Source organism: Streptomyces sp. NPDC102514, assembly GCF_055584525.1.
Genome location: NZ_JBVJLW010000012.1, coordinates 286,513 through 344,183 on the forward strand (window position 1 = coordinate 286,513; position 57,671 = coordinate 344,183).

General features: G+C 68.2%; 51 protein-coding genes and 1 riboswitch (2 of these 52 only partly in view). Of the genes, 20 read left to right on the top strand and 31 right to left on the bottom strand.

Features of this window, described 5'->3' with window-relative positions:
• From ligA to ACZ60E_RS28775, 4 genes are all read right to left on the bottom strand, one after another.
• A protein-coding gene (ligA, locus tag ACZ60E_RS28760; RefSeq protein WP_469444281.1) for an NAD-dependent DNA ligase LigA crosses the window boundary here: on the bottom strand, window positions 1-1,872 show its 5' portion. 342 nt of this gene lie to the left of the window's left edge; 1,872 of the gene's 2,214 nt are visible here — the first part of the coding sequence; it begins with the start codon at window positions 1,870-1,872; its stop codon lies off the left edge, out of view.
• A gap of 14 nt (window positions 1,873-1,886) precedes the next feature.
• Complete coding sequence (locus tag ACZ60E_RS28765; protein WP_384807614.1) at window positions 1,887-2,906, bottom strand: methionine synthase; 1,020 nt, start codon at window positions 2,904-2,906, stop codon at window positions 1,887-1,889.
• 67 nt (window positions 2,907-2,973) lie between these two features.
• Window positions 2,974-3,672 (bottom strand): SDR family oxidoreductase, encoded by a 699-nt coding sequence (locus tag ACZ60E_RS28770; RefSeq protein WP_469444282.1) that lies wholly within the window; start codon window positions 3,670-3,672, stop codon window positions 2,974-2,976.
• 17 nt (window positions 3,673-3,689) lie between these two features.
• On the bottom strand, window positions 3,690-4,229 hold the full coding sequence (locus ACZ60E_RS28775) for an LOG family protein (RefSeq protein ID WP_384279469.1): 540 nt from the start codon (window positions 4,227-4,229) through the stop codon (window positions 3,690-3,692).
• A gap of 137 nt (window positions 4,230-4,366) precedes the next feature.
• Here ACZ60E_RS28775 and ACZ60E_RS28780 point away from each other — a divergent pair, with 137 nt between their 5' ends.
• Window positions 4,367-4,699, top strand: a complete 333-nt coding sequence (locus ACZ60E_RS28780) for a DUF427 domain-containing protein (protein WP_469444180.1) — start codon at window positions 4,367-4,369, stop codon at window positions 4,697-4,699.
• A gap of 155 nt (window positions 4,700-4,854) precedes the next feature.
• On the opposite strand, the gene ACZ60E_RS28785 is transcribed toward ACZ60E_RS28780, so the two are convergent.
• The 5 genes from ACZ60E_RS28785 to ACZ60E_RS28805 form a co-directional block, all read right to left on the bottom strand.
• On the bottom strand, window positions 4,855-5,373 hold the full coding sequence (locus ACZ60E_RS28785) for a hypothetical protein (protein ID WP_469444182.1): 519 nt from the start codon (window positions 5,371-5,373) through the stop codon (window positions 4,855-4,857).
• Between the two features lie 432 nt (window positions 5,374-5,805).
• Window positions 5,806-6,450, bottom strand: a complete 645-nt coding sequence (locus ACZ60E_RS28790) for a DUF6461 domain-containing protein (protein WP_469444184.1) — start codon at window positions 6,448-6,450, stop codon at window positions 5,806-5,808.
• A gap of 339 nt (window positions 6,451-6,789) precedes the next feature.
• Window positions 6,790-7,527 carry a M48 family metallopeptidase gene (locus tag ACZ60E_RS28795; RefSeq protein WP_469444187.1) on the bottom strand — a complete coding sequence of 246 codons (738 nt, stop codon included), beginning with the start codon at window positions 7,525-7,527 and terminating at the stop codon, window positions 6,790-6,792.
• Window positions 7,528-7,620: 93 nt separating this feature from the next.
• Window positions 7,621-11,253 (bottom strand): type I restriction endonuclease subunit R, encoded by a 3,633-nt coding sequence (locus ACZ60E_RS28800; protein ID WP_469444189.1) that lies wholly within the window; start codon window positions 11,251-11,253, stop codon window positions 7,621-7,623.
• Window positions 11,254-11,423: 170 nt separating this feature from the next.
• Window positions 11,424-11,825 (bottom strand): ATP-binding protein, encoded by a 402-nt coding sequence (locus ACZ60E_RS28805; protein ID WP_469444192.1) that lies wholly within the window; start codon window positions 11,823-11,825, stop codon window positions 11,424-11,426.
• A 556-nt stretch (window positions 11,826-12,381) separates the two neighbouring features.
• Between ACZ60E_RS28805 and ACZ60E_RS28810 the strand changes: the two genes are divergently transcribed.
• Window positions 12,382-13,236 (top strand): helix-turn-helix domain-containing protein, encoded by an 855-nt coding sequence (locus tag ACZ60E_RS28810; protein WP_469444194.1) that lies wholly within the window; start codon window positions 12,382-12,384, stop codon window positions 13,234-13,236.
• An 11-nt stretch (window positions 13,237-13,247) separates the two neighbouring features.
• On the top strand, window positions 13,248-13,445 hold the full coding sequence (locus ACZ60E_RS28815; RefSeq protein WP_469444196.1) for a DUF397 domain-containing protein: 198 nt from the start codon (window positions 13,248-13,250) through the stop codon (window positions 13,443-13,445).
• Here the strand turns inward: ACZ60E_RS28815 and ACZ60E_RS28820 are convergent.
• From ACZ60E_RS28820 to mnmA, 5 genes are all read right to left on the bottom strand, one after another.
• Window positions 13,434-14,537, bottom strand: coding sequence for a restriction endonuclease subunit S (locus ACZ60E_RS28820; RefSeq protein WP_469444198.1), 1,104 nt, complete (start codon window positions 14,535-14,537; stop codon window positions 13,434-13,436). The genes ACZ60E_RS28815 and ACZ60E_RS28820 overlap by 12 nt on opposite strands.
• A gap of 118 nt (window positions 14,538-14,655) precedes the next feature.
• A complete protein-coding gene (locus ACZ60E_RS28825) occupies window positions 14,656-17,256 on the bottom strand; it encodes a type I restriction-modification system subunit M (RefSeq protein ID WP_469444201.1) in 2,601 nt (866 codons plus the stop codon).
• Between the two features lie 161 nt (window positions 17,257-17,417).
• On the bottom strand, window positions 17,418-18,170 hold the full coding sequence (locus tag ACZ60E_RS28830) for an RloB family protein (protein WP_469444203.1): 753 nt from the start codon (window positions 18,168-18,170) through the stop codon (window positions 17,418-17,420).
• Window positions 18,171-18,331: 161 nt separating this feature from the next.
• Window positions 18,332-19,711, bottom strand: coding sequence for an AAA family ATPase (locus ACZ60E_RS28835; RefSeq protein ID WP_469444206.1), 1,380 nt, complete (start codon window positions 19,709-19,711; stop codon window positions 18,332-18,334).
• 111 nt (window positions 19,712-19,822) lie between these two features.
• Window positions 19,823-20,953: a tRNA 2-thiouridine(34) synthase MnmA gene (gene mnmA / locus ACZ60E_RS28840; RefSeq protein ID WP_469444207.1), complete on the bottom strand. Its 1,131-nt coding sequence runs from the start codon at window positions 20,951-20,953 to the stop codon at window positions 19,823-19,825.
• A gap of 60 nt (window positions 20,954-21,013) precedes the next feature.
• Here mnmA and ACZ60E_RS28845 point away from each other — a divergent pair, with 60 nt between their 5' ends.
• Both ACZ60E_RS28845 and ACZ60E_RS28850 read left to right on the top strand, forming a co-directional pair.
• On the top strand, window positions 21,014-21,772 hold the full coding sequence (locus ACZ60E_RS28845; RefSeq protein WP_469444209.1) for an N-acetylmuramoyl-L-alanine amidase: 759 nt from the start codon (window positions 21,014-21,016) through the stop codon (window positions 21,770-21,772).
• Between the two features lie 142 nt (window positions 21,773-21,914).
• Window positions 21,915-22,331 carry a DUF1761 domain-containing protein gene (locus ACZ60E_RS28850; RefSeq protein WP_384807628.1) on the top strand — a complete coding sequence of 139 codons (417 nt, stop codon included), beginning with the start codon at window positions 21,915-21,917 and terminating at the stop codon, window positions 22,329-22,331.
• Window positions 22,332-22,350: 19 nt separating this feature from the next.
• On the opposite strand, the gene ACZ60E_RS28855 is transcribed toward ACZ60E_RS28850, so the two are convergent.
• From ACZ60E_RS28855 to ACZ60E_RS28865, 3 genes are all read right to left on the bottom strand, one after another.
• Complete coding sequence (locus ACZ60E_RS28855) at window positions 22,351-23,520, bottom strand: cysteine desulfurase family protein (protein ID WP_469444212.1); 1,170 nt, start codon at window positions 23,518-23,520, stop codon at window positions 22,351-22,353.
• A 103-nt stretch (window positions 23,521-23,623) separates the two neighbouring features.
• Window positions 23,624-23,899 carry a DUF4190 domain-containing protein gene (locus tag ACZ60E_RS28860; protein ID WP_384807632.1) on the bottom strand — a complete coding sequence of 92 codons (276 nt, stop codon included), beginning with the start codon at window positions 23,897-23,899 and terminating at the stop codon, window positions 23,624-23,626.
• 74 nt (window positions 23,900-23,973) lie between these two features.
• On the bottom strand, window positions 23,974-24,138 hold the full coding sequence (locus ACZ60E_RS28865; protein WP_453794319.1) for a hypothetical protein: 165 nt from the start codon (window positions 24,136-24,138) through the stop codon (window positions 23,974-23,976).
• Window positions 24,139-24,266: 128 nt separating this feature from the next.
• Here ACZ60E_RS28865 and ACZ60E_RS28870 point away from each other — a divergent pair, with 128 nt between their 5' ends.
• The gene (locus tag ACZ60E_RS28870; RefSeq protein ID WP_384807635.1) at window positions 24,267-24,893 is read left to right on the top strand and encodes a TetR family transcriptional regulator; all 627 of its coding nucleotides are present in this window, start codon (window positions 24,267-24,269) and stop codon (window positions 24,891-24,893) included.
• A 614-nt stretch (window positions 24,894-25,507) separates the two neighbouring features.
• On the opposite strand, the gene ACZ60E_RS28875 is transcribed toward ACZ60E_RS28870, so the two are convergent.
• The 11 genes from ACZ60E_RS28875 to ACZ60E_RS28925 all read right to left on the bottom strand — a co-directional run bounded on the left by ACZ60E_RS28875 (window position 25,508) and on the right by ACZ60E_RS28925 (window position 37,567).
• Window positions 25,508-26,509 (bottom strand): helix-turn-helix transcriptional regulator, encoded by a 1,002-nt coding sequence (locus ACZ60E_RS28875; protein WP_469444215.1) that lies wholly within the window; start codon window positions 26,507-26,509, stop codon window positions 25,508-25,510.
• Between the two features lie 27 nt (window positions 26,510-26,536).
• The gene (locus ACZ60E_RS28880; protein ID WP_469444217.1) at window positions 26,537-27,412 is read right to left on the bottom strand and encodes a thioesterase family protein; all 876 of its coding nucleotides are present in this window, start codon (window positions 27,410-27,412) and stop codon (window positions 26,537-26,539) included.
• A 108-nt stretch (window positions 27,413-27,520) separates the two neighbouring features.
• Window positions 27,521-28,183, bottom strand: coding sequence for a trimeric intracellular cation channel family protein (locus ACZ60E_RS28885; protein WP_384807640.1), 663 nt, complete (start codon window positions 28,181-28,183; stop codon window positions 27,521-27,523).
• A gap of 99 nt (window positions 28,184-28,282) precedes the next feature.
• A complete protein-coding gene (locus ACZ60E_RS28890) occupies window positions 28,283-29,515 on the bottom strand; it encodes an ABC transporter ATP-binding protein (RefSeq protein WP_469444219.1) in 1,233 nt (410 codons plus the stop codon).
• Between the two features lie 14 nt (window positions 29,516-29,529).
• Complete coding sequence (locus ACZ60E_RS28895) at window positions 29,530-30,627, bottom strand: ABC transporter ATP-binding protein (protein WP_384807643.1); 1,098 nt, start codon at window positions 30,625-30,627, stop codon at window positions 29,530-29,532.
• The gene (locus tag ACZ60E_RS28900; RefSeq protein WP_469444220.1) at window positions 30,624-31,622 is read right to left on the bottom strand and encodes an ABC transporter permease; all 999 of its coding nucleotides are present in this window, start codon (window positions 31,620-31,622) and stop codon (window positions 30,624-30,626) included. Before ACZ60E_RS28900 ends, ACZ60E_RS28895 begins: the two co-directional genes overlap by 4 nt.
• Before the next feature lie 117 nt (window positions 31,623-31,739).
• Window positions 31,740-33,530, bottom strand: coding sequence for an ABC transporter substrate-binding protein (locus ACZ60E_RS28905; protein ID WP_469444221.1), 1,791 nt, complete (start codon window positions 33,528-33,530; stop codon window positions 31,740-31,742).
• A gap of 61 nt (window positions 33,531-33,591) precedes the next feature.
• Window positions 33,592-34,605 (bottom strand): ABC transporter permease, encoded by a 1,014-nt coding sequence (locus ACZ60E_RS28910; RefSeq protein ID WP_469444222.1) that lies wholly within the window; start codon window positions 34,603-34,605, stop codon window positions 33,592-33,594.
• A 383-nt stretch (window positions 34,606-34,988) separates the two neighbouring features.
• Window positions 34,989-35,780, bottom strand: coding sequence for an enhanced serine sensitivity protein SseB C-terminal domain-containing protein (locus ACZ60E_RS28915; protein WP_469444223.1), 792 nt, complete (start codon window positions 35,778-35,780; stop codon window positions 34,989-34,991).
• Window positions 35,781-36,044: 264 nt separating this feature from the next.
• Window positions 36,045-36,830, bottom strand: coding sequence for an enhanced serine sensitivity protein SseB (locus ACZ60E_RS28920; protein WP_469444224.1), 786 nt, complete (start codon window positions 36,828-36,830; stop codon window positions 36,045-36,047).
• 50 nt (window positions 36,831-36,880) lie between these two features.
• Window positions 36,881-37,567: an AAA family ATPase gene (locus ACZ60E_RS28925; protein WP_384807653.1), complete on the bottom strand. Its 687-nt coding sequence runs from the start codon at window positions 37,565-37,567 to the stop codon at window positions 36,881-36,883.
• Window positions 37,568-37,761: 194 nt separating this feature from the next.
• Window positions 37,762-37,878, top strand: a riboswitch (glycine riboswitch).
• Window positions 37,879-38,041: 163 nt separating this feature from the next.
• Between ACZ60E_RS28925 and gcvT the strand changes: the two genes are divergently transcribed.
• The 14 genes from gcvT (at window position 38,042) to ACZ60E_RS28995 (ending at window position 56,102) form a co-directional block, all read left to right on the top strand.
• Window positions 38,042-39,169 carry a glycine cleavage system aminomethyltransferase GcvT gene (gcvT, locus tag ACZ60E_RS28930; protein ID WP_469444225.1) on the top strand — a complete coding sequence of 376 codons (1,128 nt, stop codon included), beginning with the start codon at window positions 38,042-38,044 and terminating at the stop codon, window positions 39,167-39,169.
• A gap of 127 nt (window positions 39,170-39,296) precedes the next feature.
• On the top strand, window positions 39,297-39,674 hold the full coding sequence (gene gcvH, locus ACZ60E_RS28935; RefSeq protein WP_210889659.1) for a glycine cleavage system protein GcvH: 378 nt from the start codon (window positions 39,297-39,299) through the stop codon (window positions 39,672-39,674).
• A 30-nt stretch (window positions 39,675-39,704) separates the two neighbouring features.
• The gene (gene glyA / locus ACZ60E_RS28940) at window positions 39,705-40,967 is read left to right on the top strand and encodes a serine hydroxymethyltransferase (RefSeq protein ID WP_469444227.1); all 1,263 of its coding nucleotides are present in this window, start codon (window positions 39,705-39,707) and stop codon (window positions 40,965-40,967) included.
• Window positions 40,968-41,077: 110 nt separating this feature from the next.
• The gene (locus ACZ60E_RS28945; protein WP_469444228.1) at window positions 41,078-42,463 is read left to right on the top strand and encodes an L-serine ammonia-lyase; all 1,386 of its coding nucleotides are present in this window, start codon (window positions 41,078-41,080) and stop codon (window positions 42,461-42,463) included.
• Window positions 42,464-42,894: 431 nt separating this feature from the next.
• Window positions 42,895-43,089: a hypothetical protein gene (locus tag ACZ60E_RS28950; protein WP_469444229.1), complete on the top strand. Its 195-nt coding sequence runs from the start codon at window positions 42,895-42,897 to the stop codon at window positions 43,087-43,089.
• Between the two features lie 544 nt (window positions 43,090-43,633).
• On the top strand, window positions 43,634-43,912 hold the full coding sequence (locus ACZ60E_RS28955) for a hypothetical protein (protein WP_469444231.1): 279 nt from the start codon (window positions 43,634-43,636) through the stop codon (window positions 43,910-43,912).
• On the top strand, window positions 43,909-44,301 hold the full coding sequence (locus ACZ60E_RS28960) for a type II toxin-antitoxin system VapC family toxin (protein WP_469444233.1): 393 nt from the start codon (window positions 43,909-43,911) through the stop codon (window positions 44,299-44,301). The genes ACZ60E_RS28955 and ACZ60E_RS28960 overlap by 4 nt, the downstream gene beginning before the upstream one ends.
• A gap of 266 nt (window positions 44,302-44,567) precedes the next feature.
• On the top strand, window positions 44,568-46,106 hold the full coding sequence (locus ACZ60E_RS28965; protein WP_469444235.1) for a hypothetical protein: 1,539 nt from the start codon (window positions 44,568-44,570) through the stop codon (window positions 46,104-46,106).
• Window positions 46,103-46,933: a hypothetical protein gene (locus ACZ60E_RS28970; RefSeq protein ID WP_469444237.1), complete on the top strand. Its 831-nt coding sequence runs from the start codon at window positions 46,103-46,105 to the stop codon at window positions 46,931-46,933. Before ACZ60E_RS28965 ends, ACZ60E_RS28970 begins: the two co-directional genes overlap by 4 nt.
• Entirely contained in the window at window positions 46,926-51,371 is a 4,446-nt protein-coding gene (locus ACZ60E_RS28975) for a coiled-coil domain-containing protein (RefSeq protein WP_469444239.1), read from the top strand. Before ACZ60E_RS28970 ends, ACZ60E_RS28975 begins: the two co-directional genes overlap by 8 nt.
• The gene (locus tag ACZ60E_RS28980; protein WP_469444241.1) at window positions 51,358-52,497 is read left to right on the top strand and encodes a Wadjet anti-phage system protein JetD domain-containing protein; all 1,140 of its coding nucleotides are present in this window, start codon (window positions 51,358-51,360) and stop codon (window positions 52,495-52,497) included. Before ACZ60E_RS28975 ends, ACZ60E_RS28980 begins: the two co-directional genes overlap by 14 nt.
• Window positions 52,498-52,680: 183 nt before the next feature.
• Window positions 52,681-54,378 carry a tetratricopeptide repeat protein gene (locus ACZ60E_RS28985; protein WP_469444242.1) on the top strand — a complete coding sequence of 566 codons (1,698 nt, stop codon included), beginning with the start codon at window positions 52,681-52,683 and terminating at the stop codon, window positions 54,376-54,378.
• 605 nt (window positions 54,379-54,983) lie between these two features.
• Complete coding sequence (locus ACZ60E_RS28990; RefSeq protein WP_469444244.1) at window positions 54,984-55,541, top strand: glycoside hydrolase family 25 protein; 558 nt, start codon at window positions 54,984-54,986, stop codon at window positions 55,539-55,541.
• An 18-nt stretch (window positions 55,542-55,559) separates the two neighbouring features.
• Window positions 55,560-56,102, top strand: coding sequence for an MOSC domain-containing protein (locus ACZ60E_RS28995; RefSeq protein ID WP_384807664.1), 543 nt, complete (start codon window positions 55,560-55,562; stop codon window positions 56,100-56,102).
• Window positions 56,103-56,118: 16 nt separating this feature from the next.
• On the opposite strand, the gene ACZ60E_RS29000 is transcribed toward ACZ60E_RS28995, so the two are convergent.
• From ACZ60E_RS29000 to ACZ60E_RS29010, 3 genes are all read right to left on the bottom strand, one after another.
• A complete protein-coding gene (locus tag ACZ60E_RS29000) occupies window positions 56,119-56,778 on the bottom strand; it encodes an NADPH-dependent F420 reductase (RefSeq protein WP_384807665.1) in 660 nt (219 codons plus the stop codon).
• Between the two features lie 147 nt (window positions 56,779-56,925).
• The gene (locus tag ACZ60E_RS29005) at window positions 56,926-57,138 is read right to left on the bottom strand and encodes an EF-hand domain-containing protein (RefSeq protein ID WP_469444247.1); all 213 of its coding nucleotides are present in this window, start codon (window positions 57,136-57,138) and stop codon (window positions 56,926-56,928) included.
• Between the two features lie 243 nt (window positions 57,139-57,381).
• Window positions 57,382-57,671: the 3' portion of an ATP-binding protein gene (locus tag ACZ60E_RS29010; protein ID WP_107021845.1), read on the bottom strand. Its footprint extends 214 nt past the window's final position; 290 of the gene's 504 nt are visible here — the last part of the coding sequence; its start codon lies off the right edge, out of view — the gene reads right to left on this strand; its stop codon occupies window positions 57,382-57,384.

Below are 57,671 nucleotides of genomic sequence, written 5' to 3' on the forward strand. Positions count from 1 at the left end.
CTCCTGGTGCCAGTCGACCGCGAACCATTCCTTGAGCGAGGTCGCGACGATGCCGCCGACACCGTCGACCGCCTGCAGCTCCTCCTCGGTCGCCGCCTGAATCCGGTCGATGGACCGGAATTCGCGGGCCAGCGCCTCGGCCGCGACCGGACCCACGTGCCGGATGGACAGCCCGGTGAGAACGCGGGCCAGCGGACGTTCCTTGGCCGCCGCGATGTTCTCCAGCATCGCCAGGGCGTTCTTGCGGGGTGCGCCCTCCTGGTTGGCGAAGACGGTCGCGATCTTCTCCTCGCCGGTCTCCGGGTCCCGCTTGGGCAGTCCGCTGTCCTGGTCGAGGACGTACGCCCTGATGGGCAGCAGTTGTTCGATGGTGAGGTCGAAGAGGTCGCCCTCGTCCCCCAGGGGCGGCTGAGCGGGCTCCAGCGGCTTGGTGAGCGCGGCGGCGGCCACGTAACCGAAGTTCTCGATGTCCAGGGACTTGCGGCCCCCGAGGTAGAAGAGGCGCTCGCGCAACTGGGCCGGGCAGGTGCGGCCGTTCGGGCAGCGCAGGTCGATGTCGCCCTCCTTGGCGGGCGCCAGCGGTGTGCCGCACTCGGGGCACTCGGCGGGCATCACGAACTCCCGCTCGCTGCCGTCGCGCAGGTCGACGACCGGTCCGAGGATCTCGGGGATGACGTCACCGGCCTTGCGCAGCACCACCGTGTCACCGATGAGGACGCCCTTGGCCTTGACCACGTCCTGGTTGTGCAGGGTCGCGAACTCGACCTCGGAACCGGCCACCGTGACGGGTTCCACCTGCGCGTACGGCGTGACGCGGCCCGTACGGCCCACGCCCACCCGGATGTTGACCAGTTTGGTGTTGACCTCCTCCGGCGCGTACTTCCACGCGATCGCCCAGCGCGGGGCGCGGGAGGTCGAGCCGAGGCGGCCCTGGAGGGGGATCTCGTCGAGCTTGACGACGACGCCGTCGATCTCGTGCTCCACGGAGTGGCGGTTCTCTCCGTAGAAGGCGATGAACTCCCGCACACCGTCGAGGTCGTCGACGACCTTGCCGTAGCGGGTCGTCGGCAGGCCCCACTCGCGCAGCAGCTCGTACGCGTGCGAGAGGCAGTCGATGTCGAAGCCCTCGCGCGCGCCGATGCCGTGCACCACCATGTGCAGCGGGCGGGTGGCCGTGACGCGGGGGTCCTTCTGGCGCAGTGAACCCGCCGCCGCGTTGCGCGGGTTGGCGAAGGGCTTGTCGCCCGCCTCCACCAGACGGGCGTTGAGCTCCTCGAACTTCTCCATCGGGAAGTAGACCTCGCCGCGGATCTCCACGAGGTCGGGGATGCGCTCGCCCTGCAGGCGGTCCGGGATCTCCGCGATCGTACGGACGTTGGGCGTGATGTCCTCGCCCGTGCGGCCGTCGCCGCGGGTCGCCGCGCGCGTGAGACGCCCGTGCTCGTACGTGAGGTTGACCGCGAGGCCGTCGACCTTCAGCTCGCACAGGAAGTGGTACGCGGACGCGCCGACGTCCTTGGCGACGCGGTCGGCCCAGGCGGCCAGCTCCTCGTCGTCGAAGGCGTTGTCCAGCGAGAGCATGCGCTCGCGGTGCTGGACGGCCGAGAACGTCGTGAAGTCGACCGCGTCCGCGCCCGACACCTTCTGGGTCGGCGAGTCCGGGGTCCGCAGCTCGGGATACTCGTCCTCCAGTGCCTCCAGGGCGCGCAGGAGTGTGTCGAATTCCGCGTCGCTGACGATCGGCGCGTCATTCTTGTAGTACCGGAAGCGGTGCTCCTCGATCTGCTCAGCGAGCTGCGCGTGCTTCTCCCGTGCCTCGCTGGGCGCGGGCTGCGCAGCCGAGGCGGTCTGTGCGTCCTTGTCGCCGGCCACCGTGTCGTCCTCCGTCACTCTGGGTTGTCCGCGAGGGATCTCGCCGCCCGGACGCAGTGGGCGAGCGCCCTGCGCGCGTACTCGGGGGAGGCGCCCGCGAGTCCGCACGACGGGGTGAGCGTGACCGCGTCCGTGAGAAGCCCCGGACTCAGCCCCAGCCTGCGCCACAGCGTCCTGACACCCATGACGCTACCGGCAGGGTCTGACAACGGACCGTCCGTGCCCGCCACGACACCGGCGAAGAGCCGGGTCCCCGCCTCCACCGCTTCCCCGATGACGTCGTCGTCACGCTCGGTGAGCAGCGAGAAGTCGAAGGAGACGGCGCTCGCTCCGGCCCTGCGCAGCAGCGCGAACGGCACGTCGGGGGCGCACGAGTGCACGACGGAGGGCCCGCCCTCCTGCACGCCGATGACCTCCCTCAGCGTCGCCTCGACGAGCTGGCGGTCCACGGCCCGGTGGGTGCGGTAGCCGCTCGCGGACCGCACCTGGCCGCGCAGGACGGCGATGAGCGAGGGTTCGTCGAGCTGCAGGACGATCTCGGCGCCGGGGACACGGCGGCGTACGTCGGCGAGGTGTTCGCGCAGGCCCTCGGCGAGCGATCCGGCGAGGTCGCGGCAGGCTCCGGGGTCGGAGAGCGCGACCTCGCCGTTGTGCAGCTCCAGGGCCGCCGCGAGCGTCCAGGGGCCGACGGCCTGCACCTTCAGCGGCCCTTCGTAGCCCTGGGTGAACTCCTCCAGGGCGTCGAGGTCCTCACCGAGCCAGGATCTGGCCCGCTTGGTGTCGCGGCCCGGCCGGTCCCCGAGCCGCCAGCCGCTGGGCTCCACGCGCGCGTACAGCTCGGAGAGCATCCCCGCGGTCCGGCCGATCATGTCCGCGCCGGGGCCGCGGGCGGGCAGTTCCGCCAGGTACGGCATGCCCGTCTCCGGGCCCTCGAAGGTCCCGGCCACGCTCTTGGCGGTCTCCCGGGCGTCCCCGCCCGGCATCGACCCGATGCCGGTGGCGGGGCCGGGCCTGAACTCGCTTTTTTCGCTCACCCGGGAAGCCTACGGAACGGGCGGGGGCCCGGGGCCCGCGGGAGGCAGCGTGCATGCCCGGGGCCGGTCAGCGGCCGGGGCGTACCGTCAGGTCGTTGACCTCGGCGTCCTTCGGCAGATCGAGCGCCATGACGATGGTCGTCGCGACGGACTCGGGGTCGATCCACTTCGAGGGGTCGTACTCCTTGCCCTCCTGCTGGTGCACCTTGGCCTGCATGGCGCTCGCGGTGCGCCCCGGATAGACGGAGGTGACCCGGACCCCGTTCGCGTGCTCCTCGTGCCGCAGGGAGTCCGCGAGGGCCTTCAGACCGTGCTTGGAGGCGGCGTACGCGGACCAGTCGGCGTACGCGTTGAGCCCGGAACCGGAGTTCACGAAGACCAAATGTCCCTGCGTGAGCCGCAGTTGGGGCAGGAAGTGGCGGGTCAGCTCGGCCGGCGAGATCAGATTGACGTCGAGCTGATGACGCCAGGTCTTCGGGGTGAGGTCACCGACCCTTCCGAGGTCGATGACACCCGCGATGTGCAGGAGCGAGTCCACCCGGTCGGGCAGCGTCTGGTGGGAGAACGCCCAGGACAGCCGGCCCGGGTCCGCGAGGTCGCCGACGAGCGTCCGGGCGCCGGGGAACTCGGCGGCCAGCTCCTTCGCGCGGCCCGCGTCGCGCGCGTGGAGCACGAGTTCGTCCCCGCGCGCGTGGAGGCGGCGGGCGACGGCCGCGCCGATGCCGGAGCCGGCTCCGGTGATCACATGAGTAGCCATGCCCGCCATGCTCGCAGCACGCGCGCTCACCGCGTGCCGCGGCTCTCCTCCAGGTAGGCGAGCGCTCCCACGGCCTCTTCCGCGAAGAACACCAGGTCGGTGAGCGGCACGGGCAGGAACCCCTCGGCCTCCATGCGCAGGAACTGCTCCTTCAACCCGTCGTAGAAGCCGGCGGTGTTGAGCAGCACGACCGGCTTGTCGGTGTGCCCGTGCTTCTTCAGCTCCAGGATCTCGGTGGCCTCGTCGAGGGTGCCCGTCCCGCCGACCATGATGACGACAGCGTCGGCATTCTCAAGAAGCAGCGCTTTTCGCTCCGCGAGATCCCGCGCGACGATCATCTCGTCGGCACCGGGGCGCGCCTTCGCCGACAGGAACTCCACGGAGACGCCCACGAGCCGCCCGCCCGCCTCCTGCACGCCGTCGGCGACGACCTTCATCAGCCCGACGTCGGAACCGCCCCACACGAGCGTGTGCCCGCCCTTGCCAAGCAGTTCGGCGAACTCGCGGGCGGGCCGGGTGTAGCGCTCGTCGAGCTCGGCGGCGGAGAGAAAGACACAAATGTTCATGCGCTCAATTTACGGGTCGCCCCAGGCGTCGAGAGAGCATCCGGGAAGGGGAAGAACGCGACGGCGCCGAACGCTGCACTCAATGAGAACGCCACCTCCGCGCCACCTCAGCGCGACCTCTACCGAGGAGTCGAACCGTGACCAAGGGCCATCGCATCACCGTCGAGCAGGGCACCGAGCACGTCCGGGCGGTCCACAACGGCAAGGTGCTCGCCGACAGCACCCGCCCCCTGGTGCTGCGCGAGACGGGCCTCCCGCCGCGCTACTACCTCCCTCCGGAGGACGTACACGTGGACCTGCTGACCCCGTCGGACACGTCCACCCACTGCCCCTTCAAGGGAGACGCGTCCTACTGGTCACTCCCCGACGCCCCGGACCTGGTCTGGGCCTACCCGGACCCGAAGCCGGAGGTCGCGGAGATCAAGGACCACTTCTGCTTCTACGAGGTGGAGACGGTCACGACGGCCTGACATCGGGCGTCGACACCGGTCCGTGCGGATCGAGGACCCTGGGCCCCGCACCGCGGTGACCGCCGATGCGGCGACGTCGGACCGCCGGTCGAGCACGGCCTCCGCCCCTGCGGAAGGAGTGGAGGCCGTGTCCAGTGCCGGTCAGGGGTCAGCGGTCAGCAGGAGCGGGCTCCCGTGTACACGTACCAGACGGGGTACCAGTTGGCGGACTTGAAGTCGCGTGAGGTCGTGGGTGCGGAGGCGGGAGCCGGGTAGCACGCGATCAGCTCACCAATCGCACCCCCGTCGAACGTCTCCGCGTCCACGCCGCCGGTCTGGTTGTTGATGATCCACTGGTAGCTGCTGTTGTAGTTGAAGTTGTGGACGGCGTAGGTCTTCTCCACGTACAGCCGGAAGACGTACCAGTAGTTCCTCGTGCTCGTCTGGTTCGAGAGAACGTAGAGACAGACGTAGGACCGGGCACACGGGGGCAGGTAGTCCCGCGACTCCTCACCGCGCGGCCGGTCCATCCACCTCCATGGGCCGTCGATGCCGTCGATCGACGGTTCACCGGCGGCGCTGATGTAAGGAGCACCACGGGAGTCGGGCTCGGCGGCAACGTTCGGGGCGACAGCGATCGCCGACAGCAGCATGGCCAACGCCGCGACGAAGATCGCGACAGACCTTGCTTTCACGCTTTCCTTCGCGCTTCCTATCGCGGTTCGCGCCAATTTGATCACCCTGTGACCCTCCTGTTCACAGCGAGTGGCCGTTATCGGACCGCTCGGGTCGGGATCAATGAATTACTCAACGAAGTGTGAACGAGGCACTCGCGATATCTCTATCGACTGGCTGCACACCGCTTTAGTGTCCGCGCACTGTTTCGCACTCCGTGGCACCGAACGACGTGATGACCGGCCGCCCCTGGCGCGGCACGCCCGGTCCCGGTCAGGAGTGATCGACTTTTACCCGGGTCGCCTTCCGCCTCCGCACCTCGGGCACGCCCGAACCACTCTTGAACAAGGCCGACGTCTGGACCAGCACGTACGGGTGCGCACCTCCAGCCCTCGACGCGCCAAACACCGCGGACGACGGCTTCGGAACGGCCAGACCGCACTGCCGGTTGGTCACCTGCCCTCTGCGCTGCCGCAGATGAAAGTGGCCTCGCCCAGATGGCTGGGCGTGAGACGGACCTGTGTGAGGTGCTCGGCGAGGGCGAGAGCGGCCGGAATTGCCAAATCCGTGTCAGGGTCGGAGCCGAAGTCGTCGGTCGTGATGGGCTCTTCCGGGAACTCGAAGCCGAGATTCCGGATGACATGCAGGAGGTCATCCGGGCGAGAGCCGTGGCGGTGACCGGCGTCACGAAGGTCGAACTGCAGGCGGCGGTCCGTGTCCTCGGCCCAGAGGAACGAGCCGTCACTGTTGGCGTTGCCGTTGTCGTAGTGGGAGATCCAACGGGTATCCACGGAAGCCTGCAGTGCCTTTTCTTCGTTGACGCCCTGCCAGCCGTTGGGCTCGACCATGAGCGTCCACCGGCCGATCAAGGTCATGCCGAACAGTGTCCGCACGGCGGTACCGGCGAACGGGGCGGAGACGTCGTAGGCGGCTTCGACCAGTTCCGAGATGCCGGTGCGTGCGGGTTCGGTTCGGCCTCCGAGTCGATGCAGCAGCTCCGCCGGAGGGACCTCGTGGACGAGGGTGATGCAGTAGGACTCCGCGAGATCCTGGAAACATTCCTCGAACCACATGTAGTCACTGGTAGTCGCACTCATACCGGTGATCCTTGTTCATACCACTGACAAGGCTTGAGTTGGCTCATGCACCAGAGGGATCGGAGCGTTCACTGCGGCCATTCCGCTCATGACGGTGAACACGAGGCTGGGACATGGCAAGCCGCTTGCCGAGTCCTTCCACTGGCCGTTGGCTGGGCAGTCCGCCACCCGCATGGAGTTCGGTCAACCCGTGGACGGTCAGCACGGCACGAAGCATGCGGTGAGCGCTCCCGGGGCGCCGCGCCAGGTCGTCCGAGCCTCTCTGTTCGAACCGTCGCACACGTCAGTGGCAAGTCCGGGACTGCAGCCGATTCCAGCAGAGATCCGCTGCGCGTCGGGCTAGCCCACAGCTCCGCGCCACAGCTCCGGTTCCGCATCCGCGAATCGACGCTCCAGGTCATCGAGATCGGTGAGGACGGCCCTCATCGCGTGCCGGAACGCCGCCCCGTGACCCGTCGTTCTGAGATGGACGAGTTCGTGGACCAGAATCAGATCGATCAGGGTGGGAGGCAGTTGCATGAGCGCCCAGTGCACGGCGATGTGTCTGTCGTCGCGGTCGCAGGAACCCCAGCGTGCACCCAGTTCGCACGCCACGACCTTCTGTGGATTCACTCCGGCTCGGTCCGCGAGCGCTTCCGCTCGTGCTGCCAGCCAGGACGTGCCTCTCGTGGTGTACCAGTCGGCAAGGCGGCGAACCCCGTCCTCGCGGGTGACGGGGCGGGGCAGTTCCAGCCAGCCCCGGTGCATACGCACCTTCCCGGCGGCTCCTGTGGGCAGTACTCGGAGCCGGTACCGGCGGCCGAGATAGGCGTAACTCGCGCCACTGACCAACTCCTTCACCGGCTGGCCGGGGCGTGGTCCGCGCCTGCGCACTTCGGCGGCGAGGCGGGGAAGCCGCGCGCGCACCGCTTCGGCGACAGAGTCCGGCTCGGCGTTCGCGGGGACGGCGAAAAGCACCGTCCCCTTCTCGTCGACCTCGATGCCCAGGGTCCGACGCCGTGGCCGGACGACCACCTGCCACCGCCACTCCGCGGGCAGCGGCAACGCGGCGAGCGCTGACTCGACAGTGATGCTCACGCGCTATTGGTATCACTGGCGACTGACATCGCCGGTCAGCGGTGCGGCAGCTGCGCGAACCGTCCGAAGGCGGTCACCGCAAGCCACCGGGGATCATCGAGGATCACCGCCACGCGCCCGGAAGTCGTCCTGTCGGGCCTCGGCGAGTCGTACCAGCTCTGCCGCCACCTCTGCGGTGTCCTCCCACTCCATTCCAAGATGCGTCTCCACCGAGCGGCGCAGGGTTCTGCGGGCGTCGATCCGCGTCGCGGACGAGGTCCTGAAGGACGGCATGCGCACCAGGTCCACGATCGTGCCGGTGATCACACGCACCGCGCCCTGCAAATCCACATCTTCTGGCAGAGGGAGCATCCCCGCCTCGTCCAGCGCCTTCGCGAGCGCCCGGCAGACGGGACCCTCGGTGAGCGGATCGAGTCCGGCCGCCCTGTCCGCGCTTCCGGCGCGGGCCTCCGCCTCGTTGACGTCGCCGACCAGTCTGGCGAGGTCGGCCGCCGCCTGTTCGCTGTCGTCGCGCATCTGCCGGACGATCGCGTCCAGACGCTCACTGAACCGGTCGTACGTCGCCCGGTCGCCGGCCAGGCGCGCGGTGATGCGGGTGCGCAGGGAGCTTTCCATGTACGCGATCCGCGCGCGGGCATCCGGGTTGGCGTTGACGTGTTCCATGAATCCGGGGTCACTCAGGTCGATGCGCGGGACCCGGAGTTCTGCCTCGTGGGCCAGCAGGTGCTGTGCGATGAGCTGCCGTACCTTGGCGCCGTAGCGGCGCGGGCTGAACTCGTCCCGTCCGTCGAGGTAGCGGCGGCGTACGAGGTACTGGACCTCTCCGAGCCGTCCCGCGAGCCGCTCGTACGGCAGGGCCGCCGGGCGCGGCAGGACCGCGCCGAGGGCCGAGAGGAAGTCCCGGACCACCTCGTCGAACTCACCCCGCACGATCGGGTCACGCAGTACGTCGAGGAGGTCCTCACGGCGGCTCTCGTCGTCGAGCGTGACGATGCCGTACGCGTCCCGGTCGGCGAATCCCTGGCCGTCGAGGAACCGGAACAGGGCGTCGTGCAGGTCGGTGAGGAGCCGGTCGGCAGCCGCGTCGGCCTGGAGCAGCAGACCGTCGCCCGTCGGCTGATCAGGCGGATAGTGGCCCTGCTCGTCGCGTTCGAGGTGGTCCACGTCGACCCGGTCGTACCCGTACACCTCACGCAGGTGCCGCTCGTCGTAGCCGCGCAGCATGCGGGCCAGTTCCGGGCCGACGCCCGCGTAGTCGACGACCAGGCCCCACGCCTTCCTCGGGTACGGGCGGTTGGTCCGTGCCACGGCCTGCAGCAGGTTCACGCCGCTGATGGCCCGGTCGAGGTAGAGGACCTGTTCCACGGGCGCGTCGAAGCCGGTGAGCAGCATGGCCTGGACGACGAGGAAGGCCAGCGGCTCCTCGCGTTCGTCCGCCGTCTCGCTCTCGCCGTTCTCCGCGTTCCCTCCGTCGGGTTCCGTGCCGCTCCCACCCGCATCACCCGTAGGCGGAACATGCCACTCATCTCCCTGACCCGGATCCTGGGCGAGGCCCTGCCCTGCCGGACCGTGCGGATCGGCGTCCCAGGAGGGGTCGTCCGCGGCTGCCATCGGGTCGCCGAGTCCTTGCAGGAAGCGTTCGATGTAGGCGTCCTGGCGTGACTTGAGCTTCCACCGGCGCCAGCTCTCGGGGTCACTGCCCGCCATGGTGGGCGACCGCTCCGAGATGACCACGGCGGCGTCGACGGAGCGCAGCAGGTCACGCTGCCGCTGGACGGTGAGGAGTTCGCGTGTCACCTCGTCGGCGTCCAGCGACGCGTTCGGATCGTGTACGAGGTCGGGGTCGAGGGCGTCGATCTTGGCGAGGAGCTGGTCACGGGCTTCGAGCAGGGCTTCGCGGTAGCGGACGGCGGCGAGCCTGGAGACGGCGACCACCTGGGCGCCGAAGCGGTCTGGCAGCGCGTTCACCGCCCAGTGCCTGAGCATGTGCGCCGCCTTCGCCGCGATGACGGTCGGCGCCTCCTGGATTTCCTTGCGGCGCGCGAACTTCCGCAGCACGCGACGCCGTTGATCGGGGTCACTCGGCACGCGTTCGTCGAAGCGTGCGTCGAGGGCCGCCTTCTCGATGACCTCCAGGGGTACGTCCCACGCCTCGTAGCGGACGGGGACGACCGAGCCGTCCCGCTCCGCGTCGCGCAGTGTGTACGTGTCGGCGAGGCCGCCGAAGATCGCCTCGGTGGTCCTGCGTGCCTCGTCAATGATGGGCGTACCGGTGAAGCCGATCAGGACGGCGTTCGGCAGCATGCTGCGCAGGCGGGCGTGCAGCCAGCTGTCCTGGCCCCGGTGGGCCTCGTCGACCAGGACGACGATCCGGGGGCTCTCGTTGGCGGGCACGTTGTGGATCCGTGCCGGCTCGTCGTCGGTCCCGAGGGTTTCCGCGCTGCCGTCGTCGGCACTGTCGTCCTTGCGCGCCTTCTGGAGCATGACGAGAACGACGTCGGGGACGTCCACGGCGAGTTGTGCGCGAGCATCCGACACCGACACGGCGCGGTGAACGGTCTCCTCGGCGGCGGCCAGGGACCGGCCGATCTGCCTTTCCAGATCCCGGCGGTCGGTGACGACGACGACCTTGTGGGTTCTGAGTTCGGCGTCGCTCCTGAGATGCCGGACGAGAAAGGCCATCGTGAGGCTCTTGCCGGAGCCCTGGGTGTGCCAGATGACGCCCCCGCGATGGTCGGCGGCATCGCCTCTCGCGATGGCGTTCTGGCGCTCCCGCAGCCTGCGCGTGAGAGAGGTGACCGCCCGGAACTGCTGGTAGCGGCCGATGACTTTGACCGTACGGCCGCCTTGTAGCCGCTCGGTGGTGAAGTCCCGCACCAAGGCGAGCAGATGAGCGGGCGTGAGCAGCCCGGTCACCAGCACGGCCATGTCGTTGCCGGACGCGGTCACGGGTGCCGGCGCGGTCGTACGCCACGGGGTGAAGTACTCGGGGTCGGCCGTGACCGTACCCAGCTCGGCGTGGTCCCGGTCGGTGGCGACGAGTACCTGCGCGAAGCGTGTGAGCTCGGCGACGGGAGCGGCGGCGTACACACCCGCGTACCCGACGACCTGCGCGACGGCCGCATCCAGGGCGGAGCGGCTGTCGGTGCCGGAGGTGAGCGGGGCCTTGCACTCCACGACGGCCCAGGGCAGACCGTTGACGAAGAGCACGAGGTCGGGGGTTACGGGGCCGCCGTCGAGGCGCTCGACCCGGAACTGGGAGACGGCCAGCCAGTCGTTCCCGCCCCGTCCGTCGCCCGCCCCGTCGCCGTGCTTGCCGTCCCAGTCGACGAGCCGTACGAATTCGGGGTCGCCCTCTTCCCACCCGATCAGCGTGCGGGCGTTGACGCCGTCACGCAGGAGCCGGGTCGCCTGGAGGTTTCCGGCGACACCGGGTTCCGCGCGGTCGTCCTGCCCCCTGGCGACCCCGCGTACGAGGGCGAGCAACGCGTCGAGCTGGGTGGCGTCAAGCCAGGGGCGGCCGTCCGCACCGGGGTTGATCCGGGAGACGGCCCTCTTGAAGCGCTCCGGACAGACGGTTTCCTCGAAGGACCGCCGTTGTGAGGCTGCAGGGTCAGTGGCGGGTGAGCCGGGTGCCGCCCCCTCCAGGTGCTCCCACCCGAGACTCACCAGTTGCTCGATCAGCGGCCGTTCGGTCTTCTCGTACTCCGGTAGCGCCCGCCCCACTGCCGAACTCCCGCCCGTCACCGCGTCGTCAACAACCGTCCCACCGCTCCCCCGCGAAGCGTGCGCGCAACTCTATCCACGAGAGGGTGGGCGCGGCGGGGACACAGTGACGGGAATCAGCCAGCGGTGCGGGGGCGCGGTTGCGGAGAAGAGGGGGCGGGCGCTCCGGTTCAGGCGGCGAGCGCAGGTGTCGGCGTGCCGTCCACAGGCGGAACGGGCAGGTTCAGCTCGAACCAGAGTGTCTTGCCGCCCGGACCCATCGGCTCACCTCCTATGGCGCAGCCACCCCACCGGTCGGCGACCGTACTCAGGATCAGCAGGCCGCGCCCGCCGTGGGCGTGCTCCTCGGGCCAGTCGGATGTTGCGCCTAGGGCGGCACTGGGCAGGGCGGGCAGATCGGGACTCATGTCCCAGACGCTGACTCGCAGTACGGGGTGCAGCCACTGGAGCCGGACGGAGGCGGGGCCCTTGGTGTGCTGAACGGAGTTGGTCGCGAGCTCCGAGGTCAACAGCTCGGCTCGGTCGACGAGTTCGGCGAGACCGTGGGCGGTGAGGACCGCTCGGAGTGTCACGCGGGCGATGCCTGGTCCTCGTGGGTCGCAGGGGAAGTGGACCTCGTAGTACCAGGGGGCGGTGAAGGGGAGGGGTGGGGGGTGGGCGAGCCCCGTGAGGGGGTCGAGTGCGGGGAGGAGGTGGGGGGTTGCGTGGGGTGGGGGTGGGGCGGGGCTCAGGTTTTTGGGGGTCGGGGATGTGGGCGACTGAGAAGCGGTCTGGGACGCGGTGGCGGTAGGGGGAGGGTGGTGGATCTGGTTCTCGTGCTGCGCTCGGGCGTGCTCGGTGCTCACGTGACACCTCCTGGGGTGTGGGGTCGTTGAGTCCAAGTGGACTTACTCCACCGGTTGTTCGACCGCTGTCACGATGGCTCTGCCACGCCGCGCCTGCCGTCCCGGGCGGGCAGGAGGGGGTGGTGCACTCTCGGTTCTAGCGGTGGAACTGGTGACTTGGGTCATACCGTAAGGCACAGCTGCGTCACACGTGAGTCAACTAATCCGAACGAGTGGTTGAGTTGTTGCATCACTAGAGAGTCACCAGCAAAATGGCCAAGCTCGCAGGCACGAGAGAGGACACATGGCTCCACGACACGCCCCTACCGCCCGCCATCGCCGACTGGCCACAGAGGTGCGCCGCATGCGTGAACAGGCGGGCATCTCCGCGCAACAAGCCGCTTCACTGCTCAACGCCGACCGGACGCTGGTCTCAAACATCGAGGCAGCCCGTACGGGTCTCAGCGAAGAACGCGTACGGCAACTGGCGAGCATCTACAGATGCCCAGAACCATCGCTGATTGACGCGCTCGCTTCCCTGATCGGGCCACGGCGACCCACTCACTGGTGGGATGAGTACCGAGGGAAGATCCCCGAGGGCCACCTGGAAGTGTCTGAGGTGGAATACTTTGCAAAGCGCATCCGCACAGCGCAGACCGTGCACCTACCGGGGCTGCTCCAGACCGAGGAGTACGCCCGCGCGATCTTCGAGCTGACAGTCCCCAAGCTCTCGCGACTCGAAGTAGAACTGCGCATCGCCCATCGGCTCGGGCGGCAGAAAATCCTCACTCAGAGCAACCCAACTCCATACGTCGGCATCATCCACGAAGCCGCTCTGCGTTTGAAGTTCGGCGGCCCGGGTGCCGCCCGAGCACAACTTGAATACCTGGCAGAAGCCTCCGAGCGTGACAACGTCACGCTCCTGGTCATCCCCTTCAGCCTGGGCGGCTTCCACGGAGCCGGACAGTCGGTCCTGTACGCGGAGGGCGTGGTACCGCAGTTGGACACAGTCCAACTGGATACAGAGTTGGGTTCCCACTTCGTGGATGCTCCAACTCCGCTGACGAACTATCGTTCCCTGTTGGAGCTGATGGAACAAGCAGCGTTGCCTGCGGACGATTCGCAGAGGCTCATCCGTTCCATCGCACACGAACAATGAGGAGACCGAACGTGAGCGAGTGGCAGCGTTCTTCATTTTCCGGCGGAGGCGGCAACAACTGCGTCGAAGTCGCCACCACCGACGACGGCGTGGCACTCCGCGAGAGCGACAACCCGACCGAGGTCCTTATAACGGGTCGAAATGCGCTGCTGTCGCTCATACGCGGAGTGAGCGCGGGCACCATACCGTCGGGCGAGTCAGGCTGCTGAGTCGTACGTTTGGTAGTGGCCGAGAAGGTCTTCGACAACTGCTTGCTGGATCGTTCTTACCTTCGCAATCTGATTTTCCATCGCCGCGATTCGAGTACGCACCGAGCGGATGGGGGCGAGGAGCCGTTTTTGCTCTTCAACCTCCGGCAGAGGAACCGGCATTGCCTTCACCTGGGTCGAGTTGATCGAAGCAAGATTTGTTGTCTGCTTTCCGACCATCTGGAAGTAAGCCCGCCCGGCGGGCGATGCCGCATAGAGCGCCAGAAAATCGGAGAGCATCCGATCACCGCAGCGGACACGGAAGACATGGTTCTGGTGTAGACAAGGTTCGATACGCCCGTCCCAGACGGCTCCCCGACCAAGCTTGTCGAGATCGCCGCCTTCCGTGAGGAGCAGGTCACCCTTCTGCAATGCGAACCGTTCACGTTGAGATCGGAGAATACGTACCCGCTTGACCTCATTGGTGTCGATACGGCCGTCCAGTACGTTGGCCACGCGCAGGTACGGCACCTCAATGGTCCCGTCACCGACTGGCTCTGATCCAAGAGTGACGCCGGCCGCGACAGTTGCCACATCTTCAAGGGGTACACGTTCCCAAGTCGTGCGGACCTCCCCCCTCAAGGCTTCGGCGGACAGCGCTCTTTCAGTAACCAAGAGCTTGACTCGTGCGCGCTCCAACCCTTCGATCCGCCGCTCAAACGCAGTATGCGCGTTGACGATACGACGTTGCCGAGCATGAGCGAACATCGGAAACGGAAGCTGTCCCAACAATTTGGAGTTTATTGTGTACAGCCCTGAACTTGTTGCACAGTGCGTCAGCCAGTAATTTTGCACCTGCACTGAATTGAGCCAGATGAGCGCAAATTTTGGCAACACTTTATCGAAACGCAAACGAAAAAGATGGTTCTGATACAAAAATCCAACGCACTCTTGCTCGATAATAGCACAGCGGCCGATCTGACCTGGGTCCGCATGCCCTTCAACCAAAAGAATGTCATCCCGACGCAGCTCGTATCGAGGTCGATCACTCGAATGAGTCTCGACGCTTGAAATATCGGAAACGTCAAGCCGACCCCGTCGGACATTTGCCACGCGGAGATAGCTAGCCGTTCGCTTTTGAGAGACACGGCTCCGATCTAGGGTAATTCCGGCTGCAATTGACTGAGCCGCAGCCGACAAGGGCTTAAATGGGATTTCCAAAGACCGCAACTCACTCTGCATAACCCAACTCCTCCAGCCACCCCGTCAACTCTGCCTGCGCCCCCGCGCTCTCCCGTTCCAGCTCGGCGAGCGAGACCGCATACTTCTCCGTCCACCGACGGAAAGCCGCCACCAGCTCGCGCCGGCCAACGGCAACTGCCGAGTCCAGCCGCGCCGACAGGCTCTCGTTCAGGATCGCCAGAACGACCTCACGCGTACGTTCCTCATCCGCCAGCGCCACCTCCGCCGCCGCAAGAAGCTGCGGCACGAAGCGGTCATCCAGTGCCTTGCGCTTCTTCGTAGCGGCGGCGCGCTCCTTCTTACGGGCCGCCAGCTCCCCCTTCAGACGCGCCAACTCCTCGGGGGAAACCGGCTCGACAACAACTTCAGCCGCCTCGCCGTCCCCGCTGTCCTCAGCGTCCTCCGGATCCTCCGCGCTCTCCGTGTCCGGCGGCGTCGCCGCCGCCAGCGCCTCCGTCGCCTCCTTGAACGCCGCGTCGGCCACCGCCGACGCGGACTCGGCCGCCGCGTACGCCGTCAGGAAGTCCGGCAGCAGCAGGCGTACGACGGGCCGGTCCATGGCCGTCCGGCGATCCGCCGCCGTCACCGTCGCGCGCCGGGCCGTCCCCGTGGAGCCGGCGGCCGGTGTCACGATCGCCTCCGTGGAGTCGACCCAGCCCTCCAGGACCCGCCTGAACCCGCCGTCACCCAGCGCCTTCATGTCGTACCGGGACTCCGTCCACCAGTCGGCGACGATGCCCGCCGTGCGGTAGCGGTCCAGCACACCCACGCTTCCGATGGCCCCTGCGAAGCCGTCGAGCAGGCCGGTCCGCAGGTGCATCAGCCGGCGAGGGCCGTCCTTGGCCAGCTGGACGAACAGCTCCTGACCATCGGCCCACCACGCCTTGTACGCCTCCCGCAGGGTCGTCTCCCGCTCGGCGGCCAGTACGGGAATGCGGGCCGCGCTCGTCTCCGGGCCCTCCGGCAGGAAGTCGTAGTACGCGGGGTCACCCTCGCGTGGAGCGAAGAGCGAAGTGGCGTCGACACCGTACGCGTCGAACAAGTCCTTCTTCGCGGCGACTTCGGCGACCGGGACACCGCCATACAGATGCGCGCGTACGTCGTGCGGCTCTGCCGGCGGGGAGTTGTCCACCCAGCGGCGGATGTTGAGGTTGGCCTCGGCGGCGAGCAGCACATCGCGGTCCACGAAGGCCGAGTAACCCGGCACCTCACGACCCGCCTGGAAGACGTCGACGATCTTCTCGACGTGCTCCGGGCCGAGTTCGTTCTGGTTGCGACCCGGTGTGAAGTCACGGTCCGCGTTGATGAAGAGGACCTTCTTCTCACGCTTCGGGGACTTGCGGTGCGGGCGGCGCAGGATCAGGATGCACGCTGGGACCCCGACCCCGTAGAAGAGGTTCGGGCCGATGCCGACGACCGCCTCCACGCAGTCGTCGTGCAGCAGCTCCATCCGAATGTCGCGTTCCTTGCCGCCCCGGAAGAGCACGCCGTGCGGCATGACGACCGCGACGACCCCCTTCTCCTCCACCACGCCCAGCATGTGCGAGGCGAACATCAGGTCCGCCTTCTTGCCCTTCTCCGGCGCCCAGCCCCACTTCATACGGGTACCGTGCCGCGCCTCGGCCGCTTCTACCGCCGGACGGTCGTAGAGCTGGGAGAACGGCGGATTCGAGAGGATCTTGGTGAAGGTGCGGAGCCGGCCGGTGGCGGGGTCGATGTGCAGCGGCTCGGTGAGAGTGTCGCCGTGCCGGAGGTCGAAGTCGCGGATGCCGTGCAGCACCATGTTCATGCTGGCCATCGACCAGGACTCGGGCCGCAGGTCCTGCCCGTTGACGCCCAGCTCCTCCGGTTTGCCGCCGTGCTCCTCCACGTACTCCTTGGCGGCGATGAGCATGCCGCCCGACCCCATGCACGGGTCGTAGACGGTCTCCGTGGGCTGCGGGTCGACCAGGCGGACCATCATGCGTACCACGGAGCGCGGTGTGTAGAACTCGCCGCCGCTCTGGCCCGCACTGTCGGCGAAGCGCTCCAGCAGGTACTCGTACGCGGCGCCCAGCATGTCGGGGAACTCGAAGTCGTCGTTGCGCAGCCGGTACACGCTGAAGTGCCGGATCAGGGAACGCAGTTCGGGAGTGGTGAAGCGGGAGCGGTTGCCGATCTGCGCGTTGAAGGTGATGTGGGACGTGACTCCGGCGAGAAGACTGTTGCCTCCCTCCAGAGCCGCCAGCGCCTCGTCGAGCCGCTCGCCGACGCGTTCGGTGAGTTCCGAGATGCCGGGCGCGAAGCCGTCGGGGAGTTCAGTGTCCCGGTGCGGGCCCGCCCACCAGCGGGCGCGCGGCGGCACGTAGTAGACGCGGTCGTACGAATCCGGGTCGTCCGCCCGCTTGCGGGCCCGTTCCTCGTCACCGGTGGACGCCAGTGCCTCCGCGTGCACCCGCTCGTACTCTGGCTGGAACTCGTCCGAGCAGCGTTTCAGGAACAGCATCCCGAAGATGTAGTCCCGGTAGTCGGAGGGCTCCATGCGCCCGCGCAGGATGTCGGCGGCGGCGAACAGATGCCGCTCCAGTTCGGGCAGGGTGAGTCGGGCCACGCGTCGTCCTTCGTGTGACGGAGATCCAGGGGCGCCCGGGGTTCCCGCCCGGAGCGCCCTGGAAGCCTAGACGTCCGGCGGACCGGGAGGAAACGAAACGCGAGCGCGCCACGAACACTCCCGGCCATCTCGACGACGGCGGCTCCGATCGGCTCCTCCGGTCAGGCCTCGGTGATCCCGAGACTGGCCAGGAGCCGCCACACATCGGTCGACGGGTCCCGGTCCAGCACCTGGCACCCAGGCGCATGCCCGGACCGGGCCGCCCAGCGCTCAGGGGGCTTGGGCGCCGGGGGTAGGGGAACCTCGTCGTCGTAACGCTGCCTGGGCGGAACGATCTTGGCCTGCGCGGCTTTGCACGCGCCGTGCTCGCACTGGGCCAGGAGGATCTTGGCGTTGGTGATCGCCTGGTCCGCCTTGTCCTTCAGGGCCTCGGCACGCGGCCCCTTGATGCTCTTGTCGTTGCGCTTGTCGAAGTTCTTGAACGCGGGATGGGCTTTTCGCAGCTTCTCGTGCACGACGTCGCTGCTGCCGCTCTGCGCGCTGCCGAAGGACTGGAAGTGCAGGAGCAGCCACAGGTCGAAGGAGGGGTGCGAGAAGCACAGCTCGACACCATTGGCGGCGGCCTCGGCGACGGCTTGCGGGATCTTGGTGTGCTGGTCCCGGTCGAAGAGCGCCCATGCCTCGTCCTCGGCGGCCCTGGCCTTGACGGCCTCCACCACTTCTTCGGGCTTGAGCCCGTTCTTCTTCTTGACCGTGTGGATGACGAACGGCTGCTGCCCGGTGCGTTCGCCGTTCCCGAAGCGGTCCTGGAGGTATCTCAGGTAGTCCGGCTCCGTCGACTCGCCTTCGCAGGCCACGTACAGGACACGCTGGCGACGCGTGGCAGAGGGTGACGCGGGCGGAGCCGCCGGCATCAGGGGCTTCTCCTCGCGCCGGTCACGCCTGCGCTTCCTGCGCTTTCCGCCGCTACCGCTCTCCTCCCAGCCTTGCTGCCCCCCGTGGCTGTGATGACTGTCCCTGTCCGTCCCGACGCTGTCGCCGTCGGGGTGCCCTCCGTGTGCCGTGCCCCGCCTGGTCACGCTGAAGCCTTCGCCTCCCGCTCGCGTTCCTTCTCCTGCTCCCGCCAGGACAGCTCACGAGCCATGTCACCCGCGCCGATCCGTGGGACGCCGCCGTACCTGCCTCGCAGATAGCCGCGTTCCAGGTTCTCCCCGGGGCCCGGGTCGACCTCCGTCAGGCGGTACAGCTCCGTCTCGCCCGACGCGCGCTTCGCGGTGAGCCACACCTGGTCGCGACCGAGGGGGCGCTCCAGGACCTCGCTGCCGAGCAGCGTCGCGTCGTGAGTGGTGAAGACCAGCTGTGCGTCACGTGGGTTCGCCTGCGGGTCCTGGAAGAGACGTACGACCTCGGCCGCGAGGGCGGGGTGGAGGCTTGAGTCCAGTTCGTCCACCAGCAGGACCGAGCCCTTGTCGAGCACGTGCAGCATCGGGCCGAGGAAGGCGAACCAGCTGTGCGTGCCGAGCGATTCCTCGCTCTCGAAGTCGAGCGGCGTCTCGTCGCCGGTCGAAGCGCGGTGGCGCAGGGCCACCTCACCCGTCTCCCGGTCGATGTCCACGCCCGTCAGACCGAGGTCGGCGATGGCCAGGAGCTGCGCCAGGCGCTCGGCGTACTCCTTCGGTTCGGAGTGCGTACGCGCCCTCGGTTCGGAGTGCGTTCGTGTCTTCGTTGCGGCGAGCGAGTCGGCGAGGAGGCGTCGGGTCCAGTTCGTCCGGGCGGCGACGTCCTGGCCCGGGGTCACCAGCCACATGTTGTCCAGGAACCACCGATGGATCGCGGAGAGCTGAGGGTCGTTCAGAGCGGCTGCCGTGGACAGGAACAGGGCGTTCGGGCGAGTGAAGCCGATCAGGTCGTCACGCTTCCCCCGGAAGCCCTCCGCGTCGAAGACGTACTCACCGCCGTCGTCCGGCGAGCGGCCCGCCTCCCGGTCGAACCACACGACCCGCTCCCCGTCCGGGTACGCGTACAGCCACTCCGCCTCGACCCGCTCGTCCGACAGCTCGTAGCCGTAGGTGTAACGGACCTTGCGCTTACCCAGCGCCAGATCGATCTCGAAGACCGACGTCTCCTCACGGGCCTCGGGATCCAGCTTGAACGGTTCGCGCGGCACCCCGGACAGCTTCGTCCACTCCGCGAACGACTCACGTACGGCCTTGCGCATGAGGTACATGGCGCTCAGGAGATTGGACTTCCCGGAAGCGTTGGCACCGAAGACACCGACGACAGGTTCGACCGACACCTCGTCGTCGCCCTGCCGCAGTCCGCTGCCCCGGGCGGCACCGTCGTCGTAGTCCTTGGTGCCGACCAACGACAGCTCGCACTCGTCACGGATCGACCGGTGGTTGGCCACCCTGAAGCGCAGCAGCACCGTCGACCTCCAGCGGGACGGGTGGGACACCCGTCGTTCATGTGCTCGTGTGCGGCCATCCGGAAAGGGCGGTATTGACCGTGCGGACGCTCCGCGGCAGCAGCCTATGACGACTACGGGCGCGCAGCCACCCCCGGACGATCACACGGACGCCGTCGCCGCCCTCTCCGTAGTAGCGATCGTCGCCGAGCCCACCACTCGCGTGTCGGCGTACAGGACGATCGCCTGGCCGGGGGCCACTCCGCGGACCGGGTCCGTGAAGGTGACCTCCAGGGTGCCGTCCACCAGTTCCGCGCGGACCTCCGTCTCGCCGCCGTGGGCGCGGAGCTGGGCCGTGTACGTGCCGGGGGCGGTCGGGGCCGCGCCGCACCAGCGGGGCTTGATGGCCGTGAGCGCCGAGACGTCCAGGGCGGCCACCGGGCCCACCGTCACCGTGTTGTTCACCGGTGAGATGTCCAGGACGTAGCGCGGCTTGCCGTCGGCCGCCGGCGTGCCGATGCGCAGGCCCTTGCGCTGGCCGATGGTGAAGCCGTACGCGCCCTCGTGGCTGCCGACCACCGCGCCCGACTCGTCGACGATGTCGCCCTCCGCCTTGCCCAGGCGCTTCGACAGGAAGCCCTGGGTGTCGCCGTCGGCGATGAAGCAGATGTCGTGCGAGTCAGGCTTCTTGGCGACCGCCAGGCCCCGGCGCTCGGCCTCCGCCCGGATCTCGTCCTTCGTGGTGAGCGTGTCGCCGAGCGGGAACATCGCGTGGGCGAGCTGGCGGTCGTCCAGGACGCCGAGCACGTACGACTGGTCCTTCGCCATGTCGGACGCCCGGTGCAGCTCGCGTGTGCCGTCCTCGTTCACCAGCACCTTCGCGTAGTGGCCCGTGCAGACCGCGTCGAAGCCGAGGGCGAGGGCCTTGTCCAGCAGGGCCGCGAACTTGATCTTCTCGTTGCAGCGCAGGCAGGGATTGGGGGTGCGGCCGGCCTCGTACTCCGCGACGAAGTCGTCGACCACGTCCTCGCGGAAACGCTCGGCCAGGTCCCAGACGTAGAACGGGATGCCGATGACGTCCGCGGCCCGGCGGGCGTCGCGCGAATCCTCGATCGTGCAACAGCCACGCGCGCCCGTGCGGAACGATTGCGGGTTCGCCGAGAGGGCGAGATGCACACCGGTCACGTCGTGCCCGGCTTCCGCGGCACGGGCGGCGGCGACGGCGGAATCCACGCCACCGGACATGGCGGCCAGTACGCGGAGGGGGCGGGGGCGCTGCGAGGTCTCAGTCATAACCCCTCAAGGGTACGGGTCCCCGGGAACCGGAGCCCGCGAGTATCCGTTGACGATCACATGGGGGAGACGACGAATGACTCGGACCGGGGCATCTCGCGCCGCGCGCTGTTCATCGGCGGGGCCGCGGCCGCCGTGGGCACCGCCGTGCTGGCCCGGGACGAGCTGGGGCGTCTGTGGTGGCGTACGCCCGGCGTGGAGAAGCCCCGCAAGGAGGGCGAGGTCGACTTCGGGGGCGCGCGCTGGGTCGCCGCGTCCTCGGCGAACTGGCGGCGCGCGGACCGGCCCGACGACTTCGGCATAGACCGCGTGATCATCCATGTCACGCAGGGCAGCTTCAAGAGCGCCGTGAAGGTCTTCCAGGACCCCGGCCACGGCGCCGCCGCGCACTACATCGTCGGCAAGGACGGCCGCATCACCCAGATGATCCGCGAGCTGGACGTGGCGTTCCACGCGGGCAACCGCGAGTTCAACGAGCGCAGCGTCGGCATCGAGCACGAGGGCTTCGTCGACCGGCCGGAGGACTTCACGGACGCCATGTACGAGGCGTCCGCCCGGCTCACCGCGCGCATATGTGCCCGGTACGACATCTCCATCGACCGCGAGCACATCATCGGGCACGTCGAGGTGCCGGGCACCGACCACACCGATCCCGGGCCGCACTGGGACTGGGGCCGGTACATACCGCTCGTCCGCGCGGCCGCCAAGCGCGACGCCGAGCGGACCGCCGGTCCGAGTACGAGTCCGACTACGAGTCCGAGTGGAAGCGCGAGTGCGAGCGCAGCGACGGCCGCCCCGGCCGCCGGGCGTGACGCGTAACGCGTGCCCCGGCAAGCAGCCCTGACGTAGCGGCCCCGGAGAAGCCACCCCGGAGTAGCGGCCACACCCTGTCCTGTACCTCGCGGAGACTCCTGTCCGGCGGTCACACCGGCCGCTCGTTCGCCCCTCAAGGAGTCTGCGCGTGTTCTCCGTATTCGCCGACATCAACTGGCTCGCCGTCGTCATCGCGGCCGTCGCGTCGATCGTGCTCGCCGGCCTCTGGTTCGCCGTCGTGATCGCCAAGCCGTACGCCGTCGCCCTCGGCCGCGAAGGCGCGCCCGCGCCGGCCCAGACCGCGGTCACCGCCGCCGGTCCGCTGGTGTGCCTGACGGTCACCGTCCTGACCAGCGCCGTGCTCGTCGAGGCCCTCGACATCACCGGCCTCGGCGACGCCGTGGTCTTCGGACTCCTCGTCGGTGTCGGGTACCTCGGCGCGATGACCTTCCAGATCGCCATCAACCCGAACTTCCCGCGCCCGCTCTACTACGGCGTCCTGAACGCGCCGTTCTTCGTCGTCACGAGCGTGCTCACCAGCGTCATCCTTGTCGCGATGCGCTGACAGAGGGGGCGGACACGGACTAACTGAGACCCGCCGTCCGGGCCCTCTCCACCGCCGGGCCGATCGCCTTGCCCACGGCCTCCACGTCCGCCTCCGTCGATGTGTGGCCGAGGGAGAAGCGGAGGGTGCCGCGGGCCAGGTCCGGGTCCGTGCCGGTGGCGAGGAGGACGTGGCTGGGCTGGGCCACGCCCGCGGTGCACGCAGAGCCCGTGGAGCATTCGATGCCCTGGGCGTCGAGCAGCAGGAGCAGCGAGTCGCCCTCGCAGCCGGGGAACGTGAAGTGGGCGTTCGCCGGGAGGCGGCCCCCTTCCGCCGGGTCGCCGCCGAGGATCGCGTCCGGTACGGCCGCGCGGACCGCGTCGACCAGGTCGTCGCGCAGCGAGCCGATCTCGCGGTCGAACCACTCCCGCTGTTCGGCGGCGGTCCGGCCGGCCACGGCGAACGCGGCGACGGCCGGTACGTCCAGGGTGCCGGAGCGCACATGCCGTTCCTGGCCGCCGCCGTGCAGGACCGGCACGGGGCTGTACTCGCGGCCGAGCAGCAGCGCCCCGATGCCGTACGGGCCACCGATCTTGTGTCCCGAGACGGTCATCGCGGCGAGTCCCGAGGCGCCGAAGTCGACGGGGACCTGGCCGAAGGCCTGGACGGCGTCCGCGTGCAAGGGGATCTCGAACTCCCCCGCCACGTCCGCGAGTTCGCGTACCGGCATGATCGTGCCGATCTCGTTGTTCGCCCACATGACGGTCGCGAGGGCGACGTCGTCGGGGTTGCGGGCGATGGCCTCGCGCAGGGCGTCGGGGTGGACGCGGCCGTACCGGTCGACCGGGAGGTACTCGACCGTGGCGCCCTCGTGCTCGCCGAGCCAGTGGACGGCGTCGAGGACGGCGTGGTGTTCGACGGGGCTGGCCAGGATCCGGGTGCGGGCCGGGTCGGCGTCGCGGCGGGACCAGTACAGGCCCTTCACGGCGAGGTTGTCGGCCTCGGTGCCTCCGGAGGTGAAGACCACCTCGCTGGGGCGGGCGCCCAGGGATTCCGCCAGGGTCTCCCGGGACTCCTCGACCGTGCGGCGGGCGCGGCGGCCGGCCGCGTGCAGGGAGGAGGCGTTGCCCGTGACGGCGAACTGGGCGGTCATTGCCAGGGCCGCCTCCGGAAGCATGGGGGTGGTCGCGGCGTGGTCGAGGTATGCCATGGTGAGCCCGAGTCTAGAGCCCGCTCTCGACCGACTTGGTCAGGTGGGGGCTGTTTGCGCCCGGCCCACGGCTCGTACCGGGCCCAACCGGGCTCGGTCGGGCTCAGAAACTCCAGGACAGCGTGTTGTCCGCCGACATGAAGGCGACCAGGACCACGAGGTCGGCGACGCCCAGGCCGAGGCCCAGGAAGGCGCGTCCGCGGCGGGTGGTGCCCCGGAGGAGGGCCGTCGCGGCCAGGATGATCGAGACCGGGCCGAGGACGACGTTCAGCGCGAGCAGGCCGACCAGGCCGAGGATGAAGGACGCGACGGCCATGCCGTCGGCGTCACGGGTCGCGCTCCGGCGCCGCGGGGCGGCGGTGGCGTTGGTGAGTTCCATGAGTCTGCTCCCAGCAGGCAGTCGTACGTGGACGGGGGCGTGATGGTCCGGCGGGGTGCCGGCCGGGCGGCGGTTCAGCCCGAGGTCTCGCGGCGGCGGCCGTGGCGCTCGCGGATCGCGAAGACCATCAGCCAGACGCCGATGACCACGGCGGCCACCACGGTGAAGGAGAGCGGTGCGTGGGCCACGGTGCCCATCACGACGCCCAGCAGCAGGAGGGCTGCGACGAGGAACAGCATGAGTCGCCTCTCGTGACGATTCGGTGAACGATTCGGTGAACGATTGTGGTAACAGTTGTTCACTGACTTCAGAGTCTAGCGCGCCGGACGACTTTCCCCCCACGGAGAACAGTTGTTTACTGCATGGCATGAGTCACAGTCTTGGCGTCCGGCAGGCCCAGAAGCAGAAGACCCGACAGGCGTTCCTGGACGCCGCGTTGGGCCTGTTGGCGGAGCAGAGCCTCAGCAGCCTGGGCCTGCGCGAGGTCACCCGTGCCGTCGGCGTCGCCCCGACCGCCTTCTACCGGCACTTCCACTCGACCGCCGACCTCGGAGTCGCGCTGGTCGAGGAGGCGCTGGGCAGCCTGCACCCGATGATCTCCGGCACGGTCTCCACGGCCGGCGACAGCGACGAGCGCATAGACCGTGCCGTCGCCCTGATCGCCCGTCATGTGCGGGCCTATCCGGCGCACATCCGGTTCATCGCCCGGGAGCGCAACGGCGGGGTGCAGAAGGTCCGGGCCGCGATCGCGGAGCAGATGGACCGGTTCGCCGACGAGGTGCGGGCCGAACTGGCCAAGCAGGCCGAGTCGGACGGCTGGAGCGACGACGATCTGCTGATGCTCGCCGGACTGTACGTCGACCAGATGCTGATGACCGCCAGCGCCTTCCTGGAGTCGGACCCGGACGACCCGGCCGAGGAGGAACGGGTGGCCCGGGTGGCGAGGCGCCGGATGCGGCTGATCAGCATCGGCCGCCGCCACTGGCTGGGCTGACGCCCGGCCCCGCGTCACACACAGGGCGCGTACGACGGTCTCGTACGCGCCCTGAGCCCTGCGTTCCCGTACCTCTGGCCCCTACCTAGCCCTGCGCCTGCTGACTCTGCTGTGCCTGCCCCTGCTGCCCCTGGCCCTGCGGTCCGCCCCCACCCGGCCCGCAGCCACCGCCCTGGCCACCTCCCTGCCCGCCGGGGCCACCGCTCGGCGCGCCCGACGGCATTCCGGAGGGCGCGCCCGACGGAGCCTTCCCCGTGGCCGCGCCGGACGGTGCTCCCGATGGCACTCCTGAAGGCGTTCCCGAAGGCGCCCCGGACGGCATCCCCGTCGGGGCCCCGCTCGGCCGCCCCGACGCACCTCCGCCCGGCCCGCCCGACGGCGGCTGACAACTCGACTGGGCCGAGCCTCCGTTGCCGCTGTCCGACGAGGAGTCGCCCGAGCCGCAGGCCGTCAGCAGGAGTGGCGCGAGCGCCAGCAGGGCGACGGCGGGGACGTGACGTACACGCTTCATGAGAGCAACTCCGTTGGATGAAACCAATGAGATCAGTCTGAGAAACGCATGCAACCAACCGTCCATGGGCCCCGCTTGGGCCCGCGCTGTGCCCCGCCTGTGGTTAGGGCAAAGGACGCCCCAACTCCCCCGCCGGTGAAGCCTGCCGGTAGAGCTCCGTCACGGAGGCCGCCACCCGCGCCAGTTCCTCGCGCACCCCCGGCGGCGAAAGGACCTCCAGCCGGTCCCCGAAGGCGAGCAGCGGGCGCGCCTCCCCCACGACCCCGTACGCGAGCCGCGCCACGACCCACTCGCTCGTCCCGTCGTCCGCGGGCGGTTCGGTGAGTGTGCCGCCGTGCAGGCGCAGGAACAGGTCGAAGCGGTCGCGCCGCACCCGCACGGTCACGTCGATCCCGCCGGGCCGCTCCTCGACCTCGCGCCGCAACACCGCCCAGGCGTCGGCCAGTTCCACCCCGGGCCGCCGCCGCACCGGCGCGTCGGTGAGGCGGGCCGAGCGCACGCGGTCGGCGCGGAAGAGCCGGGGCCTGCCGCGCCGGTCGGCGACGAGGTACCAGACACCCGCCTTGGCGACGAGCCCGTACGGGTCCACGGTGTACGTACGCGGCTCGGTGTCGCCGCCGTGGCGGTAGCCCAGGCGCAGCCTGCGGTCGGCGAACACCGCGTCCTGGAGGGCTCCCAGCTCGACCGCGGCCCCGGCCCCCGGCCCGCCCTTCCAGCGCGTGGCGTCGACCAGGATGCGGCGGCTGGTCACCTCGGCGGCGGGCCGGTGCGGTTCGGGCAGCGCGGCCATCACCTTGCGCAGCGCGGAACCGAGGGCCGCGTCGAGGCCGAGCGCGGTGTGGGCGCCCCGCGCGGCCAGCACGAACAGGGCGCGCGACTCGTCGGCGGTGAGCCCGGTGACGTCCGTACGGAATCCGGCGAGCAGCTCGATCCCGCCGTGCCGCCCGCGTTCGGCGTAGACCGGGACGCCTGCGGCGGACAGCGCCTCGACGTCCCGGTAGATGGTCCGCACCGACACTTCGAGCCGCTCGGCGAGTTCGGGCGCGGGCACCCGGCCACGGGTCTGCAGCAGCAGAAGGATGGCCAGCAGCCGGTCGGACTTCACGCCCTCACTGTACGAAGACCGGGCCGGCTACGAAGATCGGCCGAGCCGCACCCGGGCCAGCTGGCGCGACTGGGCGACGAGCCGGTCCGCGCTGTCCCAGACCTCGGCGTCCTCCTCCAGGAAGCCGCCCGCGAGGTTGCGGGTGGTGATGGCGATCCGCAGGGGCCCCGGCGCCGGACGGCTGCGCACGTGCACGGTCAGCTCGACGGTGGGCACCCAGCCGGTGAGGCCGAGTTCGAAGGCGGTCGGCGGCAGCGCGTCCACCGCGAGGAGCAGCGACAGCGGGTCGGCGTCGCGGCCGTCGGCGAGGCCGAACCAGGCGCGCATCTCGCCCCGGCCGGACGGCGCTCCCAGGGCCCAGCCGAGCGTGCCCGGGTCGAGCTTGAGCATCAGCCGGTCGGCGATGGCGGAGCTGCCGGGGACGGGGGCGCCGCTGGGGCTGTCCGAGGCGCCGAAGCACTGGTCGATCGGTGGGATCGCGGGCGGCCTTGCGGTCGTACGGACGTCGTCGGGCAGGCCGTCGAGGTCCCCGTACGAGGCGAGGACGCGGATCCGCTCGACCTCGTGGCCCTCGTCGTCGTACTGGAAGAGGGACGCCTGGCCGGTGGAGAGGGTGCGGCCGGCGCGGACGATCTCGGTGCGCACGACCGCGGGGCCCGGCCGGGACGCCGTCAGGTAGTGCGCGGAGATCGTGAACGGGTCGGAGTGCGGCAGGGCGTCGGCGAGGGCGCGGCCCAGGACGGCGAGGAGGTAGCCGCCGTTGACGGCGCTGATGATCGTCCACCCGGCGGACAGGTCGATGTCGTAGACGCCGGGTTCGCGTCGGGTGACCGCGGTGTCGCGGTCGAACTCGCTGTCACCGATCCTGGCCCGCAGCGCGTGCGCGGAAGCTGCTTCTGGCATGGATGAACGGTACAACAGGTGATTACTAAGCGGTAGCTTTTCCTGTTTCGATCACATGAACTCGGACCGGCCCGCTCCGCCGCCCCTCCCCCCACACCCTCTGGCACCTCACTCCGGTACCTCCACCGCCGTCGAGCGCCGGTGCCATGCCCGGGGCGCGCGCCAGTGGTAGCGCATCGCGAGCAGCCGCAGCGCGAAGGCGGTGACGACCGCGAGCCCCGAGGTGAACGGGCTCAGCACGTCGTAGCGGATGCACAGGACGACCATCGTGGCGCCGACGATCGCGGGCACGGCGTACAGGTCGCGGTCCCAGCGCAGCAGCGACGGCACCTCGTTGGCGAGGACGTCCCGCAGCACACCGCCGCCGACGGCCGTGGCGAGGCCGAGGGTCGCGGAGGCGGTGAGGCCGAGCCCGTACTCGTACGCCTTCGTCGTGCCGGAGACGCAGAAGAGGCCGAGGCCGGCCGCGTCGAAGACGTTCACGCCGAGCTGGATCCGTTCCACCTCGGGGTGGAGGAAGAACACAAGCAGGGTGGCGAGGAGCGGGGTGAGGAAGTATCCGAGGTCCGTGAAGGCCGCGGGCGGCACCGCGCCGATGATCAGGTCCCGGAACAGGCCGCCGCCCAGCGCGGTGACCTCCGCGAGGACGGCCATGCCGAAGACGTCGAAGTTCTTGCGCACGGCCAGCAGCGCACCGGAGATCGCGAAGAAGAAGATGCCGACGAGTTCGAGCGTGTGCTGGACGGAGGGAGTGAAGAGTTGCTGGAGCACCTCTGTATTCTCACCCAGCACTGAGCCCCCGCCTTACATTGCAAGGCGGGGGCTCGGTGTTACGTGCCTTACTTACGGCACTTGCTTCTCTTACTTCTCTTACTTCTCCTTGGCGGGAGCCTCGTCCTCGGGCTCGGCCACGGCCGGCGACACGGCCGGCGCCTCGGCCGGAGCGGCCGCGACCTCCGCCGCCACCGCGGCCGAGGTCGCCGCGGACTCCGCGAGCACCTCGTCGGCCACCAGCTCCGCCGCCTGCTTCGCGACGGTCAGCAGCACGGTGTCCTGCGGTGCCTGGTCCTCGAAGTTCTCCGGGTGGTGGCAGGCGACCTGCTGACCGGGCTTCAGCTCAAGGAGCGGCGGCTCGGTGGTCGTGCAGATCTGCGTGGCCTTCCAGCACCGGGTGTGGAAGCGGCAACCGCTCGGCGGCGAGATCGGCGAGGGCACGTCTCCCTGGAGCAGGATGCGCTCACTCTTGGCCGACTTGCGCCGCGGGTCCGGGATCGGCACGGCCGACATGAGCGCCTTGGTGTACGGGTGCATCGGCGCCTTGTACAGCGAGTCGCGGTCGGCCAGCTCGACGATCTTGCCGAGGTACATCACGGCGATACGGTCCGAGACATGGCGTACGACGGACAGGTCGTGCGCGATGATCACGTACGTGAGGCCGAGCTCCTGCTGGAGGTCGTCCAGCAGGTTCACCACCTGCGCCTGGATCGACACGTCGAGCGCGGAGACCGGCTCGTCCGCCACGACCATCTTCGGGTTGAGCGCGAGCGCGCGGGCGATGCCGATGCGCTGGCGCTGGCCGCCGGAGAACTCGTGCGGGTAGCGGTTGTAGTGCTCGGGGTTGAGTCCGACCACCGACAGCAGCCGCTGGACCTCCTTCTTGACACCGCCCTCGGGCGTGACGCCCTGGAGCTTGAAGGGGGCGCTGATGATCGTGCCGATGGTGTGGCGCGGGTTCAGCGACGAGTAGGGGTCCTGGAAGATCATCTGGACGTCACGGCGCATCGGACGCATCGCGCCGACACCGAGGTGCGTGATGTCCTTGCCCTCGAACTCGATCCGGCCCGCGGTCGGTTCGAGGAGCCGCGTGATCAGCCGGCCCATCGTCGACTTGCCGCAGCCGGACTCGCCCACGACGCCCAGGGTCTCACCGGACTTGACCTCGAAGTCGAGGCCGTCGACCGCCCGCACCGCGCCGACCTGCCGCTGCAGCAGGCCCTTGCGGATCGGGAAGTGCTTCTGCAGCCCGGTCACCTTCAGGAGCGTCTCACCGGGAGCGGCGTCCCTGGTGAGGGTCGCGCCGCCACTCTGCGCGGAAGGGGTCACAGGTTTGTCCTCGCTCACAGCTTGGGCGCAATCTCTTCGGTCCAGATCCGTTCCCGCTGCTCCTGCGTCATGTGGCAGGCGGCCCAGTGCTGACCGCCGACCTGGGCCAGCTCCGGGCGGACCGTGCGGGTGACGTTGTCCTTGGGGACGTCCGCGTACGAGCAGCGCGGGTTGAAGGCGCAGCCCGTCGGAAGGTTGATCAGCGAGGGCGGGGAGCCCTTGACCGGGATGAGCCGTTCGGTCTGCTCACGGTCGAGCCGCGGCATGGAACCCAGCAGACCCCAGGTGTAGGGGTGCTTGGGCTCGTAGAAGACCTTCTCGGCCGGCCCCCGCTCGATGCAGCGGCCGCCGTACATCACCAGGATGTCGTCGGAGAGTTCGGCGACGACGCCCAGGTCGTGGGTGATGACGATGACCGCGGAGCCGAACTCCTTCTGCAGGTCGCGGATGAGGTCGAGGATCTGCGCCTGGACGGTCACGTCCAGGGCGGTCGTCGGCTCGTCCGCGATCAGCAGTTCGGGGTTGTTGACCAGCGACATCGCGATCATCGCGCGCTGGCGCATACCGCCGGAGAACTCGTGCGGGTAGCTGTCGACCCGCTTGTCGGGCTGCGGGATGCCGACCCGGTCGAGCATCTCGACGGCCCGCTTGCGGGCCACCTTCTTGGTGACCTTGTGGTGGATCTGGTAGGCCTCCACGATCTGCTGACCGATCGTGTAGTACGGGTGCAGCGCGGACAGCGGGTCCTGGAAGATCATCGCCATCTCGCGGCCACGCAGCTTGCGCACGTGGTCGGGGTCGGCAGTGAGCAGTTCCGTGCCGTCCAGCCAGATCTCGCCGGAGATCTGCGCCTTGCGCTTGCCGTACTGACCGGTCGTGTGCAGGCCCATGATGCCGAGCGAGGTCACCGACTTGCCCGAACCCGACTCGCCCACGATGCCGAGGGTCTTGCCCTTCTCCAGCGAGAAGCTGAGCCCGTCGACGGACTTGACCAGTCCGTCGTCGGTCGGGAAGTGCACCTTGAGGTCGCGGACTTCGAGGAAGGCGGAGGGGGTGGGCGAGTCCTTGACGGGCTCCCCCACGGCGGCTCCGCTCTTGCTGAGTTCGGTCATGAGAGCCTCACTCGGGGGTCGATCACGGCGTACAGCAGGTCCACCAGCAGGTTCGCGATGATCACCGCGAGCGAGGTGATCAGCGTGACGCCCAGGATGACGGGCAGGTCCTTCTCGCCGATCGCCTTGAGGACGGCCTGGCCGAGGCCGGGAAGGCTGAAGGTGGTCTCGGTGAGGATCGCGCCACCGATCAGCGCACCGAGGTCCATGCCGAGCATGGTGAGGATCGGCGTCATGGTGGAACGCATCGCGTGCTTTCCGATGACGACGGGTTCGGTCAGGCCCTTGGCACGGGCCGTCCGGATGTAGTCCTCGCCCAGGACCTCCATCATGGTGGCTCTGGTGATGCGGGCGTACATCGCGGCGTACAGGAAGGCGAGGGTGATCCAGGGGAGGATCATGCCGCCGAGCCAGCCGGTGAAGCTCTCTTCGAGCGGGACGTAGCTGCCGTCGATCCAGCCGAGTCCGTAACTGAAGATCGCCAGCGACAGCATGCCGGTGAAGTAGATGGGGAGCGAGACGCCACCGAGGGCGATGATCATCGCGCCACGGTCCCAGAGGGAACCGCGCTTGAGCGCGGAGAGCACACCCGCCGCCACACCGAAGAGCAGCCACAGGAAGGCAGCACCGAGCGCGAGACCCAGGGTCACCGGGAAGCGGTCGGTGAGCACCGGCCAGATGGCCTGCTCGCTGCGGAAGGAGTAGCCGAAGCAGGGCGCCGCGCACTGCGTGACGTCGCCGCCACCCGAGTACGTACGGCCTACGAAGATGCCTTTGAAGAACTCCCAGACCTGGGCGAAGATCGGGTCTGCCAGACCGAGCTTCTGCCGCACGGCCTCGATGGCCGCAGGGTCCGCCTGCTTGCCGACGAACATCGTGGCCGGGTCCACGCCCGCCCAGCGGGGGACGAGGAAGAAGATGCAGAAGACCACCAGGATGATGATCACCAGCATCACTGCGGCGGCGAAGAGCCGCCTGATGAGGTATGCGAGCACTGCTCTCGGCCCGGCGGCGGGGCCGCGGGCCACCGGAGGTCTTCCGGTGGCCCGCGGGTCACGCCGCGCCGGCCTTCACCTGCCTTTCGTGCCGTATGGCGGGTGCGCCGGTCGGTGTTACTTCTTCAGGCCGAGGTTGACGAAGTCGTACTGACCGCTGTAACCGTCGGTGGTGTAGACGTTCGCGAGACGGTTCGAACGCCAGTTGATGAACTTCTCGAAGACGAAGGGCAGGTAGTAACCGCCCTCCATGACCTTGTGGTTGATCTCCGTGGAGATCGCGGCCTTCTTCGTGGAGTCGAGCTCCTTGGTGTAGCTGTCGAAGAGTCCGTCGATCGTCTTGTCCTTGATCAGGGCGAAGTTGTTGTTGCCGCTCTCAAGGATGTAGTCGCCGCTCCACAGGGGCAGGCCGTAACCCTGGACGCTGGGGAAGTCCGGGCCCCAGCCCATGATGATGATGCCGTAGCCCTTCTTCTTGACGTTCGAGGGGCTACCGATGATGCCGGTGGTCTGGGCACCGTCGAACTGCTCGATGTCGACGGTGATGCCGACCTTCTTCAGCGACGCCTGGAGGGACTCGGCGGTCGCCACCTCGACGGGCTTGTTGTTGCGGACCGCGATGGTGGTCTTGAAGCCGTTCGGCTTACCGCAGGCCTTGAGCTCTTCCTTGGCCTTGGCGGCGTTGCCGTTCTTGTTCGTCGTCGCCGACTCGAACGGGTCGTACTTCTGGCCCTCGGAGCCCGGGACCGACGGCGGCAGCATGTTGGTACCGATGTCACCACCGGCGACCGGGCCGCCACGAGCGGTCTGGAGCGACTCGTGGTCGGCACCGTAGATCACGGCCTTGCGGCAGTGCTCGTTGTCGAACGGCTTGACGCTCTGCGGGAAGACCGCGTAGCGGATGTAGCCGGAGACCGGGTTGTCCAGGTTGCCCTTGTGCTCCTTCAGGGCGGTGGTGCGGCCCTGCGGGGAGAGACCGGTCTGGCCGATGTCCAGGTCGTAGTCGCCCTTGATCAGACGCTGGTCCATGTCATTGGCGTTGGTGAAGAAGTCGACCGTGATCTTGTCCGGGTACGCCTTGCGGATCGGGTCCGAGGACTCTTTCCACTCGGTGTTGCGGACGAGCACGATGCCCTTGCTCGGCGTGTACGACTGGAACTTGTACGGGCCGGACGAGAACGGCTTCAGGCCGTACTTGGACTTGGTGTCCTTGTCCTGGCGGACCGGGGAGGCCGAGGTCAGCGCGAGCATCTCCTCGAAGTCCGAGTTCGCCTCGGGCAGCTTGAAGATGATCGTCTTGTCGTCGGGCGTCTCGATCGCCTTCAGGCCGAGCTTGTCCGCGGACTTGTCCTTGTACGGGCCCTTGTACTCCTTCTTCGGGTCCAGGACCTGCTGAAGGTAGATCGGACCGCCGGAGAGCACGTCCTGCGCCCACGCGCGCTCGATGCCGTACTTGACGTCCTTGGAGGTGATGGGCTTGCCATCTTCCCAGGTCGACCCGTCACGCAGCGTGTACGTGTAGGTCTTGCCGTCGTCCGAGACCTTCGCGGGAGCGGTGGCGAGGTCCGCCTCGACCTTGGCACCGTCGGCGCCCGGCTTGGTCGCGTTGGTGACCAGCTGGCGGCTGTAGTACCGCGAGAAGTTCCACATGAAGCCGTAGTAACCGCGGGTGGTGTCCCACGAGTCGGCATCCTGGGCGCCCGCGAACTTGAGCGTGCCCCCCTTCTTGGCGAGGGAGGCCTGGGCGACCTTGTTGTTCGCGGCGTCGAAGCCGGCCGCGCCGGTCTTCGAACCGCCCCCGTCGTCGTCGTTGCCGCCGCCGCACGCCGCCGTGGACAGCAGTGCAGCGACCACGGCTGCGGCGGCCACGGCCTGCTTGCGCCGCCCTGTGGTGCGTTGGGTACTCACTCGGATCCTCCGATATGTAGCGGCCCGTCGACAGATGACGGGCCCTTGGGGGTACGGCAGTTCAGCGGGAGCCCTTCGGGTCGAGCGCGTCACGCACGCCGTCACCGAAGAGGTTGAAGGAGAGCACCGTGATGAAGATCGCCACACCGGGGATCACCATGTACATGGGATCCGACTCGTAGTAGTCGATCGCGGCGGAGAGCATCTGCCCCCACGAGGCGGTCGGCGGCTTGACGCCGACGCCCAGGAAGCTGAGCGCCGCCTCGGTGAGGATGTTGGTCGGGATCATCATCGTCGTGTACACGATGATCGGAGCGACCAGGTTGGGCAGCAGCTCCTTGAACAGGATGTAGAACCGTCCGGCTCCGAGGCTGCGCGCGGCTTCGACGTACTCGCGTTCGCGCAGCGAGAGCGTCTGGCCGCGGACCACGCGGCCGACGTAGGGCCAGCCGAAGAAGCCGATCACCAGGATCATCACGAACAGGCGCACGCCCGTGCCGGTCAGACCCAGCATCTCGTTCGGCATGACCGAGACCAGCGCGATGATGAAGAGCAGCTGCGGGAAGGCCAGCAGGCCGTCCATCACGCGGCTGACGGTCGCGTCGACCCAGCCGCCGAAGTAGCCGGCGAGAACGCCGAGGACCGTGCCGAGCACCACGGCGACCAGAGCCGACAGGAAGCCGACCAGCAGGGAGATCCGGGCTCCGTAGACGATCCGGGCGAAGATGTCGCGGCCGCTGACGGGTTCGACACCGAAGAGGTGGTCCCCGCTGATGCCGCCGTAGGACCCCTTGGGGGTCGAGAAGAGCGGGTCGATCAGGTCCTCGTGGTGCGTTTCGGGGTCCTGTCCGACCAGGTTCGCGATCACGGGCGCGAGCAGGGCGATCAGGATCAGCAGAAGCACGACCGTGCCGCCCGCGAGGGCCAGCTTGTCGCGCTTCAGGCGCTCCCAGGCGATGCGGCCGAGGGAACGTCCTTGTACCGCCTTCGCCTCGGCGGAGCCGGCAACGAGCGCCGCCTCTTCGGCCGCGCTCGGCACGGCTTCGGCCGTCGGCTCGTGCAATGGTGCCGTCATCGTGGCAGGGACCCCTCTCAACCGGCGGTAGCCGGCCCACGCTTGCCGCTGTAGCGGCGTGATCAGTCCGTCGTACACATCAGGAGGTTTAAACCTCCTGGACCGGGAGTCTTCAACGCCTCGGTGATCTGAAGCCAGACCTGAAGGCGAATGGATGCGCAACCGTGATGCCGTCAGGAGGGTTCCGTTATCCGAACGCCGGGTAACGGGGGTCGGACACATGACACTTGGGGCGAAAGGTGCCTCGCAACCCATTTACCCGCGTAGATAGGGACATTCCGCCCAGCGGCGGTACGGGTGTGGGAGCAGATGCTCCACTGGGTGGACTCCGCCCGACGGATCACGACCATCCGGCTGGATGGACCGTGTCCCTCCAGATCATCTCAGTACGTGCCGGGGAATCCGTAACCGCCCGCCGCCGGTGCCTGGACGGGAGCCGCGTGCGCCTCCCGGTCGTAGAACGGCCGCGCGTTGGCGCGCAGCCACAGAGCCACCGGGTCGTACGCGTCCGACATCGCGACGGTCGACACCGGCAGCCCGTCCGGCACCGCGCCGATCGACTGCTGCATCATCGCCCGCACCGAGTCCACGGCCGGCGGGCTGGTGTCGTACACATCGAGACCGATGGCGAGGTACGGGGCGCCGAGCGCGGGCTGCACCCAGGCGCGGCGCAGCGAGCGGACGGCGGCCGTCCGGTGCGCGTTCTGGGTGAGCAGGGCGTAGAACTGCGGGATCTCGATGGCCGGTTCGGACAGTCGCAGCGGGCCCGCGGGCTGCCGCTCCAGGCCGGTGGCGATGCGCCGCAGATCGAGCCAGGGGATGCCGACGCCGCCGCCCGGCGCGTGCGGGTTCAGCCAGAGGCCGTAGTGGTCGGGGTACAGGGTGCGGGCGACGTCGAGCCCGTCGACCACCTCGTACGAACGGTTCCAGCCGCTGGCCGACAACTCCTGGGCGGAGGTCACACAGGGGGCGTAGCCGAAGCCGTCGACCTCCATGTTCCCGTACTGGGCGTCGGGCGAGCCCGCCTGACCGTGCCAGAGCAGCATCCACACCTGGCCGGACGGCGGGGTCGCCAGTGCGCGCAGAAGCGCCTCGTAGGCGTCGTAACGCCCGGGCGTCACTTGGCGCAGCATGTGCTCGACCTGCCCGGCCGCGGCCGTGCCCGACGCGCTCACCTTCTACCGCCCCTTCGCGACATCACTGACATACCGGTCCCGTTCGATGAGGTGTCCCGTTCACTTGAACATCGCACCACTCCGACCGAGCCATGAAACCAGCTTATGCGGCGATCCCGACAGCACCGTTGCGCTCCGCCGGGTTTGGTGATTTGAGCTCGGGACTCTCTGTGCGCTGTCGGGTGCGGGCCGTGTGGCTGGCCGCGCCGTTCCCCGCGCCCCTTTTCGGGGCGCGCCCTGCGGGCGGCCCCGAAACACCCCGCCTCAGAACGCCCGGCTGTAGAACGGGCGGACCTTCTCCCTCAGCCAGTCGCCCACCGGGTCCTGGGCCACGTCCAGGAAGACCAGGCTCACCGGGTGGGGCAGGGGGACCCTGCCCAGGGCGCGGCCCAGGGCGTCCAGCGGGAGCGTGCGCGCGTTCTCGTCCCAGTGGGTCGCCTCCACGCCGACGAACATCATGGTGTCGCCGCCCTCGATGCTCGCCAGACAGCGCCGGGCGCTCGCCACCACGCCGGTCGCGTCGAACTCCGCCGAGGCCGCGGCCAGGAAGTCCACCGGGTCGTCCTGCCAGTCGGGCTGGAACAGCCGGACCCGGCCGCCGCTCGCGGGCCCGTCCAGTTCGGTCCGGCCGGCCCGGCACAGCTCGGCGACGGCGAGCGGGGGCACCGGCATCCCGACCGTGCCGTCCGGGTTCAGCGCGATGCCCACCTGGGGCGGCAGCCCGCGCGCGAACTCCACGGCGGGCGCCACGGTGTACGCCATGCGGTCGCCGACGACCTGGCGGAACTGCTGCTCCGAGGTGAAGACCGGCACGTACGCCTGTCCGCCGAGCTCGATCGTGGGCAGGGCGAGCGGGCCGCTGTGCGGGCCGCCGCCCTCGGGCAGCGGCACCCAGACGAAGCCGCGCCCGAGGGTCTCCACGACCCGGGCCCCCGTCGAGGGGGACGGAGGGAGCCCCAGGGAGGCGGCGAGCACCTCCTCCACCTCGTTGCCGGGCCAGCCCATGTGGGGGTGCGCGTGTGCCGGAATGTCCTGTGCCGGGAAGTCCATCTCTACCGCCTGCTCCAACCGCCGTGTGCGATGGCCGAGGTTAGTCGTCCTCAGTCGCCGAAATCGATGCGGCGCAGCACGTCCGCCGCGGCACGGTCGACGAGCACCGCGGAACCGCAGCCGTCGGGGAGGTCGCCCTTCTCCACCGAGCGCAGCAGCCGGGCGACCGCGCCGCGGTGGCGCGCGAACGCGTACCGCGAGACGCCCCGGCCGCGTTCGCGCTGGCCGTCGAGGGCCGTGCCGGGGTCGACGTCGAGGAGCAGCAGGTGCAGGGTGCCGCCGCGACGGCGGGCGTCCCGGGCGAGCCAGTCACGCACCCAGGCCTGCGTACCGCAGTCGTGGACGACGACGCCCTCCCCGGAGCGCAGGGCCCGGCGCAGGCCCGCGTAGTGCGCGGCGCGGACGAGGGGCCGGTAGACCGCGTACGGCAGGAAACGGGCCAGGCGCTCGTCCCAGCGGTCGCGGGTGTCCTGGGAGTCGATGAGGCGGCCGGTCACCGCCCGGCGCATCAGGGTCGATTTGCCGCTGCCCGGCAGGCCCGTGACCACCACCAGATCGGCCGCCCCGAAGCGCAGACCGTGCGGGCTGTGGCCCGAGCGCGCCCGCAGGTCGCGGACGACGGGGGTCACCAGCGGGTCGCACGCCTCCCTGGCCGGCGCAGGTGGCTGCTTGGGCAGCGCGATGCCCGAACTGGTCGCGTACGCCGTGGTCCTGTTCACCCTGATCGTCCTCCCCATGGGGTCGGCAGACCCATCTCCGTCGAGTGTAAAGAGAAGGTAATGCGCTGGTCCCCCTGTTTCTGTTCTTGTCCTGCCACAGCCCCGTCACAGATCACTGTGAACACCCTGGCCACCCCGTCCTGACCCCGCGCGGCCCCCTGCCGGAGCCGGGGGCGTGCAATGATGTGCCCGCCAACTGCATACCGGCCGCTTGAATCCGCGCGGGAGAGTTCCGGGAAACACGTACACGCAGGTGTACGAGTGCCCGGGCGCCGAAGGAGCAAGTCCCTCCCTTGAATCTCTCAGGCCCCCGATACCGCACGGACGAGGCACATCTGAAAAGCGGGCCGCCCCTGACCGTCAGGGCGTAGGCCCCACCCAAGGTGCAAGTCAGTGACCCCCGTGTTCGGCGGCGGGTCACGGCGAACCTCTCAGGTTCCGATGACAGATGGGGAGGAACGACCTCGCCGTCATGCCTTGGGAGCCCCGCCGATGAGCAGCAACACCCCCGTCGAACCCCGCCGCACCGCCCTCGATGCCCTGCACCGCTCGCTGGGCGCGACCATGACCGACTTCGCGGGCTGGGACATGCCCCTGCGGTACGGCTCCGAGCGCGACGAGCACGTCGCCGTCCGGACCCGGGCCGGGCTCTTCGACCTCTCGCACATGGGCGAGATCACCGTGAGCGGACCGCAGGCCGCCGCGCTGCTGGACTTCGCGCTGGTCGGCAACATCGGCGGCGTGAAGACCGGCCGGGCCCGCTACACGATGATCTGCCGGGCCGACGGCGGCATCCTCGACGACCTGATCGTCTACCGCCTCGCCGACACCGAGTACATGGTCGTGGCCAACGCCTCCAACGCCCAGGTGGTCCTGGACGCCCTCACGGAGCGCGCCGAGGGCTTCGACGCCGAGGTCCGCGACGACCGGGACGCGTACGCGCTGCTCGCGATCCAGGGCCCCGAGTCCCCCGGCATCCTGAAGTCCCTCACCGACGCCGACCTGGACGGCCTGAAGTACTACGCGGGCCTGCCCGGCACGGTCGCGGGCGTCCCCGCGCTGATCGCGCGCACCGGCTACACCGGCGAGGACGGCTTCGAGCTGTTCGTGGCCCCGGCCGACGCCGGGAAGCTGTGGCAGGCGCTGACCGACGCGGGAGCCGCGGCCGGACTCGCCCCCTGCGGGCTCTCCTGCCGGGACACCCTGCGCCTGGAGGCCGGCATGCCGCTGTACGGGCATGAGCTGAGCACCTCGCTCACGCCGTTCGACGCGGGGCTCGGCCGGGTCGTGAAGTTCGAGAAGGAGGGCGACTTCGTGGGCCGCGAGGCGCTGTCCGAGGCCGCCGCCCGCGCCGAGTCGACGCCCCCGCGCGTCCTGGTCGGCCTGGCCGCCGAGGGCCGCCGCGTCCCGCGCGCCGGCTACCCCGTCGTCGCCGGCGGCAAGGTCATCGGCGAGGTCACCTCCGGCGCGCCCTCCCCGACGCTCGGCAGGCCGATCGCGATGGCGTACGTCGACGCGGAGCACTCCGCGCCCGGCACCGCCGGTGTCGGCGTGGACATCCGGGGCAGCCACGAACCGTACGAGGTCGTGGCACTGCCGTTCTACAAGCGCCAGAAGTGACACTGGTCCGCACGCACCGCACGTGACGCCGGTCCGCAGGCGCCACACGTGATCCTGGGCACATCCGCCCAGCTCACCCGTACTCCCCCTGCATCAGCACTCACCCGCGTACAGGAGAATTCAGGCCATGAGCAACCCCCAAGAGCTGCGCTACAGCAAGGAGCACGAGTGGCTGTCGGGCGCCGAGGACGGCGTCTCGACGGTCGGCATCACGGAGCACGCGGCCAACGCGCTCGGCGACGTGGTGTACGTCCAGCTCCCCGAGGTCGGTGCCGCGGTGACCGCGGGCGAGACCTGCGGCGAGCTGGAGTCGACCAAGTCGGTGAGCGACCTGTACTCACCCGTCACCGGTGAGATCACCGAGATCAACCAGGATGTCGTGGACGACCCCGCGCTGGTGAACACCGCTCCCTTCGAGGGTGGCTGGCTCTTCAAGGTACGGGTGACGGACGAGCCGAAGGACCTGCTCTCCGCCGCCGAGTACACCGAATTCTCCGGCTCCTGATTCCGGCTCCTCGCTAAGGACCCCAGACCGATGTCGCTTCTGAACACGCCCCTGCACGAACTCGACCCGGACGTCGCCGCCGCCCTCGACGCCGAGCTGAACCGTCAGCAGTCCACCCTTGAGATGATCGCCTCGGAGAACTTCGCCCCGGTCGCGGTCATGGAGGCCCAGGGCTCGGTCCTCACCAACAAGTACGCCGAGGGCTACCCCGGCCGCCGCTACTACGGCGGCTGCGAGCACGTCGACGTCGCCGAACAGATCGCGATCGACCGGGTCAAGGAGCTGTTCGGCGCCGAGTACGCCAACGTGCAGCCGCACTCGGGCGCCTCCGCCAACCAGGCCGCGCTCTTCGCGCTGGCCCAGCCCGGCGACACCATCCTCGGCCTGGACCTCGCCCACGGCGGTCACCTGACCCACGGGATGCGGCTGAACTTCTCCGGCAAGCAGTTCAACGTGGTCGCGTACCACGTGGACGGCGCCGGCCTGGTCGACATGGCCGAGGTCGAGCGGCTCGCCAAGGGGAACCGCCCCAAGGTGATCATCGCGGGCTGGTCGGCGTACCCCCGCCAGCTGGACTTCGCCGAGTTCCGCCGCATCGCGGACGAGGTCGAGGCCCACCTGTGGGTCGACATGGCGCACTTCGCGGGCCTCGTCGCGGCCGGCCTCCACCCGAACCCGGTGGAGTACGCGGACGTGGTCACCTCCACCACGCACAAGACGCTCGGCGGGCCCCGCGGCGGGATCATCCTCGCCAGGAAGGCCTTCGCGAAGAAGCTGAACTCGTCCGTCTTCCCGGGCTTCCAGGGCGGCCCCCTGGAGCACGTGATCGCGGCCAAGGCGGTCTCCTTCAAGGTCGCCGCCACGGAGGAGTTCAAGGAGCGCCAGCAGCGCACGATCGACGGCGCGCGCATCCTCGCCGAGCGGCTGACGGCGCCCGACGCCCGCGAGGCCGGGGTGAACGTGCTCTCCGGCGGCACGGACGTGCACCTGATCCTGGTCGACCTGCGCGAGTCCGAGCTGGATGGACAGCAGGCCGAGGACCGCCTCCACGAGGTCGGCATCACGGTCAACCGCAACGCCGTCCCGAACGACCCCCGGCCGCCGATGGTCACCTCGGGCCTGCGGATCGGTACGCCCGCGCTCGCGACCCGCGGCTTCACCGCCGAGGACTTCACCGAGGTCGCGGACGTCATCGCCGAGACCCTGAAGCCGGTCTTCGACGCGGCGGCGCTCAAGGCCCGGGTGACCGCCCTGGCCGAGAAGCACCCGCTGTACCCCGGTCTGGGCAAGTAGTTCCGTTTCGCGGGGTACCGCGCACACTGGAAGGTGCGCGCGGTACCCCGTTCCGTTCCGTTTGGTTCCGCCCCGTTCGACCCCGCTTCACCCCGCTTTGAGGAGTTCCCGTGGCCATCTCGGTCTTCGACCTGTTCTCGATCGGCATCGGCCCGTCCAGCTCCCACACGGTCGGCCCGATGCGCGCGGCACGCATGTTCGCGCACCGCCTGCGCAACGAGGACCTGCTGACCCCCGTGGTCGCGGTCCGCGCAGAGCTGTACGGCTCACTGGGCGCCACCGGCCACGGCCACGGCACCCCCAAGGCGGTGCTGCTCGGCCTGGAGGGCGCCTCCCCCCGCACGGTGGACGTCGAGGGCGCCGACGACCGGGTCGAGAAGATCAAGTCGTCGGGCCGCCTCGAGCTGCTCGGCGAGCACGAGATCGACTTCTCCTTCGACGACGACCTGGTGCTGCACCGCCGCAAGACACTGCCGTACCACGCGAACGGCATGACCCTGTGGGCGTACGACGCCTCGGGCGCCGAGGTGCTGTCGAAGACGTACTACTCGGTGGGCGGCGGGTTCGTCGTCGACGAGGACGCGGTCGGCGCGGACCGCATCGTGCTGGACGACACGGTCCTGAAGTACCCCTTCCGCACGGGCGACGAGCTGCTGCGGCTCACCCGGGAGACGGGCCTGTCCATCTCCGCGCTGATGCTGGAGAACGAGCGGGCCTGGCGCACCGAGGAGGAGATCCGCGAGGGGCTCCTCGCCATCTGGCGCGTCATGCAGGCGTGCGTCTCGCGCGGCATGTCCCGCGAGGGCATCCTGCCCGGCGGCCTGCGGGTGCGCCGCCGCGCGGCCATGTCGGCCCGCCAGCTGCGCGCCGAGGGCGACCCGCTGGCCCACGCCATGGAGTGGATCACCCTGTACGCGATGGCCGTGAACGAGGAGAACGCGGCGGGCGGCCGGGTCGTCACCGCCCCCACCAACGGCGCCGCGGGCATCATCCCGTCGGTCCTGCACTACTACGTGAACTTCGTCGCGGGCGCCTCCTCCACCGCCGAGGAGAAGGAGGACGGCGTCGTACGCTTCCTGCTCGCCGCCGGCGCTATCGGCATGCTCTTCAAGGAGAACGCCTCCATCTCCGGCGCCGAGGTCGGCTGCCAGGGCGAGGTCGGCTCGGCCTGCTCGATGGCGGCGGGCGCGCTCGCGGAGGTGCTCGGCGGATCTCCCGAACAGGTCGAGAACGCCGCCGAGATCGGCATGGAGCACAACCTGGGCCTCACCTGCGACCCGGTCGGCGGCCTCGTCCAGATCCCCTGCATCGAACGCAACGGCATGGCCGCGGTCAAGGCCGTCACGGCGGCGAAGATGGCCATGCGCGGCGACGGCTCCCACAAGGTGTCCCTCGACAAGGTCATCAAGACCATGAAGGAGACGGGCGCGGACATGTCCGTCAAGTACAAGGAGACGGCGCGGGGCGGGTTGGCTGTGAACATCATCGAGTGCTGAGGGAATGGGGCCTGACCGGCGCGTTCACCTCTTTCAGTGTTGTCGGCGCCTCCCCTGCCCATGCGGCGGAAAGCCCCCGAAACGCCCGTGAAAGTACACGAAAAATCCGATGAAGTCGGTGCCTGACCTGAAGGTTCGTGGCACCCTGGATCACTGTTCCGACCTGCACCGGCGAGTAGGTGCACCGGAGGCCGCGCATGTGGATCTGCCGACAGTGCGCTCACGGACTCCTCGCACCCTCGTGTGCGGCGAGTCCGCCCTGGCCCGGCATGACTGATCGTCGACATCCCCACAGCAGCACACGTCGCCGTCCCGCGCGGTTTATGACACCCCACGATTTCCTACCCGCCGGCCGTGGTGGCGCAGTGCGCCTCGAAGACCTTCACTCTCGGCGTCGAACAGTTTGACGCGGCCCCGGGAGGGCCACCCCCGTGTACAACGCAGCCCGCAGCGTCGTCAACGCGATGCGCCAGCGCAGCCGCATCGGCAAGGCCCTCCCCCTGTCCGCGCGCGGCCGCTACCTGCACCGAGACGGACGCAGCCGGTTTGGCGAACTCCAGAACATCGCGGGCGAGTTGGACGCCTTACCCATTATCCGTCCTGCCATAGAGGCAGTGCTCGCCTGATGGTGAACCCCGCGCGTGACACCACAGCCGGCCGCGTCTACAACAACCTGCGCAATCCGGCCCGCCGCAACAGTCGGTCCACGGACCAGATCAGAGCATTTACCACGGCTCGTTGCTCGCCTGCCACGTTGCACCGCACACAGACGTCCACGCTCCCTGCACCTTGGCGATGCGATGAACCGGCCTGCACAACTCCTCTGCGACACCATGGTCGCGCGACTTGTCGGAATCACGCACACGAGACGATGGCCCTCACTCGCGGGCTCCTCACTCACGCCCCTCCAGCCGACGAGCACAGCGGCACACACAACTAACAACTCTTCGAGGAGCCGAGCACTTTCACCCCAGGGTGTCGCGGCCGTCTTCAGATCCACGGCTGCGGGTAGCACAAGCATTCCCAGTGCGTCACGCCACGGGTCTCGTCGTCACGCCTGGTGATCACAGAGGATCTGTGCCCGCGAGGCGATCCGCCGCCCACCTCCGGTCAAGCCCCGGCACCGTAGATCACTCCGCATAATAACAAGAGTTTTGTTAATGTAGCTCCATGGTCAACACCCCCGACTCCGCTCCCGGCGAAGGTCCCGTCCGTCCGGTCTCCGTCTCCCTCCACGAAGGCACCATCGCGGCGCTCAAGGCACGCACCGGCAAGCGCGGCATGTCCGCCTACGTCGAAGCCCTAATCCAGCGCCAGTTGGAGCGCGACCGGCTGCGCGAACTCATCGAGGACGCCGAGGCCGAGCACGGACCGGTCGACCAGGCTGCGATCGATGCCAAGCGAGCGCTCCTGCGCGGCGACAGGGCCGGCTCGGCGGACGCCGCGTGAGCGGCACCCTCGTCCTGGACAGCGAAGGCCTGTCCAAGCTCGTACGCCGAACACTCGACCTCACCGAGTGGCTCGCCGCCGCCGAGGACGAGGACACCCGCGTCATCACCAGCTCCGTCACTCTCGTCGAAGCCCGTAACCCCAAGACCAACCAGGCCCGCTTCGACTACGCCGTCTCGCGCATCAACATCATCCCGCCCACCGAAGCCATCGCCCGCCACGCGAGCAAGCTGCTCGCCGCAGCCAATCTGCATGGCCACAAGTACGCCCTTGACGCCATCGTGGCCGCCACCGCACTTGCCTCACCCGCCCCCGTGACCGTCCTGACGTCAGACCCCGAAGACCTCCGCATGCTGTGTGGGCCCCGCATTGGCGTGATCAAAGTCTGATTGCCTCCACCGCACTTCCGAAAAGGGGATTTACGGCACGACTTACGCCCTCTCACCTCAGAGCCCACGCCCCCCGCAGGGCATCAACCCGAGTGATCCGTTTCATCCCGGAGGGTCGCGATCATGTAGTAAGTTCCCTCCTGGTTCGGGTGCTGCTGACGGGCAAGAAGGTACTCGTCGGTCTCAATGACTGAGGAGGAGCCGGTGGCTTTATCCGTTACGGCGCTGGCGGAATGTCGTCCGACGCTCGGCGTGGCGGAGGCGCAGTGACGTTCTACGGTGACGACGAGCAGCAGGCGGCGACGCTGCCTGATGACGGATTGGTGCGCCGGGTCAAAGCACTCGCGTGCACAGCACCGTTACAAGCACTCGATGTCCACAAGCACAAGGTGGAGTGGGCTGATGTCCGCGGCTACCAAATGGCGGAGATAGCACTGCACGTCATCGACCAGGTGACGATCGCCATGGACTTCGATTCCGGAGCGGATCCGGTGAGCGTAGTGAGTCAGGTCGCCCAATTCGCCGCGGTCCAGCAGCCACATCGAAGCGCCGACGAACATCTGGCGGTGGCCGAGTGGGTTCTCCACAAACTGATCAATGTCGGAACGGTGGATCGCGGATTCAGCTGGACATACGGCCGCATTGGCGACGACGGAGCCTATGGACGCCATGAGTTCGACTTCAAACTGATCGTCGAACGTGCGACCGAGGGAAAGATCCGCTTGCGGACCACGGACGAGGCCATCAACGTACTCGTCGGCGCGCTCGACACCGACGTGGAGTCGGCTCAGGTGGCTGCGGAACACAAACTGCGGAACCTGATCGAGCGAGGGCGCCTGGATGACGCCAAGGTCGCCGCGGAGCAGGCCCGGCACCGTACGGTGCAGTACGGGGAATCGCTGCGCCAGCAGTTGGACGCCACGCGCCGCGATGTGCGGACGGTGGACTGGGAGCACGAAGTGCCCAATCTTCTGAACGCCGCGCTCTCTCACATCGAGAACCGGTACGAGATGGAGAACCAGATCCTCTCGCACATCACCGAAAAGCGTGACGAAGCAGATAACTCGCGCCACAAGCAACGTGCGGCGGAGCTGGTCTTCATTGTCCGGGACTGCATCAGCCGTCACATGCAGTTGCAACAGCGTCTTCAAACCGCGGGTGACCTGTTCCGGAGCGAGCAGGACCGCCAAGAGTTCTCCGGACCGCCACAGCGCGCGGCTCTGGATCTCTTCGGCCAACTACTCGTTCCAGCACTCGGATTGACCGTCGCCGAAGCACTGCCCACTCTCATGGACTACTTCCGTGCGGCCGTGGCCCCCGCTGTACCGGACGCCGTGTGGCTGCCGTCGATCGTCTCGCGGCTATTCGAGTCGGGGCCACAGCCGGAGCCGTACGGTGCGGAGGTGCCCGACCCGGAACTGGGCGCCCCGACGGACGTGCTCGTTTTCACCGAGGAGCACCAGCGGACGGCCGACCAGCTCCTCGATATCCGTGACCGGCCCGAGTTGTTGAGCCTGCTGCTGGCGCGGGCACGCCGATCCGCAGGCCCAGAAGTGGCTCGGCTCGTCCTGCACAGGGCCGGCCACGCATTCAGTCCTCCGGTCGGAGACGCCGTACGTGCCGGTGCACAGCGCGTGCTTGTCGCCGTACCCACCGGTGAGGAGCTGGACGACAAGGATTTCGGCGGCGACGACCTGCTGCTGGCCTCGCTGCCCATCGACCACGCCCTCGAATCAGGCGGACCACGGAACTCGGACCGCCCCCTTTCCTCATCGCGGACGCCGGAGCAGGAGCTTTTCGCGTGACCCACGGATACACCCCTGACGACGCCGAGGCCGCCGCACGACTCGTTGCTTTCGCGCTACGTCCACGAGTGCTTCCCTCACGCGACAGCGACTACCTCGACCTGGCCCAGCGATACCGACGGGACGACGCTTTCCGGACACTGACCGACCGCATCGGTCGGGGGCTGGGGCTGAAGGCTCTGGGCAGCGACAGGGACACCGAGGCCGTGGTGCTCGCTGCACTCGACGGTTCCGTCTTCGAGACCAAGATGGATGACTACGCGAAGCGCGCGAAGTACCGGGGAGAGCGAGGCGACACCGAGAAGGTCCTGCACGGGATCATCCACCTCGCCATCGCCGCCCTGGCGTTCCCGCGCCCTGACGACCTTGCACAGGACGGATACATCGGCCGGATCAGCGTCAATCTCGTCGACGCCACAGTCCGGGACACCTGCCGCAAGCTACAGAAGAAGGCTGCCGAGGGTGGGGAGGAGACGGACACCCCCACCGAGGCGCCCGAGCTGGAGAAGGTATGGCACGCGTACTCCCGCCGTCCTGAGGCGTCTCGAACGAAGGACGAGCGCGCGGCTCCGAATTCCACCAAAGCGATGGTTGGCCGGGCCCTCAACTTCCTCACCGACAGTGGGTTCCTCACGATTGTCGGCGATCCACGTGAAGGCAATTACCGTACGACCCCCCGCTACCAACTCCAGGTACGGGAACTGGCAGCAACCAACGCCTTCAACGAACTACTCAAACTCAATGTGGTGCCCTTGATCCATTCATCCGGCACCCTGCGGGTCGTGGTCCCGACGCTGCGGGACACACAGGAGGAGCAAGGTGTATGAGCTCGCCCGGGTGCTGTTGCGCGCAGTGGGACCGGAGGCTGCCCGCTATGAAGACGTACTGCTGGACTTCAGCGGTGCGGGGGCCACGGTAACCGCACAGCCCACATTATTGTTCGGCGAAGAGGAGCGCGTGCAGCGGCCCTCTCCGGCCAGCGTGCTGCATCTGGAGAACGGCGGGGGGAAATCCGTTCTGATCAAACTGATCTTCTCCGTCATACTGCCGGGGCGGCGGGAGACTGTCGGCACGACCAGCACTCACGCGCTGGACAGCTTTGTTCTCGAGAATGACGTCTCGCACGTCGTGCTGGAATGGGTCCACGCGAAGAGTGGCCGGCACCTGGTGACCGGCAAAGTGTCCGCCTGGCGCAACGGCCGACCATCCCGCGACCGGCAGCAACTGGTGGAGCGCTGGTATCACTTCCGGCCGACGGAGACCGCCGGATTGCGGAACCTGCCGTTCGTCAGCGACGGCCGGTATCGCCCACTGCCGGAGTTCTGCGATGCGATGCTCGCCACCGCGGAAGCCGATCCAGCAATGGAGTACGCCTGTCTGCGGGTCCACAGGCAGTGGACCGACCGGCTGACGGACCTCGGTCTCGATCCCGAACTCTTCCGGTATCAGCGGGCCATGAACGCCGACGAGGGAGAAGCCGCCGATGTGTTCTCCTTTGCCAGCGACAGCGCGTTCGTCAACTTCCTACTCGGTGTGGTGCTGCCGACCGAGCCGCCGAAGGATCTTGCGAACGTCCTCAACGCATACGCCGACAAACTCTCGGTGCGTGGCGATCTCGAACTGGAGAAGGAATTTGTCCAAGGCGCCCTGAAATCTCTGGGGCCCCTTGCGCAGGCCCGTCAGATCGGACTGGCAGCGATCGCGCGCAGAGAGGAGGCGCACGAACGGCTCGACGAAATCCTGCGGCTGATCCGCATCCGATCCATACGCGAAAACGAACGCGCTGATCAGCATCAAGCAGAGAGCCAGCAGCTGAGGGACGACCTGCGCCGGGAAGAGGACCGGTATCAGCACATCATCGAGATCATCGCCGAACTACGTCGGCTGGTTGCCCGTATGCGGTTCGACGAGGCATTGGCGGAGGAGGAACACCACCGGCGTCAGTTCCGGCGGGCACAGCTTGTCGAGAAGGCCTGGGGAGTCGTCCCCACAGTGTTGCGGCACCAGGACGCTGTCACAGAGGAGCTGCGGCTCAGCAAGGTGATCGCGGCCACCCATGAGGCGGCTCGTCCGGCACTCGAAGCCCGTGACTCGGCGGCTGGGGCGCTGCGACAGTCCCTGATCCAACTGCGTGACCGAGCCAGGCAAGAGTCGACCGACGCCGAAACGGCGGGCTCGGCACAGGACATCAACGCGGGGCACGCCCAGGCCGAACACAATGCCGCCATCACCCAGGCCGCCGTCCATTCGGCCTATGCCGGAGTTCACAAGAGCAACATCGAGGGCGTCAGGCAGGCAGTAGAGACCGCAGTCAGGGAAGGCCTCGTCCCCGACGGCATGCGGGTTCGCGAAGCCGCCGACACCACCAGGAAGAGGGCCGAAGAGGCAGCAGCCAGGATCGACGAACTGGACGCCGCGTTGACCCGGCTGGACACGGAACACGATCTGGCCCAAGTCGCCTGCCGCCATGCCCAACAGGTGCTGGCCACCGCCAGCGAATCCCACCGCCTGGCCGAACGCGACTACCGCGAGGCGCACGCTCGTACCGACGCGCTGGCTGCCCATCCCGAGTTCGCCGGGCTGATCGGCACCGATCCGGTGAACCTGGAGGCGGACTTCACCGCCCTGCTGAGCCGGCTGACCGACGCCCGTCAGGACGCGGAAAGCGCCGTAGGGACGTTGCAGGTAAAGATCGTCGGCGATGAGCGTGCCAGGACAGCGCTCGAGACCACCGAACTTCTACCGCCCTCAGTAGAAGCCGTTCAGGCGTGCCAGGCTCTGGAGGGGGCCGGAATCAAGGCTTGGACCGGTTGGGAGTACGTGGCCGCCATCAGCAGCGTGGACCGGCGTCGGCAGATCGTGCGTCAGGTACCGAGTCTAGTCACCGGCATCGTGGTGAACGAGGCCGAACGCTTTGACGCGGCGTGCGAAGTGCTGACCGCCAGCAAGCTGTGGCCCACCGAACACCTTGCCCTCGGCACCAAGAAACACCTGCATGCAACGCCGGCCGAACGGGAGAACGCCGAATACGTGGTGCCCGTACATCCTGCGCTGTACGACGAGCAGGCGGCGGTCGACGAACTGGCCCGGCTCAACCACCGCCACAGCCTCTATGCGCGCGAACTCGGTTCTCTGCAGGAGCGGTTGAATCTCTACATCACCTTGTCTGCCCGCCTGTCGGACTGGCGCCGGGAGTTCCCTCCGGGACGACTCGACGCCTTGCTCGGCGAAGTGAATCAGAAGAGCACGGAACTGGCAGCCGCTAGGGAACTGGTCGTAGCGCAGGACGCCGTGCGCGAACGACTTGCCTCTGAACGGCTGGCCGTAAAGGACGCCATTCCCCCCGAGCGAGACACCCACCGCAAGCTCGAACGAGCCGCGAACGCGCTCGCTGAGCTGGCCACTCGGGAAGCTCGCATACCCAGCTGGTTGGAGGCGGAGCGCACCGCTCAGGACGCCGCCGCCGAGCAACGGGAGGCGGCCCAGAACGCGGCGGTACGCAGCGAACAGTGCCGTTCCCAGGCAGCTGAGCATCGACGAGCCGCAGACGCGTTGAAAGGGACCGCGCAGCGCCTGATCGACGAGCTGGCGCAGCTGCCCGCAACCGACGCTGCGCCAGATCACGACGCCGTTCCCGGACAGCCGCTGGAGATCCTCCGCCGCGCCTACGTCTCCGCCTCCGACGAGTACCAACGGGTCAAGGTCGGCGACGACCTCCAGGCGAAGGCCACGCTGGCTCGTGACCGGGTCGACGCGGCCGAGAAGGAGATCAAGGAAATCGACCAACCGGTGCGGCAACGTGCCGTGGAACTGTTGGACGGGCCGGACGCCGCTGACCAAGCTTCCCGGGCGCTGGCGCGTGAGATGGCCGAGCGGGCCGTCGTCGCCATGGAGGACAGGCTCGCCGAACTGACTGCTGTGACCACCGCCCGGAAGGCGGATGCCCGTGTGTTCGTCGAGCCGGAGGAGGAAATCGACCTGGCGCCGTACGCCCGTCCCGGGCATCTCGGCGAGGGGTTGAAGGCCATTGCAGAAGCCGAGCGGAGCCGGGAGATGACCGACCGCATTCGGCAGGAATTGCGCTTCCACAGCGAACGCGCCGACAGGGAGGCCATCGAGGCCAAACGTCAGGCGGGCATATTCCGGGATCTGACGGACGTTCTCGGACCGGGATCGGGCCCCGAGCCGCACCCTGACTGTAAGGGGTTTGAGGGTGACATCAGCGCGGCACGCCACCGGCACGACAGCCTCAAGTCTGTGTATGACGAGACCAGTAAGGCCGCGGATACCGCCCAGCGAGACGAGCGCAAGCAGGCCGACCGGCTGGCGGGCCACGCCGCCGACAACCGCTTCGCTGCTCTGAACCTTCCCAGCCGCAGCATCATCCTGAGCACAGACCGCGCGCAACTGCCCAACATGGCCGAGCAGTGGGAGAGGGCGCTACGCCAGAGACTGCGCTCACTCGACGTCGACTTGGACTCGATCGACCGGCACCGCAGGCAGATCGTCCGGCAGATGAAGCAGCAAGTGGAGGAAGCGCTGCGCACCCTTCAACGAGCCGAGCGTTTTTCCCGGTTGCCCGAGGGACTGGCGGACTGGTCGGGAGAGCCCTTCCTTCGCATCGGTTTCACCGCGGCGAAGGATGACGCCTTGACCGACCGGCTCGCCGCCGTGGTCGATGAGGCATCCGCCGATGTGGTGGCCGGCCGGGCGATCAAGCGGGACGGGATGTCACTGCTGCTGCGGGGCGTGGCGTCAGCAGTGGGAAGCAAGGGCTTCAGAGTCCGGATCCTGAAGCCGGATGCTGTCCTGCGCAAACATTGGGTGCCGGTGTCCGAACTCAAGGACGTGTTCTCCGGCGGGCAGGTTCTGACCGCAGCGATCATTCTCTACTGCACCATGGCCGCACTGCGTTCGAACGAGCGAGGCCGAACGGGGCGCCGCCATTCTGGTGTCCTCTTTCTGGACAACCCGATTGGTCGAGCATCGGCTACCTACCTGCTGCGTCTCCAACAAGCAGTGGCGGCTGCCCTGGGGGTACAGCTCATTTACACCACCGGAATCTTCGACCTCACCGTCTTGGACAATTTCCCCTTGGTCGTTCGTATGCGAAATGACGCCGACCTGCGGACGCACCGCAAGTATCTGAGGGTGCAAGCAGAAATGGAGAGCCTGTTGGACGGCTCACTGTCTAACAGCCGGAACTCAGAAATCTCCACCGCTCGCTACTACAAGCACCCCACGGAAAAAGATGACGAAGGCTGAAGGCGCGGCACTCGACCGACTAGACCAGGAAATGCTTGAAGCCCTGCGCCTCAGAGCTTCAGCAGGCAAGAGGAGCTCCACCCAGAGACACAAGCTGACCATGTCCGACTTCAAGGTGACATTTCGGAAAGTATATCGAACATCTTCGGTCGATGCATTTGAATCCCGAGAAATCCTCAAGTGCCTCGAAAGACTCGAAAATCAAGGGGGGATCCGATCGATGGAGAAAACCGACAAAGAGCGACTCGAACTCCCCATGAATATTTGGGTGTATTCACCTCCGCCCCTGGTAGAACCCGAGGTGACCATGCCGCCACTCCACGAGAAGATGGGTCGAGTGGCACATGAGTGGAACCGAAAAGCCAAACAACTAACCGCCTATGTCGCAGTTAATGAATGGTTGATGAACGACCCAGACTCAACTCCCGTACCCCTGTGCGAGCGTGCGCTGGAGATCTTCGGAAAGCGAAAATTTACTGCCTACTTCCCAGAACCAGAGAAGGCGTTTCGAGAAATATCCTTCGGATGGCTTTTCTCCGATCAGCAATATATGCGCGACTTCCTGAACATCCTGAAATCCGAGCCGCCATTGCTCACCGAGGTCTATCTCGCCAAAGCGGGCGAGCGTGGATACGCCTCGATGGATCACGGTGAAATTCTGTTCGTAGTGGAGAACTACACCACATGCTGGTCCATCGCCGAGGCGCTGAAGACGATGGATCACGGCCTGGGCCACTTGGCCTGGGGGATTGGCAAATCGTTCGTCTCCTCGGTCCGCAGCATCCGTCCCGATCACGGGGTAGCGGCCATTCACTATTTCGGCGACCTCGACGCCAGTGGACTCGCAATTCCCGTACGCGCCAACGCTCAGGCACGAGCGGCAGGCCTGCCAGCGGTCGTCCCCGCAGCGAAGCTGTACGACGCCCTGTTCGAACTCGGCACCCCCCTTCCTGGCAAGGAGAAACCCGTACCCCGGGACCGGGCGGAGGAACTGGCCGCCTGGCTTTGCGAACGGCACCGCGAGCGAGCTGTCGAACTGCTCGTAAAGGGCGACCGCTTGGCTCAGGAATGGGTCGGCCTACGTCACCTCCGCACGGCCGACGCCTGGCACGCCGACGTGCGGTGAGAACCCTGGACCGGCTCGTTCGTTGCTCAGTTTCAAGGCGCCCGTACGGCGCGCCAAACCGCGACACATGTAAACGGACAGGGTCAAGAGGGGGCTGTTCAGATGCATGGCGCGGCGCTACCGAGACGTCCACAGGACTTCGTCGGCCGGGACTGTCTGCTGGACGAGGACATCCCTCGCGCGTTGAGCACACTCGGCGGCCGGCCGGTTGTACTCCGCAGCACCCTCGGCTCCGGAGCGACAGCAACTGCCGTCGAGTATCTGCACCGGGTACAACGGTGCTACGCGGACATCGAATGGATCGAATTCACCGACCCCGACACCGCAGCTCGTCTGATCACCCGTGCCCTGCACCGGTTCAGGAGCGTCGGCGGCCGCACCCTTCTTGCAATTGACGGAGTGAGCCATCCGCCCGATGTCGCCGGACTTCTACCCATCGAAGGCCCGGACACCCTACTGACGTCGGCTGCCGCCCCGCATCTCTGGCTCGGTGTGGCCGACGTACTGGAAGTCGCCGCACTAAGCCAGGGTGATGCGGTTCGACTTCTGCGCCGGTACCAACCGGGGCTGTCTCGGGATTCTGCCGCCCGTCTGGCTGACCGGTTGGACTACTGGCCCCCGGCGTTGGCATACGTGGGGTCGCAGCTGACCGAGGGAATGTCAGCTGAAAGCGTCCTCGCGATGCCTCACAGCACTCTGCTCCACCTGCTTGCCGAGAAGGGTGGCGGTTCTCCGGCGGGACGGATCAGCGCAGCGTTCCAGAGCCTGGCACCGACGTTCCGGTTCGCTCAGGATCTGTTGAGTGCCTTCGCGGTCATCGGGGCAAACGCCTTCCCAACTCGATGCCTGGGCCGCTCCCTCTGGTACTCCGTCGACGATGTCCCCCACCGCGGGGACGAGGTGCCTCACCGGGCCGTGTACGAGGCATTGGAGGAACTGGTCTTTCGCGGCTTGGTCACTCTCGATGCGAACGGCGGTGTCGAGGCGAAGAGCCTCGTACGCCTCATCGCCATGCATTCACTGGACGACCAGGACCGGCCACGCATCGATCGCCTCGTTGAGGCGCTGCTGGTCGCCTTCGAAGCAGGACTTCGGGGCCCCGATGGACGGGTACTGAGCGCGGCATCCGAAGAAGCGACTGAGTGCTTCCAGAACCTTGATCCCGCGCTGATCCGCACACCACAGGGGCGCTGCGCGATGCTTGGCCTCGTGGACGTCCTACTGCTTCGTCGACGGTTCGGTGATGCCCACCGTGGTCTCACCAGACTCCGGGACTCATGGGAACGGCAGCTGGACGACACAGAACCGAGTCTGGTCCAGGCAGACCGGTTACTGGCACGCGCTCACCACGGTAGCGGCAACCATTGGGCGGCATTGCTGAGCAGCATCAGGGCATTAGGGACACCGAGCTGGCGAAGTCTTCGCGATCGGCAGGTGCTGGCCGACTGCTTCGCGGTGACTCAGTATCTCAAAGAGATTGATATCAAGGCCGCATCTATCGTGGCGATGAATGTCAGGGAACATCAGGAGAGATGGCTCGGTGAAGCAGACCCCGACACCCTGCGTACCGACTCGTTCATTGCACGGACACTGCTCTCGCTCGGCTATTGCGTCAGGAGCGCTGAGCTTGGAGAGAAGATCTGGAGGATCCAGATTGAGGTACTGGGGGAGGAACACCGGGAAACTCTCGTGACGTTGCACCATCTTGCGCTGGCGCTGGCTGAGAGCGGTGTCGCAGCGCAGCAAGCGCTGGAGTACTTCGAGACGGCGATGACGCTCCGGCGCAAAACGCTTGGTGACGACCACGTCGAGACCGTGTCGTCGGTGCAGGCGTACATCGCTCAATCACACAGGCTGTACGACGGACCAGCGAGCGTGTAACGCCAGCAGACCGTTCATTGACAACCACTGCGGGCCTGATGTGCCCCGACGACGACCAAGACTAGCCGCGGATGCGTCACAGCCATGACCACGGTCCTCGAACAGCGCCCCTCAACCGAGACTGACCGTCCAATACCGCCGCAGGCAAGGCATTTGCCGTGGCGCCGGGTTACCGCTTCCCACCGGGCGCGAGGCACGAATGATCCGGGAGTGTCGTGTCTCGCTCGACTAGGAGATCCTGGTGCCCGGGGTGTGCTGCGTGGCCGCCCCGCTGTACGCCGTGAGCAGTGCTTCGATCGCCGCACTGTTCGCCGCGACGGGCCCTTCCACCGGTCCGAGCGCCTCGACGATGTCGCCCGCCGGACCAGCACGGCGATCAGCGCGAGCCTTTGAGCGGCGGCCTCCGGCCGGGACCGCCCGGGGCTGTCTCGCTGAACACCATCGAGCGCGGAGTCGGGGGCGCGTGCTCCGGCGCAACCTTCAAGGCAGTTGTGCGCGTGAGGGTAGTGCGGGCCAAGTGCGGGAACCTCAAAGGGGATTGCCCCCCACAGGCCCCAGGAAGCACGATCCGTGTTTCCGGCCACACCAGCACCAAGGAGTCACGCATGTTGCGCGGCATCGACGTAAGTGCCTACCAGTCGTCCTCGTACAGCACCGAGGGCCTGTCCTTCGTCTTCGTCAAGGCCACGGAAGGCCGGACGTACGTCAACCCGAAGCTGAGCGCGCAGACGAAGCGGGCCAGGGACGCCGGTTGTGTGGTGGGTTTCTACCACTTCCTGTGGCCCGGCAACCTCACGGCCCAGGCCGAGTACTTCGTCAGCAAGGCCCCGGAGAAGGCAGGCGACATCCTCGCCGTGGACTGGGAGACGACGGGCGAGGGAACCCACGCCAGCAACGCCGAGAAGGACCGCTTCATCCGCAAGGTGAGGGAGTTGCGACCGAACAACAGGGTCATCCTCTATTGCAACCGGAACTTCTGGCTGAACGTCGACGACACGTCCTACGCCGGTGACGGCCTCTGGATCGCGGACTACGTGACGGCGGGCGAGCCCCGCATCCAGGCCAAGTGGCGCTTCCACCAGTACACGGACGACCCGCTGGACAAGAACGTCGCCGATTTCTCCAGCAAGGCCGCCCTGCGAGAATGGGCCGAGGACGCCTGACGACGGGAGCTGCACGGCATGGGTGGAAGTGTCGCTGCGGTGAGCAGCAACGGTGTGTACTCGTTCACCAAGCCGAATCGCGAGAGCATCGTGCTGCTCGTGGGGCTCGGGGTCGAGGGTGATGTGCATGCCGGGGCGACCGTCAAGCATCGGTTCCGGATGCGGAAGGATCCCACGCAGCCGAATCTGCGGCAGGTGCACCTCATGCACGAGGAGCTGTTCGACGAGGTCCGGGGAGCCGGGTTCGAGGTCGCGGCCGGGGAGCTCGGCGAGAACGTCACCACCCGGGGCATCGATCTGCTCGGGCTGCCGGCCGGGACCCTGCTGCGGCTCGGGGACGAGGCCGTCGTGGAGGTCACCGGGCTGCGCAATCCCTGCGCGCAGATCGACACCTTCCAGAAGGGGCTCATGAAGCAGGTCGTGGGCCGGGGCGAGGACGGGAAGGCCCGGTTCCGGTCCGGGATCATGAGTGTGGTCGTCGCGGGCGGCCGGGTGCGGCCCGGGGACCCCGTGGAGGTCGAACTGCCGGCCGGGCCGCACCTGCCGCTGGAGATCGTCTGAGCGGGGGCGGAAAGGGTTACGCGGTGAAGTCCGGGGTGCGTTCCCTGGACGCCTCGGCCAGGGCCTTCGTCACCGCGTCCACGCCCTCCTGGAGGCCGTAGACGGGGGTGGCGGGCTGCTGGCGCCAGGAGTCGTCGAGGCCGCCCGCGTCCACGGTGTCGAAGCCGAGCTCGTCGATGAGGGCGCGTACGACCTGCTTGGCCGCCTCGTCGTCGGCCGCCACCGGGAGGGCGATGCGGTCGGGGGCGCCGGCCGGGCGGGGGCGGTCCAGGATGTCCTGCGCGTACGTGCCGTTGAAGGCCTTGACGACCGTGTGGCCGAGGTGCTGGGCCGTCCAGCGGGACTCCGTCAGCCCCTCGTCCAGGATCGCGGCGATCCGGCCGTCCCGCTGCGGGTAGTAGTTGCCGGTGTCGATGACGGTCACCCCGTCGGCCGCCTGGTCCAGCAGTCCGGACGGCAGGCCGGGGATCGCCTTCAGCGGGATCGTGACGACGACGATCTCGGCGCCCCGGGGAGCCTCCTCGACGCTGACGGGGGTGGCTCCGGTCTCCTCGGCGAGCGCGGTGAGCGTCTGCGGGCCGCGGGAGTTGGCGACGTACACGTCGTGCCCGAGTGCGGTGAGACGGCGGGTGAGGTTGCCGCCGATGTTCCCTGCTCCGATGATGCCGATCTTCATGGGGGACTCGCCCTTCGAGGGGGTGGGTGGCTCCTGGCGCGATATACCAACCCCGGTTCATACCGGGCTATTCCGAGCCCCACCCGGATGGACGAACACGGCAAAGGGGCGCCCACCGTGAACCGGTGGGCGCCCTTTTCGTTCGGGTCACTTGTTGACGTGGGCCCAGAACTCGTCGAACGAGAGCAGCTTGTCGCCGTTGAGGTCCTGGGCGGCGATGACGGCCTCGGCCACCGACTCCGTGACGTTCCAGTCCCCGCCCTGGGCCAGGGCCTTCTTGAACTCGGCGGCGGTGATGTAGCCGTCCCCGTCCACGTCGATGCGCTCGAACGCCTTGCGTGCTTCCTCGATGTCCGCCACCGGACCCCGCCCCTTCGTGGTGCTTCACTGACGAGGTCAGATTAACGTTCCGCTCCGGCGCGCGACGCGGCGACCACCCAGGTGCGGTTGCATTCGCAGCCGCTCATGTTCTCGGCCCTGCCCGTCCCGTCACCGACTCAGGGGCTCCGCCCCCGACCCCCCACGGGCTGAGAGCATTTCAGCCCGTCCGGCGTTTGAGGACACAGTGACGGGACGGGTAGGGGCGGCGGGGGCGAAAAACCCCTACCGGTCAGCGACCCGCATCTCGAACCACGTCGTCTTGCCGCGCGGCAGCAGGTCGACCCCCCAGCGGTCGGAGAGCTTGTCCACCAGGAACAGGCCCCGGCCGCTGACGTCCATGTCCTGGACCGGCATCAGACAGGGCAACCCCCGCGAGGGATCGCGGACCTCGACCCGGATCCACCCGCGCCGGCGCCTCATCCGGAGCCCGAAGACCCGCGCCCCCGTATGCCGCACCGCGTTGCCCACGAGTTCCGACACCAGTAACACGGCGTCCTCGGTCATCTTCGGTG

Excerpts from the sequence above, each read along its gene's own strand:
- ACZ60E_RS28980 (WP_469444241.1), top strand. The coding sequence starts at position 51,358 with ATGACGAAGGCTGAAGGCGCGGCACTCGACCGACTAGACCAGGAAATG.
- glyA (WP_469444227.1), top strand. The coding sequence starts at position 39,705 with ATGTCGCTTCTGAACACGCCCCTGCACGAACTCGACCCGGACGTCGCC.
- gcvH (WP_210889659.1), top strand. The coding sequence starts at position 39,297 with ATGAGCAACCCCCAAGAGCTGCGCTACAGCAAGGAGCACGAGTGGCTG.
- ACZ60E_RS28860 (WP_384807632.1), bottom strand. The coding sequence starts at position 23,899 with ATGGAACTCACCAACGCCACCGCCGCCCCGCGGCGCCGGAGCGCGACC.
- ACZ60E_RS28855 (WP_469444212.1), bottom strand. The coding sequence starts at position 23,520 with ATGGCATACCTCGACCACGCCGCGACCACCCCCATGCTTCCGGAGGCG.
- ACZ60E_RS28870 (WP_384807635.1), top strand. The coding sequence starts at position 24,267 with ATGAGTCACAGTCTTGGCGTCCGGCAGGCCCAGAAGCAGAAGACCCGA.
- ACZ60E_RS28880 (WP_469444217.1), bottom strand. The coding sequence starts at position 27,412 with ATGCCAGAAGCAGCTTCCGCGCACGCGCTGCGGGCCAGGATCGGTGAC.
- ACZ60E_RS28775 (WP_384279469.1), bottom strand. The coding sequence starts at position 4,229 with ATGAACATTTGTGTCTTTCTCTCCGCCGCCGAGCTCGACGAGCGCTAC.
- ACZ60E_RS28955 (WP_469444231.1), top strand. The coding sequence starts at position 43,634 with ATGGTCAACACCCCCGACTCCGCTCCCGGCGAAGGTCCCGTCCGTCCG.
- ACZ60E_RS28790 (WP_469444184.1), bottom strand. The coding sequence starts at position 6,450 with ATGAGTGCGACTACCAGTGACTACATGTGGTTCGAGGAATGTTTCCAG.
- ACZ60E_RS28810 (WP_469444194.1), top strand. The coding sequence starts at position 12,382 with ATGGCTCCACGACACGCCCCTACCGCCCGCCATCGCCGACTGGCCACA.
- ACZ60E_RS28830 (WP_469444203.1), bottom strand. The coding sequence starts at position 18,170 with ATGCCGGCGGCTCCGCCCGCGTCACCCTCTGCCACGCGTCGCCAGCGT.
- gcvT (WP_469444225.1), top strand. The coding sequence starts at position 38,042 with ATGAGCAGCAACACCCCCGTCGAACCCCGCCGCACCGCCCTCGATGCC.
- ACZ60E_RS28845 (WP_469444209.1), top strand. The coding sequence starts at position 21,014 with ATGGGGGAGACGACGAATGACTCGGACCGGGGCATCTCGCGCCGCGCG.
- ACZ60E_RS28920 (WP_469444224.1), bottom strand. The coding sequence starts at position 36,830 with ATGGACTTCCCGGCACAGGACATTCCGGCACACGCGCACCCCCACATG.
- ACZ60E_RS28865 (WP_453794319.1), bottom strand. The coding sequence starts at position 24,138 with ATGCTGTTCCTCGTCGCAGCCCTCCTGCTGCTGGGCGTCGTGATGGGC.
- ACZ60E_RS28995 (WP_384807664.1), top strand. The coding sequence starts at position 55,560 with ATGGGTGGAAGTGTCGCTGCGGTGAGCAGCAACGGTGTGTACTCGTTC.
- ACZ60E_RS28895 (WP_384807643.1), bottom strand. The coding sequence starts at position 30,627 with ATGACCGAACTCAGCAAGAGCGGAGCCGCCGTGGGGGAGCCCGTCAAG.
- ACZ60E_RS28910 (WP_469444222.1), bottom strand. The coding sequence starts at position 34,605 with ATGACGGCACCATTGCACGAGCCGACGGCCGAAGCCGTGCCGAGCGCG.
- ACZ60E_RS29000 (WP_384807665.1), bottom strand. The coding sequence starts at position 56,778 with ATGAAGATCGGCATCATCGGAGCAGGGAACATCGGCGGCAACCTCACC.
- ACZ60E_RS28770 (WP_469444282.1), bottom strand. The coding sequence starts at position 3,672 with ATGGCGGGCATGGCTACTCATGTGATCACCGGAGCCGGCTCCGGCATC.
- ACZ60E_RS28990 (WP_469444244.1), top strand. The coding sequence starts at position 54,984 with ATGTTGCGCGGCATCGACGTAAGTGCCTACCAGTCGTCCTCGTACAGC.
- mnmA (WP_469444207.1), bottom strand. The coding sequence starts at position 20,953 with ATGACTGAGACCTCGCAGCGCCCCCGCCCCCTCCGCGTACTGGCCGCC.
- ACZ60E_RS28925 (WP_384807653.1), bottom strand. The coding sequence starts at position 37,567 with ATGGGGAGGACGATCAGGGTGAACAGGACCACGGCGTACGCGACCAGT.